The 54,712-nt window shown below is 41.3% G+C and carries 25 protein-coding genes and 4 pseudogenes (1 of these 29 only partly in view); 16 read left to right on the forward strand and 13 right to left on the reverse strand.

The genetic code is table 11. The features are described from left to right. The 4 genes from QMA12_RS12175 to QMA12_RS12190 all read left to right on the forward strand — a co-directional run. Window positions 1-10,659, forward strand: partial view of an amino acid adenylation domain-containing protein gene (locus tag QMA12_RS12175; RefSeq protein WP_290210264.1) — the 3' portion only. The gene continues 10,566 nt to the left of window position 1, outside the view; only the last 10,659 of its 21,225 coding nucleotides appear in the window; the start codon falls outside the window, past its left edge; it ends in the stop codon at window positions 10,657-10,659. Window positions 10,660-10,689: 30 nt separating this feature from the next. Continuing rightward, on the forward strand, window positions 10,690-24,924 hold the full coding sequence (locus QMA12_RS12180; protein ID WP_290210265.1) for an SDR family NAD(P)-dependent oxidoreductase: 14,235 nt from the start codon (window positions 10,690-10,692) through the stop codon (window positions 24,922-24,924). Further along, window positions 24,914-26,005, forward strand: coding sequence for a MupA/Atu3671 family FMN-dependent luciferase-like monooxygenase (locus QMA12_RS12185; protein WP_290210266.1), 1,092 nt, complete (start codon window positions 24,914-24,916; stop codon window positions 26,003-26,005). The genes QMA12_RS12180 and QMA12_RS12185 overlap by 11 nt, the downstream gene beginning before the upstream one ends. A 166-nt stretch (window positions 26,006-26,171) precedes the next feature. Further along, on the forward strand, window positions 26,172-28,826 hold the full coding sequence (locus tag QMA12_RS12190) for a PEP/pyruvate-binding domain-containing protein (protein ID WP_290210267.1): 2,655 nt from the start codon (window positions 26,172-26,174) through the stop codon (window positions 28,824-28,826). Between the two features lie 135 nt (window positions 28,827-28,961). Here QMA12_RS12190 and QMA12_RS12195 read toward each other — a convergent pair. The 5 genes and pseudogenes from QMA12_RS12195 to QMA12_RS12215 form a co-directional block, all read right to left on the reverse strand. Continuing rightward, window positions 28,962-29,690 (reverse strand): annotated as a pseudogene (locus tag QMA12_RS12195) (IS66 family transposase); the annotation flags it as partial. Between the two features lie 31 nt (window positions 29,691-29,721). Then, a pseudogene (locus QMA12_RS12200) lies at window positions 29,722-29,919 on the reverse strand (transposase domain-containing protein); the annotation flags it as partial. Window positions 29,920-30,006: 87 nt separating this feature from the next. Further along, window positions 30,007-30,759 (reverse strand): annotated as a pseudogene (locus QMA12_RS12205) (Tn3 family transposase); the annotation flags it as partial. A gap of 89 nt (window positions 30,760-30,848) precedes the next feature. Continuing rightward, window positions 30,849-33,833 carry a Tn3-like element ISKox2 family transposase gene (locus QMA12_RS12210; protein ID WP_008126957.1) on the reverse strand — a complete coding sequence of 995 codons (2,985 nt, stop codon included), beginning with the start codon at window positions 33,831-33,833 and terminating at the stop codon, window positions 30,849-30,851. Between the two features lie 546 nt (window positions 33,834-34,379). Then, window positions 34,380-34,715, reverse strand: a complete 336-nt coding sequence (locus QMA12_RS12215) for a hypothetical protein (protein ID WP_290210268.1) — start codon at window positions 34,713-34,715, stop codon at window positions 34,380-34,382. Window positions 34,716-35,270: 555 nt separating this feature from the next. On the opposite strand from QMA12_RS12215, the gene QMA12_RS12220 reads away from it, so the two are divergent. The 11 genes from QMA12_RS12220 to QMA12_RS12270 all read left to right on the forward strand — a co-directional run bounded on the left by QMA12_RS12220 (window position 35,271) and on the right by QMA12_RS12270 (window position 45,056). Next, the gene (locus tag QMA12_RS12220) at window positions 35,271-35,942 is read left to right on the forward strand and encodes a hypothetical protein (protein WP_290210269.1); all 672 of its coding nucleotides are present in this window, start codon (window positions 35,271-35,273) and stop codon (window positions 35,940-35,942) included. Between the two features lie 178 nt (window positions 35,943-36,120). Then, window positions 36,121-36,768 carry a hypothetical protein gene (locus QMA12_RS12225; RefSeq protein ID WP_290210270.1) on the forward strand — a complete coding sequence of 216 codons (648 nt, stop codon included), beginning with the start codon at window positions 36,121-36,123 and terminating at the stop codon, window positions 36,766-36,768. A gap of 66 nt (window positions 36,769-36,834) precedes the next feature. Next, on the forward strand, window positions 36,835-37,401 hold the full coding sequence (locus tag QMA12_RS12230; RefSeq protein ID WP_290210271.1) for a hypothetical protein: 567 nt from the start codon (window positions 36,835-36,837) through the stop codon (window positions 37,399-37,401). Between the two features lie 13 nt (window positions 37,402-37,414). Continuing rightward, a complete protein-coding gene (locus tag QMA12_RS12235) occupies window positions 37,415-38,008 on the forward strand; it encodes a hypothetical protein (RefSeq protein ID WP_290210272.1) in 594 nt (197 codons plus the stop codon). 119 nt (window positions 38,009-38,127) lie between these two features. Next, window positions 38,128-39,354, forward strand: a complete 1,227-nt coding sequence (locus QMA12_RS12240; RefSeq protein ID WP_290210273.1) for a site-specific integrase — start codon at window positions 38,128-38,130, stop codon at window positions 39,352-39,354. Further along, on the forward strand, window positions 39,351-41,054 hold the full coding sequence (locus QMA12_RS12245; RefSeq protein ID WP_290210274.1) for a hypothetical protein: 1,704 nt from the start codon (window positions 39,351-39,353) through the stop codon (window positions 41,052-41,054). The genes QMA12_RS12240 and QMA12_RS12245 overlap by 4 nt, the downstream gene beginning before the upstream one ends. Window positions 41,055-41,063: 9 nt before the next feature. Next, on the forward strand, window positions 41,064-42,575 hold the full coding sequence (locus QMA12_RS12250; RefSeq protein WP_290210275.1) for an integrase: 1,512 nt from the start codon (window positions 41,064-41,066) through the stop codon (window positions 42,573-42,575). Between the two features lie 21 nt (window positions 42,576-42,596). After that, a complete protein-coding gene (locus QMA12_RS12255; RefSeq protein WP_290210276.1) occupies window positions 42,597-43,151 on the forward strand; it encodes a hypothetical protein in 555 nt (184 codons plus the stop codon). Then, entirely contained in the window at window positions 43,148-43,570 is a 423-nt protein-coding gene (locus tag QMA12_RS12260; protein ID WP_290210277.1) for a hypothetical protein, read from the forward strand. The genes QMA12_RS12255 and QMA12_RS12260 overlap by 4 nt, the downstream gene beginning before the upstream one ends. A gap of 389 nt (window positions 43,571-43,959) precedes the next feature. After that, on the forward strand, window positions 43,960-44,454 hold the full coding sequence (locus tag QMA12_RS12265; protein WP_290210278.1) for a hypothetical protein: 495 nt from the start codon (window positions 43,960-43,962) through the stop codon (window positions 44,452-44,454). A gap of 338 nt (window positions 44,455-44,792) precedes the next feature. Beyond that, complete coding sequence (locus tag QMA12_RS12270) at window positions 44,793-45,056, forward strand: hypothetical protein (RefSeq protein WP_290210279.1); 264 nt, start codon at window positions 44,793-44,795, stop codon at window positions 45,054-45,056. 119 nt (window positions 45,057-45,175) lie between these two features. On the opposite strand, the gene QMA12_RS12275 is transcribed toward QMA12_RS12270, so the two are convergent. The 5 genes and pseudogenes from QMA12_RS12275 to QMA12_RS12295 form a co-directional block, all read right to left on the reverse strand. After that, window positions 45,176-45,631 (reverse strand): hypothetical protein, encoded by a 456-nt coding sequence (locus QMA12_RS12275; RefSeq protein ID WP_290210280.1) that lies wholly within the window; start codon window positions 45,629-45,631, stop codon window positions 45,176-45,178. A gap of 3 nt (window positions 45,632-45,634) precedes the next feature. Next, the gene (locus QMA12_RS12280) at window positions 45,635-50,251 is read right to left on the reverse strand and encodes an RHS repeat-associated core domain-containing protein (RefSeq protein ID WP_290210281.1); all 4,617 of its coding nucleotides are present in this window, start codon (window positions 50,249-50,251) and stop codon (window positions 45,635-45,637) included. After that, entirely contained in the window at window positions 50,251-51,186 is a 936-nt protein-coding gene (locus QMA12_RS12285) for a hypothetical protein (RefSeq protein ID WP_290210282.1), read from the reverse strand. The genes QMA12_RS12280 and QMA12_RS12285 overlap by 1 nt, the downstream gene beginning before the upstream one ends. A 345-nt stretch (window positions 51,187-51,531) precedes the next feature. Next, a complete protein-coding gene (locus QMA12_RS12290; RefSeq protein WP_290210287.1) occupies window positions 51,532-51,708 on the reverse strand; it encodes a transposase domain-containing protein in 177 nt (58 codons plus the stop codon). Then, window positions 51,691-52,005, reverse strand: a pseudogene (locus tag QMA12_RS12295) (transposase); the annotation flags it as partial. The gene QMA12_RS12290 and the pseudogene QMA12_RS12295, both read right to left, overlap by 18 nt. An 84-nt stretch (window positions 52,006-52,089) precedes the next feature. Between QMA12_RS12295 and QMA12_RS12300 the strand changes: the two are divergent. Beyond that, window positions 52,090-53,106 (forward strand): IS110 family transposase, encoded by a 1,017-nt coding sequence (locus tag QMA12_RS12300; protein ID WP_290210283.1) that lies wholly within the window; start codon window positions 52,090-52,092, stop codon window positions 53,104-53,106. A gap of 185 nt (window positions 53,107-53,291) precedes the next feature. Here the strand turns inward: QMA12_RS12300 and QMA12_RS12305 are convergent, their stop codons facing one another. Genes QMA12_RS12305 through QMA12_RS12315 form a run of 3 tightly spaced genes read right to left on the reverse strand, consistent with a single transcriptional unit; the run spans window position 53,292 to window position 54,360 of the window. Continuing rightward, entirely contained in the window at window positions 53,292-53,699 is a 408-nt protein-coding gene (locus QMA12_RS12305) for a transposase (protein ID WP_290210284.1), read from the reverse strand. A gap of 46 nt (window positions 53,700-53,745) precedes the next feature. Further along, the gene (locus QMA12_RS12310) at window positions 53,746-53,976 is read right to left on the reverse strand and encodes an IS66 family transposase zinc-finger binding domain-containing protein (RefSeq protein ID WP_290210285.1); all 231 of its coding nucleotides are present in this window, start codon (window positions 53,974-53,976) and stop codon (window positions 53,746-53,748) included. Continuing rightward, window positions 53,977-54,360, reverse strand: a complete 384-nt coding sequence (locus QMA12_RS12315; RefSeq protein ID WP_290210286.1) for a hypothetical protein — start codon at window positions 54,358-54,360, stop codon at window positions 53,977-53,979. Between the last annotated feature and the right edge of the window lie 352 nt (window positions 54,361-54,712).

Genomic DNA, 54,712 nt, shown 5'->3' on the forward strand with positions numbered 1-54,712 from the left:
GAAGCCATGAATCATGTGGGCGAGTCAGGTAGTCAGCAGTTAGCTTTAATAAAACGGGTGCTGTCTGCATTAGGCGATATTTTATTAGGCCATAAAATGGCCACTGAGGCTCTGTTCTCTGATGGACACACCTCCTCAGTCACCTCAGTGTATCAAGGTAATAGAGTATCTGATTACTGCAACTCGCAATTGGCATTAAGCTTAACTGAAATGATGCGGCAAAAGCTGAGTAAACAACCGGACTATCGCTTCAATATCGTTGAAATCGGAGCTGGAACTGGCAGTACCACCGAAGCCGTGTTACGGCATTTAGAACCCCTAGGACAGCATATCGATTCATATTGGTTTACTGACATTTCTCAGGCCTTCTTAAATCATGCCGACAATCGTTACTCGAAACGATTTCCATTTCTAAAATTTGCTCACCTAAATGTTGAAAAAATATTAGATGTAGGAAGGTGTGGTAAGGGACATTTTGACTTTCTTGTGGCGACCAATGTACTCCATGCGACGCGCAACATTCGACATACCATTCACAATGTTAAGTCACTCTTGACCGGCGGTGGATGTGTATTAATCAATGAAATTTCTGAAAATACTTTGTTTGCTCATTTAACCTTTGGCTTATTGGATGGTTGGTGGCTATTTGACGATCCAGAAGTGCGGATTCAGGGCGCACCAATACTCTCACGAAACAATTGGCATAAAATGATCGCTGAAGCAGGATTTCATTCGATCAATACCATGACTGACAACTCAGAAACCGTGAGGCAGTTTGTATTGGCGGCACAAAGTGATGGAGTCATCATCGAAGACCATCAAATTTCAGAAAATAAACCAGTAGAAACAAAGCAACTTAACAATCAAACACTAGTGCAAGAGGCAGTGATGGAACCCAGTGGTGAGCAAGCCATTAATCAAGACAAAACCGAATTGACCCACGTTGTAATCGATAGTGTCGCTAAAGTACTCAGATACCCAAAAGAGAAAATCGATACCGGTAGAGCATTTTCTGAATACGGTGTCGACTCAATTGTTGCGGTGAATCTGATTAACATTATTAACCGCTCGGTCGAGTTAAATTTACCTACCACCGTGGTCTTTGACTATCCCAATGTTAAAGCTTTGGTCGACCATATCAGCGAGTTTAAAAGTAACACGCTGATTCAAGATAACACGCGAGCTATTGATTACACACTTGCTATAGATAAACAGCCGCAACGAAATGACGTGGTCTCGAAAGTTGAAAGCAAAACACCTCACTCATTCGCAGCCAATTTAGTTAGCAATCCACAAAGACTGAGTTATTCATCGCCAACGACTGTCACAAAGATAACCGAAAGCATTCAGCCACCGAATTCTAAGGAGTATTGTCGTTATCTCATCACCGGACCCGGTGAAGTAGAAGATTTAGTGCTGGAGCGATTACCTATCCCTGAGCTTGCTCCAGAACAAGTGCTCGTCGCGGTTAAAGCATTTTCATTAAACTTTGCCGATATTCTTTGTGTCAAAGGAATGTATCCCAATCAACCCGCGTATCCATTTTCTCCAGGTTTTGAAGTCAGTGGTATTGTGATTGCTGTGGGTAGCGATCAGGTACCTTTCGTACCTGGTGACGAAGTGGTTGCGCTGACTGGTGAGCAACTGGGTGGACACGCGAATGCGGTGATATGCCATCACGCACAATTGAATTATAAGAATGACCGACTGTCATTCAGTCAAGCTTGCGCTTTTCCCACGGTCGCTTTAACGGTTATCCACGGATTTAATAAAGCCAATATTCAACCAGGGGAGAAAGTGTTAATTCAGTCGGCGACCGGGGGGACTGGACAAGTCGCCATTCAATTAGCCAAATATTTTGGTGCAGAAGTCATCGTCACCTGCGGCAGTGACGAAAAAGTCGCTTATCTTAAGCGACAAGGTATCACTCATGCCGTTAATTATTGCGCTGAAGATTTTCAAACCTATGTGATGGCTTGCACTCAAAATCGTGGTGTAGATGTGGTTCTTAATACATTAGGAGAAGACGCGATCAGTAAAGGTATGGCCTGTTTAGCAGATGGCGGGCGCTATATTGAATTGTCGATGACGGCGATCAAAGGCGCTAAATCGATCGACTTCTCAGTACTCAGCGACAATCAGTCAATATTCAGTGTTGATTTGCGTCGCTTAGGTATGAAACATCCACAAATGATTCAGACACTTTGGCAACAACTTGAGCAATACATTGATGATGGTGTGATTGTCCCCACGGTGAATCATGAATTTACTTTCGCTGACATAGCCGATGCGTATCGCCTGATAATGGAGCGAAAAAACCTCGGAAAAGTGATGGTGACTGTGCCTGACCAGTTACAGATTAAAACCGGAACTGCCGAGTTGTTGGGGAGAGCCGCCACTTCTCGGACCAAAACATTGGATATCGCCATTATCGGAATGAGCGGTAAGTTTTCCAGTGCTGATAATATCGAACAGTACTGGGATAATCTCGCGCAAGGAAAAGACCTGGTCGAAAAAGCGCAACGTTGGTCATTTACTCCAGAACAAAAGAACGACCCAGCCTTCTGCAGTTTCGGTAGTTTTATTGATGGCATCGGATTATTCGATCCTAAGTTCTTTAATATGTCAGGTATCGAAGCACGTAATACTGATCCGCAACAGCGATTAACTCTAGAACAATGTTGGTTCGCGTTAGAAGACGCAGGATACGCCGGTGATTTACTGAATGGCAAACGATGTGGTGTGTATTCCGCTTATGCGGGTTCCGACTATGGTCACTTGCTGGGTGATGGTGCCGCTGCTCAAGCGTTTTGGGGTAATTCGGGTTCGATTCTCGCCGCAAGAATTTCCTATTTTTTGAATTTAAAAGGCCCCGCAATTGCCATTGACACGGCTTGCTCAAGCTCCTTAGTTGCTTTAGACATGGCCGCCCGGGCGTTGCGCAATCAAGAGATTGAGATGGCGATTGTGACGGCGATGTTTGTGCAATCAACCGCTGGCTTCTTTTTATCATCTAACAACGCCAAGATGTTATCTTCGACCGGTAAGTGTTATACCTTCGATGAACGTGCCGATGGATTTGTGCCGGGTGAAGGTGGCGGTGCCTTGCTCCTTAAACGACTTGAACAAGCGCAGTCCGATCGCGATCATATTTATGCGGTGATTCGTGGCTCTGGTGTTAATCAAGATGGTGCAACAAATGGTATCACCGCCCCAAGCTCTAACTCTCAATACGAGTTGCTGACCCAAGTTTATACAAAACATGGGATATCACCAACCGATATTGATCTGGTAGAAGCGCATGGTACCGGCACTCGATTAGGCGACCCGATTGAAATGGGGGCTTTGAATCGCGCCTTTTCGGAATTTACCGATAAGAAACATTTTTGTGCTATTGGTTCAGTAAAAAGTAATCTTGGTCATGCCGCACATGCTGCCGGTATGGCCGGATTGCTTAAATTACTGTTATCGTTCCAACATCAAGCAATACCAGCGTCGATTAATTTTGCCACGCCTAACCAGGGAATTGATTTTGATAACAGTCCTTTCTTTGTGAATACGCAGCTAACGCCTTGGCCTAAACAAACAAATGGCCCTCGGTTAGCTGCCATCAGTTCTTTTGGATTTAGTGGCACTAATGCGCATATCGTACTTTCTGACCATCACCAGCCTCCGGTTGCTAAACCCAGTCAACAAGCTGAATTAATTGTTGTTTCTGCTGCCAGTATTAAACAACTGCGACAACTTGCTGCGGATCTGAAAAATCACTGCGACAACCATCCTGAGCTGTTACTCGCCAATATTGGGTTTACATTAGGCATCGGCCGACGGCATATGCGTCACCGATTAGCACTTGTGTGCTCGTCTCTCACTGAGTTATCTGATCAGATTGGTGGTTGGTTACAGCAAGCGGATGGTTCGGCTGGATCAAACGACTGGCAAAGGAATTATCGAGACGTTATTTTTTCTGCCCAGATAGATGAATCAAATGAGTCAGCTTTATCTGCCGAAGCCTCGCAACTCCTCACTAAAATTTCGCAAGTGACACCGCAACATCAAGTGTCACCGGAACATCAAAAACCATGGTTAGCACAGCTCGCGCAAAAGTACGTGATGGGGGCCAAAATTGATTGGCAAACGTTTTTCGGGAAACGAAGACTTTACCGTGTTTCTTTACCTCGTTACCCATTTTCCCGGGATGTCTATTGGGTTCAGGGAGCTGGACCTAAATTTGAGTCAACATTCGAGTCCACTTTCGAGTCGAGCAACCTCTCCGCTGAAATCAGTTGCGATGAAGTTGATCAAAGAAATATCAAAAGGATTGAGCAAGGGCATCCCTATTTAGTCGCTCAACAGGATGAACGAGGTCAGTTCCGTTGCCAATTGATGGCAAGTCACCCATTATTTACCGACCATCAAATTCACGGAAAAAACACCCTACCAGGATCCGCTTCCGTTGAGTTAGCTTTAGCGGCGATACACCATCGTTCATTTAACCGAGAGACAAGCCATTTTCCTTACGTCATTGAATCACTCAAGTGGTTACAGCCGATCACTCACTCGGACTCTTTTTCAGTAGTAGTTAACAGCACTCATTCCAATCAACCACATGACTTTAAAGTATATAAAAACAATCAAAGTCTTGTCGCGACCGCTAAGGTAACAGCCGCGACACAAGGTTTAACTCCGAAAGAATGGTTAGCGTTGCCTGATACCAGAGTTGGCTTTCAAGAGGTAACCGGTGAAAGTCTGTACGCATTATTGTCGAGTGTTGGATTATGCTATGGAGAGAGTTTCCGGGCGGTAAAGCATCTTGCCTTGGGTAAGGAGCAAGTTGTGTCACGTCTATCGCTTCCTCAATCAGGCTATGATTCAGAACATCAACACTTGATTGTTCATCCGGGGTTACTCGACGCTGTATTACACAGCTGTTCATTATTGGTTCCCGCTGAGGCAAGCGACGCACGATTCCTGGCCTCTGGCATTGAGCGACTGGAAATTTTTGCTCCCTGTAAAACAGAGCATTGGGCCCATATTCGTCGCGTAGAAAATGACCGTAATCATCAAGTGCAGTGTTACGATATCGATGTTATGGATATCAATCATCAGTTGGTGTTATCTATTAAAGGATTTAAAACAAAGCAGTTAATGACCAACGTAACTCGACCCAGTGAATCGCAAGTTAAACCGAGTAACACCAATGACTTTGTGAATTCAGAGGAAACAACTCAGATCAATTTATCATTACCCACTTGGGGAAAAATTACACTGAATTCTGCGACTGAAAAACAGCAAAAACACCAATCGAAACAAGTATTGCTTATCGGTGGTGGGCAGAAAGAATTAAATCGCTTTACAGCGCTGGCCGAACAGACACAACAAATAGATTTTAGAAGCGCAACGAATTCTGATTCACTTGACTGGTTGCTATTGCCTAACCCACAACAAATTATTTTGCTACCACCACCACTGGCTTCTTTGGACAGTTTCACCACCCATGGTATTGAAGCTGATTCAGAGTTCCTTCTAAGATGCTTTCGATTAATTAAAGCCTTTGCTCAGAGTTCGTTTGCCAGTCAACCTTTAGAGTGGTTGTTGATGACGCAAAACGCATTTCATCCAGCGCTTTCTAGCGACCACATAGAAGCCGCCCATGCTGCGGCACACGGTTTATTTGGCGTCGCTGCCAGGGAACAACATCAATGGAAAATAGCGACCATTGACTGTGATGGCGACTATGATCAAATACTAAATAAACTAATCGATCTATCGGCGTATGATTATCCAGGCCAAACACTGGCTTGTTACCATGGTCAATGGCAAGTACAGTCCCTAAAGCCCGCTTATATGGAGCCAACGGAGCACACGCCTTACCAACAAAAAGGCTGTTATTTAATTGTTGGCGGCAGTGGTGGCATTGGCCAACAATGGAGTCGGATGCTGGCTAAAAAATATTCTGCGCATCTGATTTGGTTAGGGCGTTCGGCCTATAACCCAGCCATTGCTTCGCAAATTCAAGCGGTGGAACAACTGGGTGGTTCCGTCGAGTATTTTCAAGTTGACGTTGGTGATTGGCGTCAGCTCAACGCTTTCTATCAAGAGCGGTTCAAGAACAACGAAAGCAATAATATCCAAAGTACTAATAGCGCAAAGCGCTTAAACGGTGTGATCCATTCGGCAGTCGGGGACATGGACCACCGAATCAGCGAAATGGATGAATCTCAGCTGTCACAAAGTTTGCGTATCAAAATGTCGGGCTTCATCAATTTAGTTCGTATCATGGAAAATCAAAGTTTAGATTTCATGCTGCTGTTTTCGTCAACGGCAGCTTATTCCAGAGAACATGGTAAATGTGGTTATGTGGCTTCTAGCTTATATATGGATCGCTTGGCTGTGGGCCTTGCGGATCAAGTTCATTATCCAATCCATGTGGTTAATTGGGGGTGGTGGGGCAAAACCGGCATCGCCGATCGGGTGAGTCATGCTCATAAGGTTCGGGCGAGTAAACTAGGCATTGCTGAAATTGATATCGATGATGCGGTTGAAGCGGTGAATCGTCAATTCCAATCGAAGTCATCGCAAGTCTATGCCATTAAAATGCGTTCAACGACCGATACTGCCTACTCGATTAACTCGGGTTATTGGCAACTGATTGAAAACGTTACTCAACCTTGCTTACTAAAGTTGCCCGATGAATTTGAATCCACTTTGAAACATGCGCTGTCAACTATGTATGACAGTGAAACTACCACTCAACTACAACAACAAGCGAAACTGCAAGCAATAATCCTTAATGCGACTTTGCATTATCATCGTATCCTAGAGCAGGGAGACATTCTGGATAACAACTGTTTGCAAAAGTTTATTCCTTGGTTGAAAACCAGCTTAGACTTATTGAAGCCGTTTAATTTTGAGCCTGAAAGTGAAGACTATCCAAATATCTTGGCGACCGCATGGCAGCAATGGACTGAATTAGAGAACCAACTGGTGCAACCTCAGTTGTCTTCGCAAATGCGTTTGGTTGAAAAAATGCTTCGAGCACTGCCCGATATTTTAACTGGAAAACTATCCGCTACTAGCGTGATGTTTGAAAAATCCTCCACCAAATTAGTTGAAGGGATCTACGCAGGAAATAAACCGGCAGAGGTGCTCAATAGTTTTCAGGCCAAAGCGATCATAAATTATGTGGCAGAGCGAATAAAGCAAGGCAATACGGCTCCTATTAAGATACTCGAAGTTGGCGCTGGTACCGGAGGGCTAACCAAAGCATTAGTTGAACTATTAATCGCTGAATCGAGTATCGAAGTTGCGACTTACTGCTTTACTGATGTTTCCAAAGCATTTTTAGAGCAAGCTAAGCTGGCAAGTTTTATCAAGTCTTTTCCTGTGTTTGAATTTAAGTCCTTCAATTTAGAACAAACACCTCAAGAACAGGGAATCGATACCGGTGCCTTTGACCTTGTTTTGGCAAGTAATGTACTCCATGCCTGTAAAAACATGGGGCAAGTGCTGGCGAATATCAAACCTACTCTAAAACGTAATGGACGGTTATTCTTAACTGAAATCAATCAGGCCAGTATGTTCAATCAGCTAACCTTCGGCTTACTAGATGACTGGTGGAACTATGATGATGGAGAATTAAGAGAGTCTGGATGTCCTGCTTTGTCGAGCGAGAATTGGTTTAAGATATTAGCTGAAGCTGGCTTTAAGTCTCCTAAGGTGTATGGAGCAGCCTTTACTGAATTGGGTCAGCAATATATTTCTGCCGTGAGTGACGGTTGGATCTTTATTCAGAATGATGAAGCGCGGGGCGGTTCTAATATAGTTTCCAATGTGAGATCTCATCTAGGCTCTCATGTGAATGCCAAGATAAATACTGCAAAAGAACCGCAACTTACTCCGTCAGTGAAGTTCTCTGCGTCAGAAAATGCAGCCATATCTAAAGTTCAACTAGAAGAACAAATACGCAACCAATGTTTAGACAATACTTTACGGTGGTTAATCCCTTTGTTTGCCGATGTTCTTGGACTAAATGAGAGTCAAATTGACGAGCAAGAACCCTTTGAACATCTTGGCATGGACTCTATCTTAATAGAAAACCTAACTCATGAAGTGAAAGCTAAATTCAGTAGCGTCACTACCGCAGACTTTTTTGCCTGCCGAAATATTTTGCAGTATGCCAACAAGCTCGCGGCGTTATCTAATTCTATGGTTAATGGCGATAGGATAGAGTTATTGGAAAATTTGCATGAAGAATCACAGAAGATTAATCTGACAGAGAAAACTGCAACAGATAAACAAACGGCTCCTCAAACCGATCTCCGTTCATTTATCATATCGGCATTTGCCAACACTGTAGGCATAGACGATGCTCAAATAGATCTTGATGAACCTATGATGGAATTTGGTTTAGATTCCATTCTAGTTGAGCAATTCGTGAGTAAAGTTAGAGAAGAGATCTCTGGGTTCAGTAATGCAGAGTTTTTTAACTGCCGAACCATTCAAGCGCTATGTCAGCGGTTAGAAGAACAATTCGCTAACCAGGTTAATGATAACTTTACTCTCGATCAGGGAATTGTTGATACTGACGTTTCCTATGAATTTTCGGAAGATGGAGAATGGCAAGATAACGAGACATCGAAAACCCAAATGACATCTCAATCGCCTAGCTCAACTGAGTCACCTGAAGCATCGGAGCTCATTGCGATTATTGGAATGACCGGAAAATTTCCGGGGGCCGCTAACTTAACCGAATACTGGGAAAACTTATCGCAAGGTCGATCCACCGTTACCGAGGTACCTTTAGAACGCTGGGCGTTGAAAGACTTTTATGTGGATTCCATCGAAGAAGCGGTCGCCAAACAAAAAAGTTACTGCAAGTGGGGAGGGTTTCTTACTGGCTTCGACGAGTTTGATTGTGAGTTATTCCAAGTCACACCGAAAGAAGCTCTCAACTTGGATCCCCAAGAGCGTCTCTTTTTGCAAACCTGTTGGGAAGTCATTGAAGATGCTGGATACACCCGACACAGTTTGCAAGCAACGCGTGCAAAAGTTGGCGTATTCGTTGGCATCACCAAAAACGATTATAACCTTCATGGTCCAGAATTATGGCAAGCCGGTGAGAAAATATTTCCTCACACCTCCTTTAGTTCGGTAGCTAATCGTGTTTCCTATTTCTTTGGCTTTAACGGTCCGAGTATGCCAATCGATACAATGTGCTCGTCTTCTCTGACAGCCGTTCATGAAGCTTGTCAACACTTGAAACACGGCGACTGTTCGGTGGCTATCGCGGGCGGAGTTAATCTGTATCTTCATAAGACGGGTTATGTTGCCTTGTGTGCGATGCAAATGTTAGCCAAAGATGCCAAGTGCAAAAGTTTTGGGGCTGCTGCTGATGGATTCGTGCCTGCAGAAGGCGTCGGTGCGGTGTTGTTAAAACCTTTGTCGGCGGCGCAAGCAGACCGAGATAATATTCGAGCAGTTATTCGTGCCACTGGTATTAACCATGGCGGTCAAACTAACGGCTTTACTGTACCCAGTCCCACGGCACAAGGTGAGTTGATTTACGACGTTTTATCGAAAGCAAAGCTCAAGGCTGGTGAGGTCAGTTATATTGAAGCTCACGGTACCGGCACTCGACTGGGGGATCCGATTGAAATTCAAGGACTAACGCAGGCGTTTGAGCAACGCGCGAAAGATACCGGCGAGCAACTGAAGTCTCAGCAGTGTTTGGTTGGCTCAGTTAAGTCAAACTTTGGTCATGCAGAATCTGCAGCCGGTATCGCTTCGTTAATTAAAACGGTACTGCAGATTGAGCACTGTCAGATTGCGCCCTCGTTGCATGCGGAAAATTTAAATCCCCAATTAAATCTGCCAACGACACCGTTTCAAATTGCTCGTCAACTGAGCCCCTGGCATGGGCATAAGATAGCTGGCGTATCCTCCTTTGGTGCTGGCGGAGCCAATGCTCATATTATCTTAGAGCAGTATCAACCAGTGAATGAATTAACACTGCCTAGCAAAAATGAGTCGATGGCAACCGGTTCTGATTATTTATTTTTGTTATCTGCGCCGAGTACCCATCAGTTAACTCAGTACGCAGAACGCTGGATTTCGGCTTTGGCAGGCAATGGGTACCAAGAGTCTGACCTAGTTCATATGGCCTATACCTCTCAGGTTGGTCGTGAAACTATGTCGTCTAGGCTAGCGATAATTGCGGATAGTCTCGCAACATTAAAGTCAGCGCTGAAGCAATATTTGGCAAACGACATAGATATGAAGCGTGTGTTTGTTAAAACCGAGTCTATTGATAGCGACACATTATCTTTGTTGCAGCAACAACGCATGCAACAATTACTTATACAAGACTTTATGGCTGGAAAATATGTTGAAATCGCGGGTTTATGGAGTGGCGGTATGAATTTTGATTGGTTCAATTTTCACCAAAGGCCTAACGTTCCTTACTGTCGTGTGAGTCTGCCGACGCTCCCTTTTAAGGAGACAAGCTTTTGGTTAAACAAAACGAACCATGCGGGTTCTTCAAATGACGATGACAAAGTCACAGAAATATTAAAGCGCTTACAAGACGGTCACTTGTCAATTGAAGAGGCTGATGAACTCATTAGTTTGGATGCGTTTTCCGTCGTTCAAACAAACTAGGCAAGCTAAGGAAAGTTTCGGGGTATAAAAATGAATAAACAAGAAATACTAACCAAAGTCCAAAATGGTCAGCTCAGTTTAACGCAGGCTAAAAAACTATTGCAGGAATTGAGATCAACGACTGTCGGAGCTTCTGAGGCAAGACATCCGTTAAACCAAGTTTGGATGTTAGAAAAACAATTTAAGTTGTTACCAGCTGTAAACTTAGAACAAAAAAAAATGATCGTCACTGATGCTGATTTAATGGATGAGTTTGCCGAAAATGCCACAAAAGTAGCTGACATAGCCGATTGGTTGACACACTTATCTTCAGAGAATTACCAGGCGCTACTAAAGCAGCAGCCGGAAAACCAGCAAAGCCAAACAATAGTCTTATTGTGTCGCGCTAACCATCTCGAAGACTTAAGCTGTTTGATATTTAGCTTAGCAGTGTATTGTCGCAATGGGATGACGGCGTTGCCTATATCGCTGGTATTTTGCGGTCAATATCACAAAGTGTTTGCAAATGCCTGCGAGGGCTTTGTGAAGACCGCCGGAATAGAGATGCCCGATTTAAAATTGTTGGTCCACCATTGTGGTGATGCTGAGGCGGCCCAGGCGTTATTCAATATTACTCGCTACTCACAGTTCGATGAACGCCCGATGGTGTTGATAGACAATCAACACAAAGTTCAAGAGTGGCATGCAGCTCCGTTTCGTAAAAGCAAAAGCAAGTCGTTAACTCAACAAGGTGTTTACCTTGTGACCGGAGGCCTTGGTGGTATCGGTCAAAAGCTTTGTCGATATTTACGCGATCATTATCAGGCAAGAGTGATTGCCTTGGGGCGCTCGCAAATTGATGACCTAAGCGATCTGAATTTAGCCGGGGTGCATTATCACTCGGTGGATGTCACCGATTTTGATGCCATGAATGAGCTGTTTGTGCAAGTCCAAAAACAATGGGGACAGATATCCGGAGTATTCCACTTAGCCGGAGTACTTGCGGATCGCTCGGTCATTAACTTGTCTCAATCGGATATCGAAAGGGTTTTTGCTCCTAAAATAACCGCGACACAACATCTTAGTACCTTGGTGAAAAGTTTTTCTGTTAATCAATTTGTTGTTTTCTCTTCATTGAGCAGTGTAGTACCCAATCCAGGACAAGCCGGTTATGCAGCCGCGAATGCAGCGATTACTGAGACTCTGCTTGCTACTGTTAATGAAGTAACAAGCCATGAGCTAACAGGCCATGAACTGACTGGAGAACAAGCAGAGTCAGAAAAGATAAACCTCAAAGTGATTCATTGGCCATTGTGGCAAAGTGAAGGGATGAACCTTAGCGCGGAGAAAGCCAAAGCATTAAAAGTTTCCGCACTACCCTGTGAGCTCGCGTTCGATGTACTAGAAACCATACTTAATTCTTCTCAACTAGAGCACTGGCTTTGTTTTGGCGGTAGAGAACTAGAGCAGAGCATCACCGGTTACTTGAACAACCTAATATTAAAACAACCACATTCTAGCGACGACAATCAAGCTAAGTTAGCTTCCTCAATGCCTTTGTTTTCTAATGAAGGAGATATTGCTCAGTTCTTAGTTGCTCAAGTCATAGAGGCCACCGGCTTTTCCCAAGATAAAGTTTTTCCAAAAGCATTGATAGAAAGCTTTGCGTTAGATTCCATCGTTATTAATCAACTTAATGCGCGCATAGCTCAGTACTTTCCAACGGCCTCGAAAACCTTGTTTTACGAACATCCCGATTTAGCGACCTGTGCCGCCGACATCTGGTCGAGTCAACCGGTACCTACCTTGCCAATTGTGGATCAGAACAACAAGACACTGACGGCCGAAAAGCAAGTCGTCAATCATATCGCTGCGCCCACTGAACCCCATTTAACATCCGATCTATCGAGCGTGTCAAAAAGCGCAACTGCTCAAGCGGAAGACGCCAATCATATGGCGGTGATTGGTTATGCCGGACGTTTCCCATTGGCGAAAGATTGTTGGGAACTGGCTGAAAAGTTAGAAAGTGGCGTCAACTGCATCAGCAAATTACCTGCCAGCCGAGTCGCATTACAAGGCGGTCTGCAAACAGACTTTATTGTGGGTGGATTTATCGAAGATGTTGAAAAGTTTGATCCCTTTTTCTTCGGCTTTTCTCCTCGCTCAGCACACTTTCTCGATCCCCAAGAACGGCTGTTTTTGCAAACGGTTTGGCATGCGATGGAACAAGGAGGAATCAGTATTGAAAAGCTTCATCAACAAAATGCGGTCATCAATCAAAATGGCGATCAACGGCATCAAGTTGGCGTGTATGTTGGCGTAAGTGGCAATCAATATACCCAAGTTCTTTCTCGATCGTGTGACATGCCACTGGCAGATTCATGCCAGTCGAATACCTGGTCCATTGCAAATCGAGTATCTTATTTCCTTGATCTACATGGACCTAGTGTGGCAACTGACAGTGCCTGTTCTTCATCTGCAGCTGCCCTTTATCAAGCATACACCGCTTTGATGCAAGGTGAAGTTCGCACCGCAATTGTTGGTGGTGTGAGTCTGAATGTTGATTCCAAACGATTTAGTGTATTAAAGAAAGCCAATATGTTGTCTAGCCTCGGGCAGTGTGCAGCATTCGGCGATAATGCCGATGGTTATGTGCCAGGAGAAGGCGTGATTGCCGCGATCCTCAAAAGACTCCCTGATGCTCAACAGGATGCTGATAATATTCATGGCGTGCTGATTGGCGCCAAGCTGAATCATGGTGGTAGAACCATGGGCTACAGTGTGCCGAGTCCTGTCGCGCAGGCGAGTATTATCGCTGAGGCGTGGCATGAGGCTGGCGTAAAACCTAATGAAGTCTCCTATATTGAAGCTCATGGAACTGGCACGTCACTGGGTGATCCGATTGAAATAACTGGGATCACCAAAGCTATTCAGGGATTGGGCGGCGCGACGCGTCGCTGCGCTATTGGATCAATTAAATCGAATATCGGGCATTTAGAAGCTGCGGCAGGCTTGGCTGGATTAGTAAAAATCCTATTACAGCTGAAACATCGACGACTGTACCCTAGTTTGCACTCGGCACAACCCAATGCCAACCTCGATTTATCGACAACCCACTTAACTATACAGCAAACGGCAGAACACTGGTCAACTCACGACAATCAATCACGCATTGCAGCGTTAAGCTCGTTCGGTGCGGGAGGGACTAACGGACACTTTTTAATTAAAGAATATTTACCTGCGCCCTTAAATTTTACTCAGGAACAACACCTTACACAGGAAATTATTTTTCTCAGCGCGATAACAGAAAATCAATTGAAAGTTGTGGCTAAGCAATATCTTGAATACATCCGACTCAGTGATTGTGACGGACGCTTAAAACCCAAATTTGCAGAATTTGCCCAGGCGTTACGGGCCGGTCGAGAACATTTAGCCTGCCGGTTTGCCTGTGTTGCTAGTAACTACCAAACATTGGTAGGAATCTTGGAGGATTTTGTTAGGGATCAACCAACCGGAGCATGGCAGGTTGGTAAGATGCTCGATACCCCAGAGTTTGATAAAAAATACTCTGACAAAGCAAAACTGGATTCGTTGCTTGCTCGCGGGGAAAATCAATCGATTATCGACGACTGGTTAAGGAATACCGTTTTTCCTTGGCATCAGCTATCTACTCAGCCACTTAAGGGTGTAGAAACTTTCCCGTCTTATCCATTTGCGAAAGACGTTTACTGGTTTAATGCCGTATCGGACGATGCGGAATCAAATAAGCCTCGTTTCCCATTTTCATTGGTGACGGATTTTGCATCTCACTGTGCCAAAATCAGGCTCGATCCTCAGTTGCCATTACTGAGCCAACACCGAGTGGGCGAGCAAATCATATTAGCTGGCACACTACAAATTGAATTGGTACGTCAGTCGGCCGTGGAGTTAAAGTTGATTGATCCAGACCGTTGTTTGGACTTTTGTAAGCTAAGATTGTTGCGTCCGATAATTGTTTCCAATCAAAGCGAATTACTGACCATTCGATTTACCCAGCAAGAGAATACTTTAATATTTGAATTGTCAACTCGTACGTTACATAGCAAAGGCGAACTTCATGAGATTGAGCATACTCAGTCGAGGGAGGTTACTCAATCAATCGCTGAATTCCGATCAAAAACTCAACATCAGTTACCAACAAAAACGATTGTCGAAAGATCCGAGTTTTATACTGAGATGACAAAAAGTGGTTTGGTATATGGTGACATCTATCAGTGTCTTGATCGGGCAAGGGTGTCAGACAATGCATGTGTCGTGGATTTGTCGCCACCTGCCCAGCCGGAATTCGCTTATGAACCAATGACGTTTCATCCCGGCATCGTCGATAGTGCATTGCAATCGGTGGGATTAATTAAAGTCAACGACGAGAGCGGACTCAGCTTGCCTTTTAGTGTTGAACATATTCGCTGCTATTCATCTGCTAAGGATGTTCGACAAGCCATTATTCGCAGGGCGGCTCATTTTAGTGAGTCGGCGCAGCGCTTTGATCTCTTGTTACTCAACGAACATGGTAAACTATGTGTTGAGTATGTCGGCCTTTATTGCCGTAGTATCAATGGGCAGGAGGAAACTCATCAATCGCTACTCTATTTACCTGCGTGGGAAAAGCATCTATCCGGCGAAACAAAAAAAGCCAACTCCGCTCAAGACGTATTGGTTTTCAGTGAAGCCAATCAAGATAAGTTAGTCCATTTGATTCAGAGCCATCACTCAACCCAAAAGTTTATTCACTATTCATTATCAGAGTTTTCTTCAATCGAAGATTTCGATAATTTGCTAAGAAGTTATCAAGCCAAACAAATTAGGGTGTACTTTTTAATTGGTTTAACACCTGCTCAGCTAGATGATACCAAGCTACTCTCTCACCAACACTTGACTAAAGAATTAGAAAGCACATTGATTCCTTTGTTTCGTTTCAGCAAAGCAATGTTTAAATGTCGCGCAGACTCTATTGATTTAGATATTCTGAGTTTGCAAGTATCACGTCTTGGTAATGAATCTCACTACAGTCCCTTTAACAGCTCTTTGGTTGGATTTAGTAAATCTCTAGCCAAAGAGCATCGCAAGGGGCGTGTCCGCTTGTTGGATTTTGCTTACGATGATCTTTACCCATTGATCGATAGAGAACAACTGAGTAAGTTAATCGGGCTTGGCGTTACCGAAGATACTCAATGGGTGAGTCGAGGAAAAGAAATATTTAAAACCAGTTTTAAACCTTATTCAACAGATGCTTTGTCCTCTAACTCAGCAGCAATCAATTCAGATAATGCCATTAAACTCAAAAAACAAGGCGTTTATGTTTTAGCCGGCGGCGCGGGGGGGTTGGGTCATGTGACGACTCAATGGTTAATTAACACCTACGATGCACAGGTCATTTTGCTTGGACGTAAACCAGAAAATCAGATGCCGGATCAGTACCGAAGTATGGATAAAAAAAGCATGGATAAAAGTAGCGCCGCTTCAATTCGCTATTACTCGACGGATTTAACTTGTCGAGAAACGCTACAAAAAACACTAGATACCTTACGACGTGACTATCAAAAAATTGACGGTCTTTTTCATATGGCGATGGTTCTAGAAGATAAAACCATTGCTAGAATGGAAGAATCTACTTTACGTCAAGTGTTAGCACCAAAGACGACCGGGCTAGTGAACTTTGTCGCTTGCTTTGCCGATTTCAATCCAGACTTTTTGGTACTTTATTCATCCGGCATTTCACAGAGCTGTCATGCAGGACAAAGTAATTATGCTGCCGCATCAACATTCGCTGATGATTGGCTCCTTTCAATCACTGGAATGATTCATCAGGTCCGAGTGATCAACTGGGGCTATTGGAGTGAAGTAGGCATTGTGTCGGGAGAGCAATATCGACATGCTTTTGCACAAAAAGGAATCAAGGGATTGGATGCAAAAACAGGGCTGTATTTACTGCAGCAAATAATGGCTAGCGAAGAACAGCAAGTCATTACCGGCTCAGAACCTCTCGCTCACCTTTCTAATTCGGATTTAACGGATAACGACGCTATGGATAATCATAACCAAGCAAATGACGCTACACTTATCGATTTAATGACTGATGAGAAATTACAACAACAGGCTCAATTAGTGCTGGAACAGAGTCAGGTATTGATCGCTAACTTGCTTATGGCGCAACTGCAAACAGATGGCTTGTTTAGTCTTGTTGATCGTCAGCAAATTTTGTCCATGTCAAGGTTAGAGCAACGCTTTGCTCCAATCCCGGTGTACCAACCTTTATATCAAGCCGTGATCAATATTTTATCTCGCGTTGGCTTGATTCGTATGGATGGTCAAGATTATAGCGTCAGTGACGCCGCTTTTGGTCTTTCCCTAAAAAGCGCCACGGCCGCGATTGACGATATGATATTAAACAACCCTGATAGCGCGCCGATCATGACATTGCTAAAGCATTGTGTCGCTAACTTGCTCGATGTACTGCGCGGTAAACGCAGAGATACGGAAGTCTTATTCCCTAAAGGTTCCGATCACTTGGTGGCTCCTGTCTATAAAATGGGACAAGTTGCTAAGATATTTAATCAATCGGTCGCAAATGAAGTTGTCGCATATTGCCAGAAAGTTGAACATAGACCCGTTAAGATCTTGGAGATAGGCGCAGGTACTGGTGGAACTTCGGCCAGCATTTTGTCACAGCTATCGGAGGCGAATCTTCCCTTTGAGTATATGTACACTGATATTTCCGAACATTTCTTAACTACCGCTAAGCAAACCTTTGGCAAGTTTAATAACATTCAGTTCAAACCGCTAAATATTGAAGTTGCTCCTGAGCGACAAGGTTTTGAGTCGTCTGCTTATGATATTGTTATTGCTACCAATGTCATTCACGCGACCACCAATATTAAACAAAGCGTGCAACATGCACATGGATTGTTGGTTGCCGGAGGATTATTTGCGTTAAACGAAGCAACCAGTCGACAAGATGCTGTCACCTTAACCTTTGGCTTGAGTAAAGGATGGTGGAATGCACAGGACAGTGATATTCGATTAGCAGACTCTCCATTATTATCGGTGACTCAATGGCAATCGACATTGAATCTTTGTGGCTTTCACCAAACCAACTTGTTTGGCGACCAAGATAACCGGTCGTTATATGGCCAAACCGCTTTCTTTTATTATAAACAACCAACAGTAGTTCAGCATTTACCTACGAATACCCGAAGCATCATTACCGAGGCATTGAGCCAACTGCAAAAAATACCGGTTGAAGAAATTGATAGTGATGTTGCTTTTGATCGTTACGGCGTAGACTCCATTGTCGCGTTAGAGTTAGTTGATCGATTAGTACAACAATATCCATCACTTACTTCGGATATGATCTTTGAACATAATACGATTAATCAATTAGCAACAGCCATTGAGACATTGAGTGAGAATTTGTCGGAGGTGGTTTCGTCAACAGGAGAAGCTTCTCTTCAAAACATTGGTAATCAGCAAAGCAGCCGCCAAAGCGAAAGTAACGCACACAGTAGCGTTCAAAACAATAATTATCATACCGGTAAGCATGGTATAAAAACACCAAGCGCAGTCACCAAAAACTCTAATTCTACAACTCTAACTCAGGCATCCCATACTATGGATATAGCGATCACCGGCGTGGCCGCTAAATTTCCCGGTAGCCAAGACCTTGCTGAGTATTGGCAAACCTTGCTCGAAGGAAAAAGTCATTTCAGCAACCAACGTGCAGGGCACGCATTCAACGCCACCGCAGATTCTCCAGAGTTTTTCGCCGGCTATTTAGACGATATTGCCAGTTTCGATGGTTTATTTTTCGGGATCGCTCACAAAGATGCCGCCCGAATGGATCCGCAAGAACGTATCATGTTGCAGCTCGCTTGGCATACCTTGGAAGATGCTGGTTACACCCCAGAACGACTCAACCAACAATTAGGTGGTAGCGAATCAAGTATGGTGGGTGTTTACATGGGCACCATGTATGGCCACTATCAACTGCTTGGCGCTGCTGAGTGGGCCAAAGGAAATGCCGTTGCCGCGACATCTGATTATTATGCTATAGCCAATAACATCTCCCGTTGCTTGAACTTGTTTGGCCCTAGCATGACCATTGATAACGCTTGTGCTTCATCCTTGAGTTGTATTCATTTGGCGGTTCAGAGTATTAAGTCAGGTGATTGTGATGCGGCTATAGTGGGCGCAGTGAATTTACATTTACATCCGGCTCATGGCATGGGTTTACAAGCGATGAAAATGGTATCTAGTGCCAATACCAGTAAGCTTTTTTCATCGGACGGAAGTGGATTTATTCCCGCTGAAGGTGCGGCAACTCTGTTACTCAGGCCGCTGACTGATGCACTGCGATTTGACGATCAAATTTATGGCATTATCACAGGCTCAGCGTTAAATAATAATGGCGACACCGCTTTGGGAGCTCCGAATGCTCGGGCGCAAAAACAAGTGATTCAACGTTGTTATCAAGGCGCTGAAATTGCTCCAGAATCTGTTGATTACATAGAGGTACAAGCGCTGGGTTCCAAATTAGGGGATATCATCGAAGCCCAAGTATTACGTGAAGTGTTCGATAATAAAGAGAGAAGCACAGCGCTTCAACTAGGCTCAGTGAAAGGTGCTTTAGGCCATATGGAATCTGCTTCTGGTGTTGCGCAGGTGGTAAAAGTTTTGTTGCAAATGAAGCACAATACGCTAGTCGCGACTCAAGGATTAGATGAGCAAGTTACCAAGTTACTGCCTGAAGATAAATTTAAGTTTTCCAGAGAAACCCATGCTTGGCGCCAACACCATGAGCAAACAGAATATCAACTTCGTGCGGGTATTAATTGTTTTGGTGCCGGTGGCAGTAATGCGCACCTTGTCATAGACTACGACTCCAAATTGTGTCGGACTGGCTCTGATGCGATTTGTGAAGGTTCGTTTATATTGCCGGTTTCTGCACGAAAAAGCGCTCAGTTAATCTCTTATGTTGAGCTACTCAAAGAATATTTGCTAAACCAGCAAGATGTATCGCTAGCGGATTTATGCTTTACCTTCCAAGTCGGTCGAGTTAGACAAAAACATCGCGTTGCTTTTATTTTTAATCATCGAAGTGAGCTCCTACAAGGATTAGTAGAGTTCGCTAGTCAAAGTGAAAGTCAATTCTGGCGATCTTCAGAGGCCTTCACTAAGGTTAGAGAATATGAATCCAATGTCGATTTGCAGCGAATATCTTATCAAGGGGCAACAAGCCTAGCGGAATGTTGGTTAAGTGGTGGAGAGGTTAATTGGTTTCGCTACTATGGAAACAATAAACCGCGAGTCATCTCCACAGTATTATATCCCTTTGAAAGGGTAAATCATTGGCTAACAACTGAACATAAAGTAAAGCAGCAAGAAGATCATAATGCCGAGTTACCCACGGGTCCGAAAATCGAACCGTTAATAGAGCAGATAAAGCAGTCAGAAATTCCACAGACAGCTCACTTAAATAATCTGGCAGAAGATAATGAAAATAAGTCATTTCAAACGATGCATGAAGTTGAACAAATTTTGGATAATACAGGAGCATTAAACGCTAATAGTCCAACTGAGAAGAGCTCTGAGTTCTCCGGCAGCAATGACAAAGAATTAGCATTAAATCACATTAGTCAAGTTGTCATGAAAACAATCGAGCAAGTATTAAAAATTCCCGCTGAAGAATTGCAGGGATCCGATCCGTTTAACGACTTTGGTTTTGACTCAATCACGTTAACTGAATTTATTGGTACTCTAAACGATAGCTGCAATATCGAAGTAGAAATTACCACATTATTTGAATTCAAAACGATTGATGCATTTTCAGAATTTTTACTTGAGCATCATGCTGATGCATTTACTATTGTTGAGCAAAACACTGCCCAGAACGTTGCGCAAAACGCAGGGCTAAAAGGCGACAGTAAGCAAGTTCCAGAAATATCAAGTGCAGCTAGCTTGAACCAAGCAGACGGGAATCATCACCAAGTGGCTCAATCAGTTGTTACATCGACCGCAGCAACAGCTAGCAGCACGCGTAGAGATATTGCCGTGATAGGTATGTCTGGTCGATTTCCGGGCTGTGATGATTTAGCCGAGTTTTGGCAAAAATTGTGTGATAGCTATGTGGCCTTTGAGCGATTCCCTGAATACCGAAAGCAGCGGCTTGGACTCTACCGACAAGAAGAATCGTTGAGTGATTTCGCTCAGTTCTTTTACGGCGCATTTATCGATGGGATTGATTATTTTGACCCGTTATTTTTCAAAATATCACCTGCTGAAGCGATCACCATTGAACCGCAACAACGACTGGTTTTAGAGACTATTTGGTCGACCATAGAAGATGCGGGGTATGACCCAACCACCTTAGCCGGTAGTTTAACCGGTATTTTTGTCGGTGCTGCCGCATCAGGGTACAACGAATTAGTGTTGTCGGCAGGGCAAAAGGAATTGCAAACCTTTACTGGTACCTTAAATACTATGTTTGCCAATCGGGTGTCTTATAAATTGGATTTACACGGTCCGAGTGAGGTGATTGATACGGCTTGTTCCAGCTCTTTAACAGCGATCCATCGCGCGATTCAATCGATTCGATCGGGTGACTCTGACCAAGCCGTCGTCGCCGGAGTTAATATTCTATTGGCGCCGATGACTTTCGTTGGTTTTGGCGTCTCTGGAATGCTATCCCCCTATGGCGTGTGTCGCCCCTTCGATCATCAAGCCAAGGGTTACATTCGTGGTGAAGGCAGCGCCGCAGTCATGCTGAAACCACTCGAACAAGCCATCCGCGACAAAGATAATATTTATGCCGTTGTGAAAGGTAGCGCGTCGAGACATGGTGGTATGTCGATCTCCGCTACCGCTCCAAATGTTCCGTCACAAGTGGGACTGATCAATCAAGCCTTACAAGACGCTGGCGTAGAACCGGAAGATATCTCTTACATTGAAACTCATGGTACTGGAACTCATCTAGGTGATCCCATTGAGATCAATGCGATCAAACAAGTGTTTGGTAACTCATCCACTCGTCAAGGAAGTAACCTATGTGGTTTGAGTTCCGTAAAATCGAATATCGGCCACCTAGAAACGGCCGCAGGCATTGCCGGGTTTATTAAAACGGTTCTCTGTTTACAACACAAGAAATTACCTGCAATTGCCTCATTCGAGCGGCAAAATGAAATGATTGATTTAACAGAAAGTAGACTGTATCTGTTAGACAAGCTTACGCCATGGGCAGCGTCGCAAAATCAAAATGGGCAACCAGCCCCGAGGCGAGCGGGAGTCAGTTCTTTTGGCGTTGGTGGAGTGCTTACACATGTGATACTTGAGGAGTGTGATCAATACACTGCATTGGATAATAGCGATAGGCTTTATTCCTATCCGATCATATTAAGTGCCAACTCAAAAGTGCAGTTAAAGCAATATGCAACAAACTTAGCCGCAAAAATATCGGATGGCGATCAATATCATCTGAACGACGTTGCTTTAACATTACTCTTAGGTAGACCAGAGCTTACTTATCGATGCGGCTTTTTAGTTGACAGTTTGGCAGAGTTGAAGGTAAAGCTCGCAGCGATCATGGAAGATAACTTCGCTGAAGAATCACTTAACTTTGGCAAGGTTTCAGGTCATTCAGGTACTCGCCTGGTCACGGAAAATGCTGATATAAAGATTAAGGACAGCCTTGCTAACTTATTAAGTCAGTGGTGCGAGGGCGCTAAGGTAAATTGGCAAGATTTGTTTGAAAAAATAATTTACCAAAAAGTATCATTACCTACTTATCCGTTTGAACAGAATTCTTACTGGATTATTCCAGAGACGAATCATGGTGCAACAGCAAGTCATCAGTCAGTGACACAATCACAAACAACCGAAATTATTCAAAGTCATCCAAAGGTTGAAAGCGAGTTGCCAGCTAACCAAAAATCGGAAGTAGCCAGTGTGGCAGTAAGTGAACAGACGTCTGCTGCATCAGAGCATACCTCCTCATCAGAACACACCTCCTCAGATAACTTAACTTTAATCGATCAACACTCGATCAATTTAATTCAAGAAAAAATCACAGCGATATTTTCTGATGTTTTAAAAATATCACCAGAGAAGCTAGAGAGTGATATATTAATTAGCGAGTTTGGTGTCGACTCTTTGAGTGGGTTGAGATTACACAAAGCGTTGCAAAAAAATATTTGTGGCAGTATGACGGTTAAAGATATCGCCGAGAATCCTACGCTGGGCAAGCTGGCTCTATTTGTCGCCAAGCAACAAGGCGGTGGCGCCGCCATTCAATCGCTGACTTCCAAGGAAACAGCAATAACTCCGGTGACAAATGCGACCACTAACTCTCCAGAGGAGTCAAAGATCGAAGCCAAGGGTAACCTGCCGAGTTTAGCAAATAATGAGATAGGTTCTAAACGGGATGTTGAACTGGTTACTTTGAAGGAAGGAGATAATCAAACGACCTGTGTCGTTTTACACAGTTTAACCGGCGAGTTAAGTTGGGTAATGAATATCCTTGCAACATTAACCGGTAGCAGCCATACGGTAGGCATTGAGAGTGCGCACTTTAAACAATTAAGTCCTGTTGAAAATATTGTACTAGAGGATTATCTTGAGCAGTGCCTTAGTCTGTTACTGGAGAGGCTTGTTACCGAATCAAGGAACCCTCCATGTACCCAATTGAAATTATTCGCCCACCATTCGATGGTTAAACTGGCAGTCTCACTTGCTGAACGTCTAAAAAATAATGGGGTTGAAGTTCTATGCATCGTATCACTTTCACCATCTTGTGATTTGATTGAAAACAAATGGGAGAGTATGTCTTTTGTTTATGAACTCTATCAAGTGCTTTGGGCTAAGGGAGCGGAAAGTCGATCAACGAAGCAATTGATCGATCATACCGACTCGTTAAGAGCTGAATTGAATCGTGTGTGTCGTTTGCCGATCCCAGCAGAGAAGCAGATTCGCTGGTTTGAAGCCGTAGTCACCAATGTGCAATATTTTTCGGCGGCGTTAAAGGATTGGCAGCCTAACCATAGTGGTTGGGTTTTCCACGAGTGGTACTTATCGTCGAATAATGCAAGCGAGTTTTCTGACACTCTCGATAAATTGGCTCTGGATCCGCTTTGCATCTTAAAAAAGACAACGGACGACTCACCTTTGTCAAAAATAGGTGTCGCATCGGTTAAACTATGGTCTGCTGAGCTAGAGTTACTAAAAAATGAAAGATACCTAACTCGACCTCAACTAAACGAGGTTTCAACGCAGAATAGTGGCCCAACACTGTATTGTTTACCGACTCTTTACGGCGATGTCAACTACGCTGAAGCCTTAGATATGTTCTTTGCTGATATGCAAGTGAAATCAATTAAACAAATTAGCGCTGAGGGACGTTATGCCTTATTTGATAGTCTGGCGGAATTTGCTGCCGATTGTGCGGATCTTATTTTAAAAGATCATGTTTCAGGACCTATCTATTTATGCGGTATTTCTTTTGGCGGGACATTAGCGTATGAAACTTGTCACCAGCTTTTGGCAAGAGGAAAAACGGTAACACATTTATTCTTGCTCGACTCTTACATGCCGAACTCTGAGGCCATGTCAGTGTTTACGGGAGACCGAACTGGGCAGTTTGAGATGGTTATGATTCATCTATTTACTCATTACGGTGTCGTGAAGGAGATTAACTTTTCAGACATATCAACCCTGGAAATTGAAGAACAGTCTCGTCAGTTGGCACTCTTATTAAGTCGGTACTCGCCGAAAAATATTTCGCTGCAAGACGCTTACGGTCTCGTTAATAGCCATATTAACGTTGAGCGCAGTAACCAAAGAATGTTGGACAACTATCATGGCAAGAGTTTAATGACAGAGATCAAAACCACCTTTTTCAGTGCGATTAAAGGATTTTATTTGCCAACGGAAGACTCTGCGGACACCCACAGCCCAATTTTAATTACGAGTGACAAGAGTAAAGGATTCCAACAGTTCTACCAAGATAACTTTGAGATTGTTGAGGTAGACTGTGACCATCTATCGCTCGTACTACACCTGGATTTTTGTGCCGAACAGATTGAACATCTATTGAGTGAATGCACGGATAACGTTTTAGATGACAGTACAAAAAGACATGCAAATAGAAACACTCATCATGATGCGAGCAATGTTGTCACGCACCAGGGTGAAAAATTAATTCAAAAAAAACAACAAGATCTCCAATGTGCCCAGGAGCAAAGGATACGTTATGAAATTTAGTTGCTTTTTCTTCTCAGCGAATGATAGTTACAGTAATAATGAACGCTACAAATTTATTCTAGAGGCGGCAAGATTTCTTGATGAAAGCGAGTTTGAAGCGATTTGGACTCCAGAACGTCATTTTCAAGAATTTGGAGGATGCTTTCCCAGTCCAGCGGTGTTATCTGCTGGCATTGCAACCACGACTCGAAACCTAAAGATTCGAGCGGGATCGGTCGTCGTGCCTCATTATCACCCAGTACAAATCGCAGAACAATGGGCGTTAGTTGATCAACTATCCAATGGTCGGGTGGGATTATGCTACGCCAGTGGTTGGCATAAACGAGACTTTGTTTTTTATCCAGATAATTACGAAAGTCGCAAAGAAGTCATGTATTCTGGCATTGATACGGTGCAGCGCTTATTCAATCGCGAGTTGGTATCATTTAATGGCGGTGCGGAACAGATAGAGGTGAAAACATTTCCCGAACCTGTGCAACAAAGTATTCCGGGGTGGTTGGTGATGAGCAGTGATTTCTCCGTTTGCAAGCAAGCGGGTCGAAGAGGTATGAACTTACTCTTGATGCTCAATGATTGGCAACAGTTGACGTCCGCGATCCAAGTGTACCGCCAATCAAGAGCTGAAGCCGGCCTGGATCCAGAGCAGGGCGTTGTCACAATCGCAATACATACCTATATCGCAGAAGATAATGAGAAAGCAGAAGAGGTTGTGCAGCAACCGCTGAAACAATATCTACAAACCTTTTTAAAAGCGAGAACTGACGATAAAGGTTTGTCTGGTGATCAGCCTCCGATCACAGCAGAAGAACAAGAAATGATTTTAAGTTCAGCTCTGCAAGACTTGATTGACAATCGAGCAATGATTGGCAATCAAGCAAAATGTCTGACGATGGTCGAACGATTAAAAGATGTCGGGGTTAATGAAATTGCCTGTTTGGTGGATTTTGGGGTGAACTTTAGCACTGTGATGGCGTCATTAAAACGATTGGCGGCATTAAAAGATAAGTTTAATGAAACAGAGGAAAAAGTGTCTGAGGAAAGCTCTCCGGATGCTTCATTTCATTGGTATTTTAATCGATAATGGTTTAACTTAAGCGCAACAGTTTTTTCTGTGCGCTCTAGACTTTAAGAGTTAAAGGTTTTATAAACGCTGAAGGTTATTTAGAGGCTAAGGGCTTTTTATCTTTTACTGCTGAGGGCTCTGCCGCGTCTATAACGACGCATAGCGACGAAATTATCGGAAATCTATGTCATATTGCATATCTTTACAGTCAAATTCTAGCATTAACAATGCAGAGGTAGGAGGCAAGGCTGCTTCCTTAATTAAATTGCACCAGGCTGGATACACTATGCCGCAAGGTTTTGTTCTAACCACGAACTTTTTTGACGATTGGTATCAGCAAATAAAAAATCATGAGCTTTGGATACCAGTAAACTTTAATCAAAAACCGTTAGAGCTTGGTGATTGTCAATCCCTCCAAAATTTTGCAAAGACTCTAGACTTTTCTGCGGTTCAGCAAGCAGCCATCAATGACGGATTAGGTGGCATCGCAGATCAATCCTCCGTAACATTTGCGGTTCGCTCCTCCGCTCCAGTAGAAGATCAAGAGAGTCATTCCTTTGCGGGTATATTCGAGTCAGAATTAAATGTTGTTTCCGCCGACGTAAAGGATGCCATCCGTCACTGTTTTGTCGCAAGTTTAGACCACCGAGTATTTTCTTATAAACACAGTGTGGGCGTTGGGATTGATGCGATAGAGCTCGCAGTCATTGTGCAAACTATGATTGATGCGGATTGTGCGGGTGTTGGGTTTTCATTGAACCCCCAAAATAATGATTTTGATGAGTTAGTCATCGAGGCGAATTGGGGGTTAGGAATTACAGTCGTGTCAGGTGATGTCATTCCTGATCAATACTTAATTGAAAAGCAAACGGGAACCGTACTGCAACGCAACCTGGGATGTAAATCCAAGTCAGTAAAGATATGCACTCGCGGAGGGACCAACGAATATCAAGATGATCGAGTGGAAAGTTATGTTTTAGACTCATCGCAGCTGGCAGCCATTGCGTCAGCCATCATCGAGGTAGAAAAATTATACGATAGACCAGTAGACATTGAATGGGCAATTGCCCAAGGAAAATTCAACTTACTACAAGCTCGCCCTATTACCAGCTATGTTCCCTTAGTTTCTGAGATGCAAACGTCCCCAGGTGAGAGAAGAATTCTTTATATGGATGTTGCTTTGTCAAAAGGAATGGCGAGCAACGCTCCTATGTCTCGAATGGAAGAACATTGGAATGCCGAACTATTAGAGCGAGTTATGCGTCAGGATTTAAAGATTGCCGCTAGCCCCAAAGAAGGGATCGCTTTTGTGAAAGGTGCCAGGATGTACTTAAATTTATCCAGCATAATGCGGCTTACCAAGTTAAAAAAAATTGCAGAATCTTTTGCGAGCACTGATGTATTAGCGGCGGATATCTTACGGGAAATAGACACTAAAGAATATAAACTGAAAATGCGTCCCAAATGGCTTAAGTTAAGTTTGCTTTGGAAGATGTTTCGGCTAGTCTGGAAACTGAAACGAATGATTGGCAATATCATCAAAGCATTGATATTTCCTACGAGTCAACACCGTCACTATCAACAAGTTGCCGATGACTATATTAAAAAACTGACTCAAGAGGTAGATTACTCGCTCGATATCGCAACTTTTCGTCAGCGCTATGAAACAATGATGTTTACTCATGTATTCGAGCATGCACTCGCAGCAATGAGTGTTGGAATTATGGCTAGCAGCATGATTAAGCGCTTAGTAGGGCGCAGACACGCAAGTTTAGCTGACACTATGGCTAGCGGATTCGACGATAATGTCATCGTGGAAATGGGTATTAGCTTGTCGCAACTGGCGTCTCTGATGGACGCATCGGTTACGGACGGCCAGACCAGGTTAGATATTGAACAACTTAAACGTAAGGTTCTCAATAGAGATATGCCGGAAGATTTTTTAACGGTTTGGGATGTTTTTATAAAAAAATATTGGTTTAGAGGAATCAATGATATGGATGTTGCTTCTCCCAGATACGGTGAGTCTCCAGAGCTTGTTCTAAAACAATTAGTTAAAACGGCATCAACTCATGTTCAACCCGATCAAGCTCATCAGCAAGTCAAGCAATCAAGACTTAATGCTTATGACAAGCTAAATGGCGACATGGGTTGGTTGCGACGTCGTTTATTAAAGTACGCTTTTAAGTTGGGCAACTTATTTGGGGGAACGAGAGAAACACCAAAGCATTGGTTGGTTTTGTATAAATCAATTTTAAGAAACCGTGTGCTATCAATCGAAAAGCAGCTAAAACAACATGGTAAGATGGAAGACCAAGATACCTTATTTGATAGAACTCTTGCTGAAGTGTCTGAGCTTGAATCATCCATCAACTTGAATGAGGCGATGCCTGAGGCTGATTTTTCACACTCGATCATCCGTGGGTCGGAACAATTTCGACACAAAGTTCGTAACTATCCAAGATTTATTGATTCAAGAGGCAAGATACTTCATGCAGCTAGCAAAATAAGTGACGGACAGCTTCACGGGCGAAGTGTGTCACCTGGCGTGGTAGAAGGAAAGGTGAAAGTACTCGCCACTCCTGATGAAAAAGCGTTTAGTCCCGGCGAAATACTTGTCGCTTATGCAACCGATCCATGTTGGACTTTTTTAATTATGAACAGCAAAGCCATTGTGTTAGAAGTAGGCGGGGTACTGCAACATGGAGCCATTGTCGCTAGAGAGTTTGGAAAACCTTGTGTCGTTGGTGTTGATCAAGCCAGTACTTATTTAAAAGACGGGGATTTTATTCGAGTTGATGCGATCCAAGGAACGGTGACATTACTTAACGCGTCTTAGACATATGGCAAAATGAAAGCTGTGATAATAATGAGTATAAAGTAAGCGTATAGCTAACGACAAATTGTATGGTGACAAAGGGTATTTAAGTAAAGCTTTAGAAGCGGACTTACGTAAGCGTATAGCTAACGACACCTAGCTTTGTTTAATGTTCCAAGGTAGCAGTGGCTCAAGGTTATCTGGCTGCTCAGCAAGGTACTGTAAGCACGTTGATATATAGTTATGCACCACAAGGTCATTAGCCTTTGCTGTTTCAACAAGACTATAGAGTATGGCGCTGGCATGTGCACCATTGCAGGTATTTGAGAATAACCAGTTTTTTCGTCCTATTACGAACGGTTTTATGGCTCGCTCTGCACGGTTATTATCAATACTGAGCCTGCCATCATCGAGGTAACGCCTGAATTTCTCAAACTGATTTATCGCATAGGTAATTGCTTTACCTAGCGCCATTTGGGGAGGGGTTTTATCTTTGTGTTTGAGTAACCATTGATACAATTCATCAACGATTGGTTTGGCTTTTTGCTGCCTAACGGTGAATTTTTCATCGGCCGCTTTACCTTTGATGGCTTGCTCAATACCGTAGAGCTTGCGAATAAGGTTAAGTGCCACATCCGCTTTAACTGTTTTTTTATTATTGCCTTTGGCCTCGATGAATTTTCGGCGTATATGGGCTAAGCACGCAACCAGTGTTGCCTTTGTTTGCTCGTAGGCTTTATAGCCGTCAACGTGCATGTAGCCTTCGTAACCATCAAGAAAATCAACCACACAGTGTCCTGCACGACTGTTATGGTAATCAAACAGGACTATATTGGTGCCTTTTCCCAGCCTATCATCCCCACAACAATACAGCCACATATAGCTGGTTGCTTTGTAAGCGTCTAGCTAACGACACCTAGCTTTGCTTAATGTTCCAAGGTAACAGTGGCTCTAGGTTATCTGGTTGCTCAGCAAGGTGCTGTAAGCACATTGATATATAGTCATGCACCACAAGGTTATTTGCCTTTGCGGTTTCAACAAGACTATAAAGTATAGCGCTGGCATATGCACCATTGCAGGTATTTGAAAACAGCCAGTTCTTTCGCCCTATTAGGGGTTCTAGGGATTTTCCCCTCTAAAGTAACATAAATCGCCACAACCCTCGCAGTTAATGGCTTGTGGAGCTGGGTTACCTTTCATTTTAGACTTCATTTTCAACAATAGGCCTAGTTATTTCCTGTAAATCAGGTAGTTTGCGGTTACTAGCGAACTGATAAGTGCCGCTCAGATTAATGTTCTGCCATGCAACGGGTGATACTTGTCGAGTTATTGCTGCTTTTTCCTCGTCACCAACTTCTTCAAAGTGCAGTAATAGATGACTTAGGATCATCGAGTTAAAGTAGATAATAGCATTTGCCGTCAAACGGGCACACTCGTTCCAGACGACTATTTCTGATTCGTTTTTTCCACGGAACTGGTCACGATTGACCGATGCAATAGCTCGCCTGAGGAAATGCCAGGCTTCGCCTCGGTTCAGTGCTCGTTGAACATATTGGCGCAGACTTGCATCATCAATATAATCAAGTAAATATTGGGCTTTGATGAGCCTATTATATTCCGTTAATGCTTGTAATATAGGGTGTCTAGATGGATAACCAGATAATTTGCGTACTAGCAATGCCTGTGTTGTGCGTTTTTCTTGAAGGGATAACACAATACGCTGAATATCCTGCCAGCCTTCTTCAATCACATTCATTTTTATCGGCTTTTTCAGCGCCAGATGCGTGTTTCCGTCGTCGCTTTCAGTTACGTTAAATAGGTCATTGATCACACTGGTGAACTGAGCATACCTAGGCGCAAAACTATAACCGCATAAATCCAATAAGGCATAATTAACATGATTAACACCATGGGTGTCGGTTGAGAGGACATCTGGCTTAAGATCACTAGTATTAGGGGTTCTAGGGATTTTCCCCTCTAAAGTAACATAAATCGCCACAACCCTCGCAGTTAATGGCTTGTGGAGCTGGGTTACCTTTCATTTTAGACTTCATTTTCAACAATAGGCCTAGTTATTTCCTGTAAATCAGGTAGTTTGCGGTTACTAGCGAACTGATAAGTGCCGCTCAGATTAATGTTCTGCCATGCAACGGGTGATACTTGTCGAGTTATTGCTGCTTTTTCCTCGTCACCAACTTCTTCAAAGTGCAGTAATAGATGACTTAGGATCATCGAGTTAAAGTAGATAATAGCATTTGCCGTCAAACGGGCACACTCGTTCCAGACGACTATTTCTGATTCGTTTTTTCCACGGAACTGGTCACGATTGACCGATGCAATAGCTCGCCTGAGGAAATGCCAGGCTTCGCCTCGGTTCAGTGCTCGTTGAACATATTGGCGCAGACTTGCATCATCAATATAATCAAGTAAATATTGGGCTTTGATGAGCCTATTATATTCCGTTAATGCTTGTAATATAGGGTGTCTAGATGGATAACCAGATAATTTGCGTACTAGCAATGCCTGTGTTGTGCGTTTTTCTTGAAGGGATAACACAATACGCTGAATATCCTGCCAGCCTTCTTCAATCACATTCATTTTTATCGGCTTTTTCAGCGCCAGATGCGTGTTTCCGTCGTCGCTTTCAGTTACGTTAAATAGGTCATTGATCACACTGGTGAACTGAGCATACCTAGGCGCAAAACTATAACCGCATAAATCCAATAAGGCATAATTAACATGATTAACACCATGGGTGTCGGTTGAGAGGACATCTGGCTTAAGATCACTAGTATTAGATTGTAGTAAGTCGTAAATATAATGGGACTCATGCTCATTAGATCCTATGATACGGGCATTTAACGCACTATGATTGGCAACTAACGTCATGGCCGTAATACCTTTGTTGGTGCCGAAGTATTTCGAGGAGTAGCGAGTTTTAAAAGTCTCAAGGTGAGTTTCAAATTTTTGCCCATCGGTACTGGCGTGCAGGACGTCTTCTTGGATGTGATAGTGGCGGAAAATAGGGAGTGCCGCTACTGCGTTATTGATGATATCACTAGCCTCTTGCAAGGTTTCAGGCCTAATATAATTAGCTTGTATAGTGCTTAGATGCTCATAACTGCGATCAGATATTTGTGCCATCCCATATACGCCGCGATGTGTCGCATTCGCAATTAGAATAGCCAATAAATCATCCTGATTGGCGCCTACTTGTTTTTGTATTGGCAGCACGTGTGCGAAGCATTGCATAAAGTTGGTTTCTTGTTCAACATAACGCAACACATCAGCAATACTGACGGGGATCATTTGTTTAAAGAAAGGGTTGTTGACAAGTGATTGGGAGCCTTTAACTGGCAGTCGCCATCGTGTGCCACTTCGGCTCTTCATGATCACATTGCGGTTATCACCATTATCAATGTGACGAGCAACATCTTCTAGGGATGTTGTTAAGCGTATTTGTTTTACTTGCAGTAGCTTCTGAATCGGCTGCTTTAGCTTTTCCAATGTTGATGATGCCAATAGATCAGGCTGTATTGACGATGCAATTAAGTCGTCTTCTAGCGCACGATATTTAGTGACGTTTGATAAGTAAATTCGACCATTAAGCCGAGAAGCCAGTTGACGGTAAAGCAACCATTCGTATCGCTGTGGATGAACAACATCCTTGTTAATTAACCATGGACGATGTTTTTGTTGGATAAGTGTACTATCCATTGTTTGCAATGTATTACCTGCTAATAGTTCTGTTTTTGTGGTTTTGAGCTGGGTCACTAATGCTTCTGAGCCTTTACCTGCTTGGCATTCAAGACATAGAAACACGGGCCTTAATAACTGCTCAATTAACCCGTTTTGATCATCATAATATTGCCATTGATATTCTTCTACCGTGCGTTTTTGCTTTTTTAAGTACAGGCATAGCGTTTCTATATCTTGGTTATTCATTACACTTAATGCTTGTTGCCTAACCGTTGCAAATGGTTGATTATCGTCGATACTGTCATCAACAAACAGATGCAGTAATTCTGCGGCTTTGGTGACATTGTCTGCAGCTGACCTCCATGAGTCAAACACTGCCTGTTGGGCAAACGCATGCGCAGCTTCTTGTTGTTTACGGATATGATGAATAAACCCATCAGCCAATCGCTCTAGGCTTTGCCGTATGCGTTGAGTCAGAAAACACAGCAACCATAGGTGTTGCTGTGGACGCTTAAAGCGTTTTAGTTTACTGCCATAATAATCCACCATTTCACCGAAGTGTTGTTGGTTTTTAGACGATAAGGCTAAGCCCTTAACAGCATTATCAATCTGTCTTGTATAAGGCTGTAACTGATGATACACCGTCAGTTCTTTTTTTAGCTCTGTCACCATAACGCTTTTTGCACCGGCTCGAAGCTGGCTTAAGGAGAGCCCATCTTTGTCATCGATAATAGTATTTAGAAATCCGTGTAGTTCAGATGAAACATGAATACGAAGCTTATTATTTAACGCCTTCTTGACCTGTTGGATAACACGACTGATAAGCTTTTGTAAGACAGTATATTTAGGGATGGCAATTCTATGCGTTGCTAGATATTCAGCGGCTGCATCGAATAGATAACGAGGCTCAAGCCAAGCTTTGCCGACCATAACAAGATGTTCGTACAGCGGCGCAAAGTGCAGACTTTCGTCCCATTTCTGATAGTTTAATAACCTCAGTATTCTTTGATATATACGGTCACGCTGCATCTTATTAATGCTGAAAGGCCTGATCCCTTTGCCTCCTTGAACTTGCGTTGAAATAAACTGCATATCGTCAAAGATGAGGTTAAAGCTAGGTGAAAGAATCACAGGCTTAGACTTAAAATACCCTAATAACGCAATGAAATAGCATCGGTGGTTCCTTAGGCGAATACTTTTCAACTCTGTTAACTCGATCTCGTTTGGCGTAAAATACAATCGTTGTTGTTCAAGTGATAATAGCGGCGGAGAATATAGATCAAGCTGCTCAGCTTTGGTAAGAATTGATAGTTCGTTTTTTATAGCCATAGGAATTAAATTAAGTTTAAGGGGTTGTTAACCTCATAATTTGCCATACTTTGGAGAAGTAACCCACCTTTGTATGCCTTTAAATATGGTGAGTATGGCGATTTATGTTACTTTAGAGGGGAAAATCCCTAGAACCCCATAAAGGCATTGTAGAAGAAGTATCAATCAGGTATTTAGATCGTGAAAAGGGCTCACATTATATAGTTGAGCTTAAGGAATTACTGCGCAATACTAAAAGTATAAATAAGGTAAATGATATTTAATTGTTTCACCACGACACAATCCCAGCAATCGACCCTATGATTAGGGGGGTAAATTAAACTAGTTTCTATATATTAACCGCCCTGCGTTAGTGGCGATAGCACGCTCCCTGGTATTCAACATGGCGCAAATATAAAAACATTTCTCTATTGTTGGGTCATAGTCACATTTCAACAACGGAAATCTATGTACACAGGGATGATTAAGATTTGTATAATGAAGTAATGGATAACTTACTTTAAAATTGCCTTGTGCATTATTAACTTGAAAAGTTATTAGATAGCATTACTTATCAGCCATCTTACCCTTAATATACAGCGTAGAAGCTAAGGTGGCGGCAGAAGCTGCAACCTTAAGTATGGTACCGCCAATTTTTGGCGTGGATTTTTTCATGCATAAAGTGCATAGGGGTTGACTAATAAGCATTGAGCCTTTTGTATAGTGTTCGCAACCAGGAGACAAACAAACAGCGATGTACTTATCACAGCTAGGGCATTGGCAAAGATCCCGACGATCGAAATAACCAATCAAAACGTCAGGTTTAACTTCTTCTTTACAATAGGGGCATAAGCCAACAGCTTTTTCAAACTTTAATATGTCGTTAAGTTTACCCACGCTCATAATACTCCACAGCTTTGTTGTCTCTTAATTGTACATCTTTTTTTTAATAAATGTGAAGGAATAACCTATCTAAAATTACTTTTATGCGAGCAAAATGACATTTACAGAGGCTAAATTTATACCTCCTATTATTTTTGGTTGCATCTCAAACTTGAAATAATAAATACGCAAATTACATTTGAGTAAAGCTCACGCTATAGCATTGGAATTGCAATTAATAATTGAGAATTGAGAATTGCTAATACCTTATCATAGGTTGGATCTTAAGAAAACTTGAAGTTGAACTCTGTTAATGATCAAATAGTTACGCCAATAAAAAAATGACTAAAAACAGAGTTCACATGCAGATTAACCAAGTTTCAAATCAATTAAAAGCCCTTATCTCAGAAAAACACCTAATCGCGCTTGCAAAAGCTTCTGGATTTCAAGTTCGACACCGTTGCCTATCGATCGTTTCTCTGCTCAAAGCTGTATTGCATGAATTGACTTGTTATTGCACTGTTATAGTGTAATCTATATTGCATAACAAAATATTAAGGTTATGCAATTACTATAATGTTAAAACAGATTTTCGTTGATAACGACATAAGTTCGCTTTTAAACACGGCCTGTACAGGAAAGTATGCGGTGAAGGATAGGTATCTAATTAGCCAGCTCGCATACGTTCCTTTGTCGCTCACTGAACACAATCTGCTGCGCTTACACCAGTTAATTAGTGATAAGGGCGAGATATACAGGAAGTGGGTTTTACCAGCGGCCTACAGTCGAAATAAAGAACGCATTATTGAAGTGCCAGAGGTATTTTGTCAGGCGCTTGAACATTATCTTAATTGGTACGAACAACAAGAAGTGCCAGCGAAGTACAGGCACAATTTAGGCACGTATCGGGGCTTTAGTGAATATGCCCCCGCATTACTTAATGATCGGCTTAATGAATTTGCAATGAGTGAGCGAACAGTTAAAAGCGGTATTAACAAACAGCCAACAAACTTAAGAACCAAAGTTAATACGCTACTTAAAAAGGCTGGTTTAGATTGGGCTACAGCTAAAACATTTGAGGATTCGTTAATAATTCACTTAGCTAGAAATGTTGACCATGGTGTTGTTGCTGATTTGTTTGGCTATGCATCAAGGCAAGTAGTAACAGACAAATATAATGGTAACTTGTTGCAAATATCAGAGGCTATTAATAATGTCTATTCAAGAATAAAAGTAACAGGGCATTAAAACGAAAAAACCCACGCCTAAGCATGGGTTTAGTCTTTATCTTATGTCTTTGGTGGGCTGCGTTAGCAGGGATATCCAAAGCTCTCAAGATCAATCCTACCAGAAGTAATAAATTGATCAACTAAAAGTCTGCTTTGGGTTTACTAAAGCAAAGAAAAACATGTTATACGGAAAGGTAATGCAATACGAAGCAATTGAAAACACTCTATCAATAAGTCGATTTTCAACATACAGAAATACAGTGATTGCAAGAGCTGGTGTTGATTGCAATATTAAAGCTCTTTCGTTATATGAATGGAACGCTAATTTGTCATCTAATTTTCTATTTCCGTTACATATTTATGAAATAACTCTACGTAATGCTATTAGTGACGCAATTGCTTCAAGGTATGGGGTGGATTGGCCTACAAATACAGTATTTCAGAACTCGCTAACTTTTAAAAATAAAAGAGGTTTGTTAGTTGCAATAGGCGGTGAATACCAAGGGTTAGGCAAAGTATTGCCTGAACTAAAGCTATCTTGGTGGGAAGAGATGTTAACAAGTAGGCATGATGGGCGTATTTGGAACGATTATATTCATACTACTTTCCCTAACGCTGGAAATTTAACAGTGAGCCAGATTAGATCATTATTAAAACAAGCTTGCTTTACCATAAGAAGACTGAGAAATCGTATTGCACATCACGAGCCAATTTTTAATCAAAATACCTTGCTAGATGTATATCCTTTAATTGAAACAACAGTTGAAATGCGGTGTGAGAGTACCAAAGAATGGCTAAAGCAAATAGAAAAAGTCAATGATCTACTCGAAAACCCAGTAGTTTAAAATTTATGCAAACTTATTAACTAGACATATTTGACAGGTTAATATCGAGAGGTATACTAGACGTATATGACAGGTAAAAATATTTCCCTTTTTCAAAAAATTGCGAATGAAAAAGGTTGGACGTTTAAACAAATAGGGGAGCGATGGGGAGTTTCAGAGCGTCAAATGTCTAGGATAGCCAATGCTGGTAATCAGAGAGATTTGGACTCTGTTAACGGTTTACCCAGCGTAAATAGATGTATGAAATATGAAGAAGCTGTTCACGATCAAGCGTTGTTTGCTGCTACAGAAGGCTTGGCTTTGTCTAAACGCCTTGCAGCATTATCTCGAAAGAAAGATGGTGAGGAACGTAGAAAGGAAGCTCAGAGACTTGAAAAGAGGTTCAGTAATCATTCCTCACGATGCTTCACGTTGGGTTACATGTATGAAGCAGTTGGAAGAACTGATTTGCAAGACATGATACAAGGACTTTCAATAATATTAATGACCGATGCCTTGATTGCATTACAAGATCCTGAACGTTGGGCGGAGGCTTGTCGATTAGCTGGAACAACAACAGATGTAAGCGTATCTGTTCCTGAAAAACAGTTGAAAGAATGGCGTTTAGACTTTCTCGGGGCATTAAAAAATTAGAGTTGGAATAAAAATGGAAACGCTAGAACAGCTAAAAAGTGGAGATATTTCAATAAATATTGACCAATCCAGTGATTGTATATCTTTGCTTGAAATAGATGTTGATTCCCTTGCAGAATACATTGTGGCGTCTTCAAATAGCAATGGAAGGCACTTAATAATAGGTAGTGGACGCACAGAAATTATTGGAGTAAAGCCGGACTCGTTTAGCTCTATATTTGCTCAAGCAAAGTCACTATGCAGTGGAGTAGATGTAAACTTAGAGTTCATTCCTAACATTAGAGGGAACCACACACTTGGAGTTATTACAGTAAAGCCGTCAATCAAATTGGCGAGTGTTCAGGGTATTGTTTATGAGCTTGAAAACAACACACCTCGATTAATGTCTGAACCTGAGATATTAACAAAAATTGGACTTGGAGTAGATTCGGAACTGATTAACTCACTGGCTGTAGATATTGCCTCTCAGTCGAGGATTATCGAGAGCTTGCAAACAGAAATTAAAAGAGCTTCTAGCTATAAAGGTCAATGGAAAAGTTGGGTTATTGGCGCGTTGTTTGGTTTTTTTATTTCCGAACTTTTGAAGCTAGTTTTTGGCTTATCGTAATATTGGAATAACAGGCTACTATGTAAATTTTTCTCTGGAAAAGTGAAACTTTACATTTGCTAACTCTGGAAAACGAACTAAGCTGACCAATTAACGTACAATTTTTGGTCAGCTTTTTTATGCTCACAATAGTTCAATCAGATGATTTTAAAACTGAGATCCAAACTCCTTTTTGCAAAACAAAATCAAGCATTCAGCTAAAAGGCTTTCCAACTTTTTATGAAGATGGTGAATACGTCATGCCAATAAACCTTTGGATGAATCACCTGATTAACGTTAAGCGCGCGAAAAACATTAACTCAAACGTTCGTGCCATAAGTCGATATTGGCGCTTTTTAAAAAGCCATGAACTCTCTTGGAGAGATTTTCCAACTATCAAATCAAATAAGCCCACATATATTTTCCGAAACCAAGATCTTTTGGCCTCAGTGAAAGCCGGTGAGCTAAATAGTTCAACAGCAGCTGTATATATGAACCATATAATTAAATTCTACGAGTGGGCATATTACGAGAGGTTAATTAACTTCTCTAAGGAAAATAAACCATTTGAAGTAGAGTTTGTTAGCATCAAAACGACTGGAATGCTGGCACACATAAACCGTAATTACGTTGTTAGAAGCTCAGATTTAAGGATCAGGGTACCAAGGCGTACTCCAGAGCAAAGTTTAAACCCTCTCACTGAAGATGAAGTAAGATTATATTCACGCGCACTCAAAGAACAGTCAATTGAGTTCCAAATACATCAACTATTACAACTCATGTGCGGCCTTCGTATAGAAGAAGCATGCACCTTTCCAGCTAATCTAGTGAATAGATGTGACCCGAATAAATACCATATTGAAGTTAGTATAGGACCTCACAACGGTGTACTCACTAAATTTGGCTCAGTCAGAACAATCGAAATTCCAACACTGTTAATGAACAAGATGCATCGCTACTTGATCAGTGAGCGTCGCCAGAAAAGAGAGTCTAAAACCGATAAACAGATTGCTGAATTATTAATTACCAATAGGGGTAAACCATATACTACCAATGCAATACAGCGTCACTTTAGCTTAACTCGTAATTACATACGCAATGAGCTAAATACCCACTTTCAGCATAGAACACACGATTTACGTGCAACTTACGGTACATTTCGTCTTGCGTCCCTTTTAGACGAGAAAGTTGGGTTGTCACCATTCGATGCTATGTCATTAATCATGGGGTGGATGGGACATAAAGATGAGAAAACAACTTGGCGATACCTTAACTTTATAAACCGAAGCAAGGCATCGATACGTGCAGTTTGCTTTTTAGATCAAGTTATGGAGTCAGTCATCAATGAGCATGAGGATCTCTCGTGATTAACAAATCAAATTTAAATATTGACCTTAAACTTAAGTTAAATATTTATGGTGATCAATTTGTGTACCCAGACTTTCAAAGATTTAGATACAAAGGCGTGCCTAAACTTTTTGAAATGCATCGGGGTACTTTGCTTAGCCGAGACAACCAAATCATTAAGTGGTATCAAGCATTCAAAGCTAATACAGAATATACTGACACAACAATGAATACCCTTTTTAGAATATTTACACGGTATGTGAATATTTGTGACAGTATTCCCGTAAATCCAGATTCAAAAGAGGGTATCAATGCATTTGAAACAGCTCTAGTTCACAGCGTTAGAATTGGCAGCAAAAGTTCAAACACAGCAAAAGGTGAATTAAGTAGTATAAGAACAATAATGAAGATGCTAGATCACCCTGTTGATGAGTGGTTTTCTAAATTCAAACTATTTCGCAGCCAAATAAATCCAACTCAAGCATACTCAGAATCTGAATTGAAAAAGTTAATTAAAATACTAAAAGAACTATATTTTCAGCTTTCAAAGCAAATTCAAACCTCACCTAAAGAATACATTCAAGCAAGGAGAAGCGACCAATACGCGAGCTTTTCTTTTAATAAAATCGAAGTGCCTGTAAGTGGTGCTATTACCAAGTGTTACTGTGCTGCATATTTCTTACTTGCCTATTACACATGGACAAACGCTAGTACGATAAGAGATATGGATATCCCCAAAGCTTCACAAAAAAAGGGACAGCAAGGTAAGTGGTTTGTGCAAACAGCGTTAAAGAAGAGAGCTAATAAATTTGTTACCATCGAGCTCGGCGATAATCTTAGCACAGACATTCCAAAGCATGCGCTAAATTTTATTAATGACCTTATCACCCTTACTCACGTGCTGTTTCCAGATGCCAATAGACTACTTCATCAATGTCTTAACGGGATAAATAAGCCCTTGTGCCCAACGCATATTCGTTCCAATATGAATTGGCTAATTAATATATTCGATTTGACTGATGACAATGGTCAACAACTTAGGCCTGAAGCTAAACGCTTTAGAGCTACAGGTGCATCTAATTACTTAGCGCTCACAGGAAACTCACTCGAAACATCCATGTTGCTCAATAACACACCTGATGTAGTGCGAAAACACTATAGCAGAGGTAACGAGTCAGAAAATAACGCCCAACTTCAAGCCACAGCTAACACCTTAGAAAATGCAATTAAATGTGGTGATATTAGTAGAGCACGAGAACAAACTCTTGAGCAAATGAATCTAGAAATACTACCCTATGATGAATTCGTAAACCGTTATGCTAAATCTGGAAATGGTCAAAAAACGTCCTTAGGTACTGGTTGCAAAAATCCCTTTGATAATCATGGTGACCGTTTTCGACGAAAGGCCTCTATCAATAGCGTTGATATGACCCATCTTGCCTGTGCTGACTTATTGAATTGCTTTTCCTGCCCAAACCAAGTGCTGGTTGAAGAAGTTAATGATATCTGGTGTTTATTGAGCTTTTACGAAGCGTTAGAGGATGCCAAAGAAGATCACCTCAACATGTCACACTTTAAAAACAATTTTGATCGAGTACTAAGAAAAATAAAGCAAGTGCTTTTTAGTATCGATTTAAAAGTGCGCAGGCAAGCTGAAAAAAAGTTACGTACAGTTGGCCGTCACCCATTTTGGCCCGATACGCTTAATTTGGTTTTATAAGGAAATGCTATGAAACCGTTACTTGCTGCACCAGAACAAGTTATAAAAGAGAATACTGTTTTTGTTGAACAGGCAATACAGTATTTTGAAAATAAGGATTGGGACAATTTAAACAAAATCCCAGTAATGATTGACCAAAATGGTAAAACCATAAGTTACTTTGGCGATAACACATGGGATTTAACGCACTATGTAGATGCAAAAATTGTTTCTAAAAAACGCGCCTCATTTACACATTTAACAAACACTTCGCTATTACAAGAACAAAAGTTACTCGCATTCCTTGGTTTGTTTGCTGTCGGCACTTTAAGGCAAGGGGCAATGATAAAAACCACTACATTTTTAGAGAGAAATATCAATTTAACCCAAGTATATAAATACATAGAATCCATCAAAGCAGATTCGATTTGTGTCCTTAACCATCCCATACAGTTTTCTAGATTTTGCGAATATTTAAAGTCACTTAAAATGAGTGGGCCATATACATCAAAACTTATTTTCGCATTAAATTGGATCGAAGCAGTTAAGAACCAAATACCGATAAAGCTTTCACTACCTAGAACAACATCTATAGCCGAGCTTGGAAGGCAACTAGGCTGCCCAACTAAGTTAGAAAGCGAACAATTTTATGCCATTCCATCACGCTTGATGCAACTCATATACACAAAGGCTATCGAGTATATAGATACTTACTATCCTATTCGAGATACATTATTAGCTATCCATACAGAGCAGCAAGAAAACTATGAAATTGGCAAAGCGGCTGTTGATAACAAAATAAAATCAGGTCAATGGAACTGGTTAACATCTGATTCCCCTCACTACAAAGCTGAGATCACTAAAGCTAAACCCCAAACTTCTACCAATATACTTAAAAGCTATATTTCCAACGCCGATATAGAAAAGTTAATTCCTAATGATGTCAGAAAATTCAATTGGTTATACTCACACATTCTTACTTGCTGCTTTATAATCTGTGGTGCCTTCTCAGGCATGAGAAGAAGCGAGATTTATAGCTTACATCCTGATAGTTTCAAAAAGTTAAAACTAAAAGACCAAGTATTTTATTCACTACAGTCCTATCATAGTAAAATGACCCCCGCAGTGCCGGAAAAAGCAGAATGGTTGACATCTCCAATAACTGGAAAAGCAATAGAACTAGCATCTTTACTGACACAAAATATGAGAACCCAGCTCATGCTCTCTGATGATAGAGTTGAAAATGAGAGAGCATCAAGTATTTGGTTAGTTCAAATGATAAAGAGCAGAAAACCAAACATACTTACAGGCCCACCTTTTGCTTTTCATCATAAGCGCTTGGTTGAAGAAGCTGGTGCTATTGTAAATGAGCAAGACTATGAAGAGTTTAGACTTCTAAATCCAAACCTAAACATACACGCTTACAAGCAAAAAATAGTTATAGGTAAACCTTGGGCTTTTACAACCCACCAACTCAGACGAACTTTTGCGGTGTTTGGCAAGCGTTATAATTTACTGTCTGATGTCGCAATTAAGCAGTAATACAAGCACCTGTATTTACCAATGGCACAGTGGTATTCAGAAGGCGGTGTTGCAGCCAAAATAAAACATGTAAAAGTGGACTCAGAACTCAATAATTTACTTCAAGAAGTAGATAGAGAAGTCACTACACAACTGCTGCATCAGTGGTATAACTCAGATGACAAGCTATATGGTAAGAAAGGTATAGATGTTGTTAAAGATAGAGAAGATACCGCTGTTAAATACTCATCCTGGGATGCTCTTTATGCTCAAGTATCTGCTGGTAGAATATCTATTGCTGGTACACTTCACTCCTACTGTATGGCCGGTTATGAATGCAGAATGGAAAAGGTAGTATCACCAACCAACTGCTTTAACTGTGAAAACGTTGTTATAGACGAAACAAAAGCACAAGCCTGGCAAAAACGACATCAGTGGATTGTTGAGACTATAACTGAAATGGAGCAGCATACTAAATTATCTCAATCGCAGCTAAGCCATTTTATTACGCAATTACGTGCAGCTGAAAAGGTTATGGACTACTTTGAAATAAGCTACATTCCATACAAACCCGAAATTGAGATCAGACAGCTTTGAGTAAGTCAGATAATACAAGGTTAGAGCTTCTAAGCGCGATTGACAGAATACTTTCTGGCGATACAGTACGTATTGATGCCAAACGAGGTTTAAGTGCAATTGCAGTTGAGGAAGAAGCTAACCTTGGTAATGGCTCAGCTTACTATTACACAGATGTCATTGAAAGAATCAAACTACTCAAATCAAAAGCCATCACAAAGCAGCAAGCGCAACAAAGCTCTGATGTAACTAAGTTGCGTGAAAAGCTTGCCAACGAAAAGCGGTTAAAGGAAAAATATCGAGCTGAAGTGGCTAGTCTTAAAGAGCAAATGTCACAAATGGCTTCTACTCACAATGCCCTAGCGCTTTCAAATCACCAGCACTTAAAAAAGATTAATGACCTTGAATCTGCGTTATTTCTCCTTAAGGGAAGTAACTAGCAGAAATTATAAAGTTAAGTTGTACTAAACGCTTTTCTGTAGAATTGTATCGCCTTTACTACACCACTTTTATTATTGATAAGAAGAGACTTTTTTACTTTGATTTTTTTACACCCATCCAACATTCTAATTGTCGTTTTAATTGCATTAAAGAGTGCATCTGGAGCCCATGGGTTGACGGAAATCTTTTGAATTAAATCTACAGGTAAGGGGATATATTTGAAATTTATTTTTCGGGGGGATTACCAATGCAAACACGCTTATTCAAATTTAATAAAGCGAGCAACGTTTACAAACGAAAATATTGGACAACCTCAACGCACTTATCGCGGCTAAGTATGTACAATAATTTAGACGCACTGGCATGCTTAATAATACTGATAAGAGAAATGGAACTATTAAAAAAATGGCATACCTATGTTCAGGTAAAGTGGTATGTTCATGACCTGTTTATTCGGCTCACGTATTTTAAACCCTTATCGGCGATACACCTTGAACTCTATGCGCTAATCTATACTCACTTTTTAGCTAAAAATAACCCTATAACAGCAGATTATTTTTCAATTGAAAAACAGGATGTTTACCAACATTTTAAAAGTTACTTTAAATCACCGAATTTAATTGACGATTTTTCACTTTATCACCGGCTGTTAAAGCAGACGTTGTTGCATGCACAAAAAGTAATAAATATTGGTGACACAAAAGAGGCACAACTGGATTTTTTGTTTTGGGTCTCAGAGCATAACCTTTTAAAAGTTCATCGTGCATTTAATGAATTTCAAACAACAGCGCAACAACCTCCATTAATTAAAAAATTAATAAAGGCCTGCTCAGATCCAAATACACGTAGGCACATTAATAGTTCAGAGTTTTTAAACATATAAATATTAACCCTCATGATCACACAGCAGAGCACTTTACTGAGCAGGCAACACTGGTTTAAATAGGCAACGAATAACAGCAAGCGTAGGCAACTTCACTGGTGTCACCATTTTAGTGGCGCTGCATCACTTTGCCCACGTCGCTGGTAACCCCTGTCAACGACAACCAAAATACGTTGCCTAGTCTGCTGCCAATATTGCCCATAATAAATATAGCTCTGCGTTAAAGTTAACAATTAACTACGGATGCCATATTTTCTACTCTAGTTTACTGCTTAAAGATAGTTGACAGGCAAAAGGCAAGACGCGACCCCATTCTTCGCCTATTTGATGATGAGGAATTGATCGGCAAAATCCTTTGGGGCACTTGCGAAGAAGATGAGACTTACAGATTTTCACCGGGAAGCTATATCAGTACATCAAAGATTGAAAAGATTTTTCCTAACAAAAGATTAATCATTACCGCGAGTGGCAGTTTCTATAATGTGATTGGCAGTGGTGATGTTGCTCAAGTGCAATTAAAAGACATCGAACTCCTTCGCCAAGGCTTCAGTCCTGAGCAGATCACCCAATTGAATTTGGCACCAAACGGATTTTTTCATTGAGCCGCTCAACCAGCATTGAAAACAAATTCAAAGCCCCAAGCCAGATAAAACAAAGCCCCGCTAGTGCGAGGCTTTGGATTCAAAATTCTCTGAGGATGTCCCGTTAAGCTAAGTAACAGTTATTTTGAATTTCTTATTATTAACTTTTCTTCGCTTATAACTTCAGATGGAATGTCAGAGAAAATAAACAACTCATCTCCCAAATTAAGTATATTGCTTTTGCTTCTGGAAGTTTCAAACAATAGACCTATTACTGAGTTACAGTATTCTGAATATACTTCTGATATTTTCACGAGACGACTGCCTACCAGATTATTTAGATTACTATCAGTTGGAAGCTCTGCAATCACATAATCGCCCAATTCTTCCATTTGAATTTCTTTTGGGTGCTCTGAAGTTACATCAATTGATTGCCCATTTTTTGCACACTTGATAGTTAACAACTCTTCGTTATCAAATTTCAGGCAAACTTCAACAGGGTGTTCAAAATCAACCTCATCTTCTATTTTATGAAGTAGTAATAAAATAGAGGCAATTTCACTTCCAGAGTATTTGTTTAAATTTTCAATCATCATAGTCTATTTTTTTCCCAAAGCATTTTTTACAGAAGTGTTTTGATTTACCCCACCCTTTAATATTGTAACAAACTCATTATTAGGGGTGGTAACAACTACATCATTGCCTTGAATTCTAAAGTTGACGTCACCTCTTGTACCGTTAAGTCCTTGACCGCTAAAGGTTCCTTTCACAACCTTATCAGGGTTGTTTGCTATGTCATTTATTTTATCAACCACAGATTGCCTGTCAGCAGCAGAAGAAGGATCACCACCAAAGTCTTGCACATGCCTTCCTAGCTTTTTACCCAATTGTTTAGAAGTTATTGTCATTAATTTTATTGGCTTGGCAATAAAGCCAGCCATGCTCATGGCGGCAGCTCCTAGGTTTCCCGACATCGCGCTATTTACTGACTCAGCTAGGTCTTGGTAGCCAGTAATATGATTAATGCCTTCTAAACGCTGTGCTGTTGTTAAATTTTGCGTCCCAGTAGGTCCTACGCCTGTATCATAAGGAGTTAATTGAAAACCCGGAATAGAACTACGACCATCAGGATCTATATATTTATAAGGATTATTATTCGCATAAACATAGCGGTTAAAACTATGAACATCCCTGAACCCAACAGGATCATTAGAATAAAACCGCCCGATAACTGGATCATAGTATCGTGCCTGCATATAACTCAACCCTAAGTCAGTATCGAATTTATGTCCTGTATAACCCACATCATCTTTAGGTGTTTCAATACTATCACCAAAGGGTTTGTAGTTCATGATACTGTCGTTTGAGGAGGCAACCCCCGTCCCTTCTTTAGCTACTAATTTATCGCCTAAGAAGATATAGTTAATACCACCTGTTGGCGTTTCTCGGTAAAGTAATTTACCTGATTGGCTGTAAAAGCTGTAACTGGTGCCTTTACTGTCTTGTGTTTTTATACGGCGATTATAACCATCGTACACATAACGATTAGCACCTGATGCTGTCATTTGGTTAGCAAGGTTATAAGTAAAGCTACGGTTGCCATTTTTTAACACGTTACCGCGAGTATCATAGCTGCCTGACGCAGCAAAATTTCTTATTTTAGTATTTGTACCTGTTGTTTTAACCTCGTTAACTAAAAAATTACTTTTATAACTATACGTGAGATTGCTCGGGTCAAATGCACTGGTGTTACGGTAAGTGCGTATATTACCTAAACCATCGTAAGTTATAGTACTGCTGCCTATGCCTGAACCACCAACGGTAGAGGTTAATCTATCAAGTCCGTCGTAATTAAGGTTACTTAAGCTATAAATGCCAGCTTCTCGAGTATTAGTAATACGTTTGATGTTGTTATTATCATCATAGATGTAACTTAAATTAACTCTGTCAGAGCTGCCATATTTATCTGTAATACTTGATGGTATCTTACGACTATTTAAGGTGGTTTTATGTACAACATTATTACCATAGGTAAATGTATTGATGCTTCCGTTAGGGTAGTAGGTGGCCTTATTATTATGCCCTTTAACAAATACGTCTTGTGTGGTGTTATCGTAACTGCGTATCGCTTGTGTTGCTTGGCCAAATGCATTGGGTAAAAAGTTGATTTTTGCTAAACCGTCAGGGTATTGTAATGAGGCGAGATGGCCTGAACTATTATAACCATAATCAAGGGTAAGACTGCCTGACCTACCACTAATGGTAAGGGTTTCGTGCTCTAGTAAGTTTAGCGTGTTGTAATGATATGCTTGGCTAAAGCCGCCACCTTTAATGTTTTTTATATTGCCATTGTTGTCAATGGTAAAAGTACGTGTTGGCGTACCATCACCGTAGCTAATAGTGCGTTGGCCGCCTAAATTGTCGTAGGTAAAGTTAACCTTTTGAGATGCTGAGGCTGATGTATTACAGTTTGTATTACTCGCAGCACTTTGCCCTTGAGCTTGCCATATAACTTCGCCCAATGTATTACGGCTCATTACTGTAGCACCAACGTCGTTACGTTTAATTTGGCATAAACGCTGTTGGCTGTCGTAAGCACGGTACTCTGTTTGGCTTATATTGGCACTGCCATTTTTACCTGATTGGGTAATAGAAGTGACATTATCGAAAATGTTTACAGCGATATCAGTGGTTACATTTTCAGGCGACTCAATTTTAATAGCTTGTTGATAACTAGGTGAGCCGTAAGACAAATAGCTTGTTGTGGTTATGTTACCTTCAGCATCAGTTTTTTTGATTTTGTTTCCTGAAAGGTATTCGTTGGTTATTGTACCTGCGTTATCTTGTACACTTGTTATACGCTGCAATGCATCAAAGGTTTGTGTTATGCCATTGCTTTCAGTTGTGTTATTACTCCAATAAGAGCTAAATATTTGTTGATTACTATGGTTGTAGTCAATGTTTTTATGCCTTGCTATATTGCTACTGTTATCGGTTTCAGACAACCGTTGTAATCTTAATAAACTATCGTAAGTTTCTATTGTTGTGAGACTAGGGGTTGTAGAGCATGTTTGCCCGTTGTTATTTAATACACATTTTTGAAGCGTTTTTGTTTGGTTACCGCTACTATCTTCTCTCCACGTAATAAGTGTATCTAACCATTGGTGGTTATAGCTTACATCTTTATATAAGTTAATAGACTTTGCGCGCCCTATATTATCGTACATGTAGCTTGTAGAAGCACCATTGAGGTCTGTTTTACTTGTTACTAAGCCGTTATTATCAACTGTTTGTGTTTGGCTAATGGAGCCTGAACTATAACGCGAGGGCATGGTTATTGTTTGCGGTATACCTCGTTTATAGTTGGTGTATTGGATAAATCTATTACCTGAGCCAATTGTTCTGTTCGCATTATACTCAACTTTTTTTAGGTCGCCTGTTGTATGATATTGACTATATTTGCGTTGCCATTGGTTAAATTCGTAAACAAGATAGGGGCTAGATCTATAAGATGAATTAGCCGACCAATAAGTCGTTTTATTGGTGCTCACCCACGATGCATTGTTACTCGATATTTTAGTTTCGTATGGATTGTTTAATAACCAATTATTTTTGTCGTGCATGAAACTTTGTAAGGTGTAGCGAGGTATAGTAGAAAAGCTATTACTTTCTTTTATTTTAGTTGGGTTATTATACGTATCGTACGTTAAATAATCGGTTGTAAAGGTGTCTGAACCGTCAGTGTAATAGTATGTATAGGTTTCTTTGTTTTTATAAGCTTCTCCACATTTTTGATAACTGTCGTGACCACCATGTGTTCGGCTACAACCATAAGTGCCTCTTTTTTTGTAACCCCAAAGAGTATTTTTTGCATATAATGTAGTGTTGTTATGACGCACTGTTGTTTTATATAGCTGCCCTGCAATAGCATGTCGGCCTGAGTATGCATCAGTTGTGTTATTGCTTACTCTATGAAATTCAAATAACGTGTAATTGTAACCGTTATTAATGATTGGCTTTGCCACCTCTACTTTTATATTGTTTGCGTTATGCCAACGTTTATAAGAAATGGTTTGTGCAGTAAGTCCTGTGCCAGATATGGTTTTATTTAACACTGTTTGTTTGTAGCATACCCCAAACCCTTCAGATGTAAAAATACAAGGGCTACACGGCAGATTTTTCGAACAATATTTGGGATCGCCTGAAGTAAACATAGTGTAGTTGTATGATATTGTAGCCTCGGTTGGTGTAGTTACCGATTTTAAATACACTGCGCTAAATTTAGTTTGCTTTGTCGCTGGCGTAACTCCCCATGTATAGCGTGTAATACGTTGTGCTGCATCTGTATGCTTAATAAGTCTTTTATTATTGTCGTAATCATAACTAATGGTCTTTCCATTATAATAAATACGACTTACCCGAGGGTAAGTACTTTTATCCGTATACGTAAAGGTAACCGTTGTACCTTCAGCGTTGTTTATACTTTTTAGCAATGCGGCTTTAATTCCATCAACCCAAACATACTCGTATTCATAATTTATTGTATTGCCAAACCTGTCATACATTTTACTTACGTAATATTGCGTTCTTCTTGTGTCTAGTTCTGGAGCCTGTTGACCAAAAAAGGTAGTATTTACGCCAAATTCTATTGTAACGCCAGTGGGTAATGTAAGTACGGGTCTTGCTGAACAAGTTAATACAGCTTTACTTGAAAACATTAAGGTACTAGCTGAATTACTGCCTACAGGTAAATCATTCGTGCTGGCAAATCCGACAGGTGTACCTACTGAAAAATTGGGTAAAGCAATATCGAGTGAACCAACACCTAAACATGAAATCCTATCACTAGCATTTGTTGTGGGAGCAAAAGTATTTGTTTGCGTTTTCATTCTCGGAATATTTAGCGTCCAATTAGGGCCTAACGTATTATAGTGATCTCCAGGATTATTGTGCCCGTAGTAACTTCTGTGTACTTCTATATCCATACCATTAGGGCCAGGAATATGTACGTCACGATAATGGTATTGTAATTCACCTGATTGTAGTTGAAGACTTTCACCAGGAAAATCTGAAGCTCCTAAATTGGGGAGTTTAGGAGCTGGTATTTCTGTGGAGATAGGTGTTGCAGGGGTGTTACCATTGGGACCTTCAGCGTATGAGAAAAAAGAAAGTACTGATAAACAGTAAATGGCTAATAAGATATTAATAGATTTCATTATTGAATAGCTCCATGCAAATCAGTTTCTGCAACAGGACTGCCTAACAGGTCAGTATGAATAAAAACCACATTACGATTACCGCTATGATTCGTGCTTTCTGCTGTAATAAATTCAATTTGATCTATCGCCATATCACCGCGATAACTTTCGCCTGCTTCAGCCGAAAATTTAACTTTTATTGCGCCAGGGTAGCTGGATAAATCAATTTCTGCTTTTGTCCATGGTGCATAAGGTGAAGAATGCTGAACACTGCCCTTGAACCAGATAACATGCCATTTATTGTTATGAAAAACCTCGACCTGAAGGTTACCCATATGAGCACCCGAACCATACATGTGATAATAAAAGCTCACAGTGTCTGCTTCTAATTCAGGGGTTATAGCATCATAATAATCGCCTTCTTCTGCACTGGAGGCCTCAAAGTATAGATAATACAATCCAGAATACGCTCGATTAGGTCCAGTATTTGGTGAAGGTGTTGAACTAGTATGTTTTTTCCAGCGCGAATGTAATTGAAAATCATGGGTACCTATTTCAAAATCATAAGCGATAGTTTCAGGTGCTGATATATTTGAATCCGCCGAGGAAAAAAAATCACAGGTAGCACCATGTTGATTACAACCAGAAGCATCGCAAGCAAAAACATATGATTTGTAAGACCTAACGCCATGCCCAACCAAGGTTATTGCTGCGGGTTCATTTACATATCGAAGCCTTTCGCTGGTAATTTCCCAATCACCCTCAATAAAGAAGCGTGTGTAAAACTTATAACGAGTAGCCCCACTCACGGCATTCCAACTATGTGCTGCATTGCTATTAACAACAGGAGAGGTCGGACACTGAAAATTAGCCGGAATACCTGATGGTGCAGATAAAACAAAAGTGGAAAACAGTAGTGTTGATAATAAGATAATTTTTTGGATATAGCTCATAGATAACCTATCAAGAAATATGAATTAACATTTGAACGGTAATCTAAGAGAAAAAGAGTATAAAGATTTCTTCCATGAATTACCTCGGTATAAAAAGATACAACAATGATGATTTGAGATAAGCTATCGTATGAGGAAAAGCTACGATAACACTCTTGATCAATAGATTAACTATAGCTCATTGAATGATTGAAACTTTTTAATTGAAGAAGTGTACTCAAAAGTGAGGTTTAAGTTTGTGATGGTTTAATGAATGTTATGTGACGACTTAATAATTTAACTCGCTAATGACGTTAATTAAAGTACATCACATCAAATATAGGGTAAGCGTATAGCTAACGACACCTAGCTTTGTTGAATGTTCCAAGGTAGCAGTGGCTCAAGGTTATCTGGCTGCTCAGCAAGGTACTGTAAGCACGTTGATATATAGTCATGCACTACAAGGTCATTTGCCTTTGCGGTTTCAACAAGACTATAAAGTATAGCGCTGGCATGAGCACCATTGCAGGTATTTGAGAACAACCAGTTTTTTCGCCCTATTACGAACGGTTTTATAGCTCGCTCTGCACGGTTATTGTCAATACTGAGCCTGCCATCATCAAGGTAACACCTGAATTTCTCAAACTGATTTATCGCATAGGTAATTGCTTCACCTAACGCCATTTTTGGTGGGATTTTATCTTTATGCTTGAGTAACCATTGATACAATTCATCAACGATTGGTTTGGCTTTTCTCTGCCTAATCTTGAATTTTTCATCGTGCGATTTATCTTTGATGGCTTGATCAATACTGTAGAGCTTGCGAATAAGGTTTAGTGCTACATCTGCTTTGACGGTTTAATTAGATGGTTCGCCTCACCCCTAGTCTATGATTAGGGTAGGCAATTAAAGAGGCAAACCATCATGTCATTAATTAAAGTACTTGGTATAGATTTAGGCAAATCCACTTTTCATGTTATTGGGCATGAACAGAGTGGTCGAGAGCAGCTTAGACGTAAATTTAACCGCATTAAACTCCTTCAATTTTTATCTACACACCCAGAAGTCATTGTTGCTATGGAATCTTGTGGCGGCTCGCATTGGCTAGCAAGAAAATGTCAATCGTTTGGTCATCAAGTAAAACTCATCCCCCCTCAATACGTTAAACCTTATGTTAAAACCAATAAAAATGACTATATAGATGCTGATGCCATTGCAGAAGCGTCAACAAGGCCGTCAATGCGCTTTGTGAGCGTCAAGTCTGAACAGGCTCAAGTAATGTCAGTTATTCAACGTATTCGTTCAGGCTATATCAAAGAGCGAACAGCCTGTATGTCACGTATCGGTGCTATTTTATTAGAGTTTGGTATGGCCTTTCCAAAAGGTCATAGTCAGATGAAAAAGCTCTTTCAATGGTTGGCTGATAACGGTGAGCCTATTTCACCGCTATTAATGCAAGCACTTGTAGAGCATCATGACTATTACAAGTATTTAAATGAGCAAATAGAGACTCAAGATAAAAAACTTAAGCAGTTAGTTGCAAACGATGAACGCGCCCAACTGCTGAAAACTATTCCAGGTATTGGTGATTTAGTGGCAAGTCGTTGCTTATCAGATATTAGTAATGCCCATGACTTTAAAAATGGTAGGCATATGGCCGTATGGATAGGTTTAGTGCCACACCAACATTCTACCGGTGGGAAATCGACATTACTTGGTATTAGTAAACGAGGAAATAAATCGCTAAGGACACTGTTTATTCATGGGGCAAGGGCGTTAATGTCGCGACCAGAGTTAGCGATTAAGTTATTTGGTAATTGGCTTTTAGCACTCAGAGCAAGAAAGCCATTTAATGTAACCGTTGTTGCTTTAGCAAATAAACTAGCCCGGATAGCATGGTCAGTAATGACGACACAGAAGCCATTTGAAATAAGAGATTAAACCGGATTTGCAGATGATAATGAAGATGACAAAACGATTAATCGGCTAGGTTGAAGACCTGACATAAAAAACAGCAGAAATATAAATGCTTTCGGTTTTTTGAGGACAATCTAGCGCGGATCTCATCGTGGAGCGGGTGAAAACCTAATAAGACTCCGAATACATTAGCGCAAATCACCCCGTTATTAAATTATCACTTGCAATAACGAGGCGAACCATACATTTTTATTATTGCCTTTAGCCTCGATGAATTTACGGCGCATATGGGCTAAGCACGCAACCAGTGTTGCATTCGTTTGCTCGTAAGCCTTGTAGCCGTCAACGTGCATGTAGCCCTCGTAACCATCAAGGAAATCAACCGCACATTGGCCTGCGCGACTGTTATGGTAATCAAACAGGACAATATTAGTGCCTTTACCTGGTTTATCATCGCCGCAGCAATACAGCCACATATAGCTGCTTGCTTTATCTGCATTAATGAGGTTTAACGGGGTTTCATCGCCATGAATAACCGGTTGAGATAACAACACGTCTTTTAAGCGTTGATACAGAGGGGACAACAGGTCTGCGCAGCGCAACATCCAGCTCGACATGGTTTTGTCTGCTCAACTCAATACCAATATCGCCTAACATTGTTTCTTAGCGATAAAGTGGTAAGCCAAACTGGTATTTACACATGATTTTTTGCCTCAGCAGGCTGGGCGTTGCAATGCTTTTTGGAATGACTGTTGCGGGCATTAGGGCGGTTTTTACTACACTTTCAATCCCTTCACGCTCACAGTGACGACTCGTATATTTAGGACGAATGGTTTTGATTACTTTGATATGCGCTGGCACAAACTCGAGTGCTTCACTGCTGCTTTCGCCCATTTAGTGAAGGGAGCTTTGACAGCAATCACATATTTTGTCATCCTCTTCGAGGTCAACAATCACCTCAATTCGCGGTAACTGCGCTGGCAAAGGGCGGCGTTTCGGTTTGGCTTTTTCTTTCTTTACTGAAGGCGATGTAGCCAATAGCGCTTTATCATGTTCATCGAGAATATCTTCTGCTTCATTGAATACTTCGCCTGCACCCGGCATCTTTTCAGATTTCTTGGCGTACTCTTTGGCTAGTTTCGCGTTATAAGCTTGCAGCAATTCGTGAATTTGCGCATCTTTTTCAGCTAACTTTTCATCCATATGTTGTTGCAACTCAAGCAACATCCGCTTGAGTTGTTCTGGGTCGTCAGAAAGTGAGTGTGCATCAATTTTCATGTTCGCAATTTAACAGAATTTGACGTTGTTTTCTTGCTTGACGCAAAGATAAAACAGATGGTGTGGCAACGATCATTTACTGCCAATATGATCATTTAGATCATCGATTGATACTGCAATTCTTCATGACCAAGCACATCATATCCGGACAACAACCAATCCAGTTGGCCCGGACTGAGCTCAAATTCTTGCAGACTGGCTTTGTTTGGCCATTTGAACTTTTGCTTTTGTCGAGTAGCCAGACCCGATTACTCGAGCCCAGCCCTCTAAGAACGGTACGTGCGAGTTTCCCCGCATACCGCTCAAGTCGTTATAACGCCATGTAGGATGGCGCAGCAGTATTTTGACCCCT

Source organism: Pseudoalteromonas sp. APC 3893, assembly GCF_030408095.1.
In the GTDB taxonomy this organism is placed as follows: Bacteria; Pseudomonadota; Gammaproteobacteria; order Enterobacterales; family Alteromonadaceae; genus Pseudoalteromonas.

Excerpts from the sequence above, each read along its gene's own strand:
- QMA12_RS12315 (WP_290210286.1), bottom strand. The coding sequence starts at position 54,360 with ATGAAAATTGATGCACACTCACTTTCTGACGACCCAGAACAACTCAAG.
- QMA12_RS12215 (WP_290210268.1), bottom strand. The coding sequence starts at position 34,715 with ATGAGCGTGGGTAAACTTAACGACATATTAAAGTTTGAAAAAGCTGTT.
- QMA12_RS12265 (WP_290210278.1), top strand. The coding sequence starts at position 43,960 with ATGGAACTATTAAAAAAATGGCATACCTATGTTCAGGTAAAGTGGTAT.
- QMA12_RS12275 (WP_290210280.1), bottom strand. The coding sequence starts at position 45,631 with ATGATGATTGAAAATTTAAACAAATACTCTGGAAGTGAAATTGCCTCT.
- QMA12_RS12305 (WP_290210284.1), bottom strand. The coding sequence starts at position 53,699 with ATGTCGAGCTGGATGTTGCGCTGCGCAGACCTGTTGTCCCCTCTGTAT.
- QMA12_RS12180 (WP_290210265.1), top strand. The coding sequence starts at position 10,690 with ATGAATAAACAAGAAATACTAACCAAAGTCCAAAATGGTCAGCTCAGT.
- QMA12_RS12225 (WP_290210270.1), top strand. The coding sequence starts at position 36,121 with ATGCAATACGAAGCAATTGAAAACACTCTATCAATAAGTCGATTTTCA.
- QMA12_RS12310 (WP_290210285.1), bottom strand. The coding sequence starts at position 53,976 with ATGGGCGAAAGCAGCAGTGAAGCACTCGAGTTTGTGCCAGCGCATATC.
- QMA12_RS12210 (WP_008126957.1), bottom strand. The coding sequence starts at position 33,833 with ATGGCTATAAAAAACGAACTATCAATTCTTACCAAAGCTGAGCAGCTT.
- QMA12_RS12190 (WP_290210267.1), top strand. The coding sequence starts at position 26,172 with ATGTCATATTGCATATCTTTACAGTCAAATTCTAGCATTAACAATGCA.
- QMA12_RS12230 (WP_290210271.1), top strand. The coding sequence starts at position 36,835 with ATGACAGGTAAAAATATTTCCCTTTTTCAAAAAATTGCGAATGAAAAA.
- QMA12_RS12240 (WP_290210273.1), top strand. The coding sequence starts at position 38,128 with ATGCTCACAATAGTTCAATCAGATGATTTTAAAACTGAGATCCAAACT.
- QMA12_RS12250 (WP_290210275.1), top strand. The coding sequence starts at position 41,064 with ATGAAACCGTTACTTGCTGCACCAGAACAAGTTATAAAAGAGAATACT.
- QMA12_RS12185 (WP_290210266.1), top strand. The coding sequence starts at position 24,914 with ATGAAATTTAGTTGCTTTTTCTTCTCAGCGAATGATAGTTACAGTAAT.
- QMA12_RS12300 (WP_290210283.1), top strand. The coding sequence starts at position 52,090 with ATGTCATTAATTAAAGTACTTGGTATAGATTTAGGCAAATCCACTTTT.
- QMA12_RS12220 (WP_290210269.1), top strand. The coding sequence starts at position 35,271 with ATGTTAAAACAGATTTTCGTTGATAACGACATAAGTTCGCTTTTAAAC.
- QMA12_RS12235 (WP_290210272.1), top strand. The coding sequence starts at position 37,415 with ATGGAAACGCTAGAACAGCTAAAAAGTGGAGATATTTCAATAAATATT.
- QMA12_RS12285 (WP_290210282.1), bottom strand. The coding sequence starts at position 51,186 with ATGAGCTATATCCAAAAAATTATCTTATTATCAACACTACTGTTTTCC.
- QMA12_RS12255 (WP_290210276.1), top strand. The coding sequence starts at position 42,597 with ATGGCACAGTGGTATTCAGAAGGCGGTGTTGCAGCCAAAATAAAACAT.
- QMA12_RS12280 (WP_290210281.1), bottom strand. The coding sequence starts at position 50,251 with ATGAAATCTATTAATATCTTATTAGCCATTTACTGTTTATCAGTACTT.